Below are 57,671 nucleotides of genomic sequence, written 5' to 3' on the forward strand. Positions count from 1 at the left end.
CCGAATTGGGTCAAAGCCGGGGGCGCTGAGAGCCGGGGACAAGGGCATCGCTGCGAGACTTAAAGCAACACTGACTTTCAGGATGGCTGCGGGATTGAAGCGCTGCACTTGTTCCGGCTTAAATCGCCTCAGTTTTCTCTCCGACTGACCAGGGTCCGGACGCCGGGAGCGGGCGGAGGCTGTGAGCGTCGGGAACGCATCTCAGCCGACCCAGGGCTGGGAGATAAAACGGAGGTTTACCGCTTGCGGCGATTTATCTCGCCGGGAGTCCGGGTTCTCAGGGGAGTGACGGTGACTCCCCTGAGACGTTCACCGGTTCGGTGGCTGCATATAAAGCAGGTCTGGAAGTGAACGGAATCATCTTCGGGCGTGTATAAACGTCTGTAATCCGGAGAGATAACTTCCGCAAGGTTAGTTATGCTCCGTTCCCGACGATCGCTCTCTTTCGCTGCTCCCGGCAGCTCCACCCCGCCTGAATTGGGTCATAGCCGGGGACGATGAGAGCCGGGAACAAGGGCGGGGCTGCGAGATTTAACACGACGTGGAGTTTGAGCATCGCTGCGGGATATTGCGTGAACAGAACCGTCGCCGATCCTGCATAGATGATATTTATGACCGGGAGACAGTGTTTTTGCGCCGGGGAAGTGACTACAATACCCGCCTTTCGACCATTACAGAACACGACAAACTATGCGCCTGCACGCGAATCAACTTGAATTACTCAGCCCTGCCCGTGATACCGCCATCGCCCGCGAAGCCATTCTTCATGGCGCGGATGCGGTTTATATCGGCGGGCCTGGCTTTGGCGCACGCCACAACGCGGGGAACAGCCTGCAAGACCTGGCTGAACTGGTGCCGTTTGCCCACCGTTATGGGGCGAAGATCTTTGTCACTCTGAACACCATTCTGCATGACGACGAGCTGGAGCCTGCGCGCTCGATGATTATTGACCTCTACGAGGCCGGTATTGATGCGCTTATCGTTCAGGATATGGGCGTGCTGGAGATGGACTTGCCGCCGATTGAGCTGCACGCCAGTACCCAGTGTGACATTCGTAGCGTGGAAAAAGCGAAGTTTCTTTCTGATGCGGGCTTCTCGCAAATCGTGCTGGCGCGCGAGCTGAACCTGCAACAAATTGCCGCTATCCACCAGGATGTTGACGCGACGATTGAATTCTTTATCCACGGTGCGCTGTGCGTGGCGTATTCCGGGCAGTGTAATATTTCCCATGCCCAGACCGGGCGCAGCGCGAACCGCGGCGACTGTTCTCAGGCCTGCCGCCTGCCGTACACCCTGAAAGATGACCAGGGACGCGTGGTGGCTTACGAAAAACACCTGCTGTCGATGAAAGACAACGACCAGAGCGCCAACCTTGCGGCGCTGGTGGACGCGGGCGTGCGCTCCTTCAAGATTGAAGGCCGCTACAAAGATATGAGCTACGTGAAAAACATCACCGCTTATTATCGCCAACTGCTCGACGAGCTGATGGAAGGGCGCAGCGACCTGACCCGCGCCTCTGCGGGCGTGACCTCCCACTACTTTATTCCGTCGCCGGACAAGACTTTCCACCGCGGCAGCACCGATTACTTTGTTAACGAGCGTAAAATCGACATCGGCGCGTTCGACTCGCCGAAGTTCGTGGGCCTGCCGGTTGGCGAAGTGCTTAAGGTCAGCAAAGATCACCTCGACGTTAACACCACCGACACGTTAACCAACGGCGACGGTCTGAACGTGCTTATCAAGCGTGAAATTGTCGGCTTCCGTGCTAATACGGTGGAAAAAACCGGTAAAAATCAGTACCGCATCTGGCCAAATGAAATGCCGGATATGCTGAAGAAGCTGCGTGCAAATCATCCGCTCAACCGCAACCTTGACCATAACTGGCAGCAGGCGCTGCTGAAAACCTCCAGCGAACGTCGCGTGGCGGTGGATATTGAACTGAGCGGTCACCAGCAGCAGCTGGTGATGAAGGTAACCAGCGAAGAGGGCGTCAGCGTTACGCAAACCCTCGACGGCCAGTTTGACGTTGCCAATAATCCGCAGAAAGCCTTCGACAGCCTGCGTGACGGCCTCACCAAACTCGGGCAGACCATGTATTCTTCCCGCGCGGTGAACATTATGCTGGCCGAAGCGCTGTTTGTGCCGAACGCCCAGCTCAACCAGCTGCGCCGCGATGCTATCGAGCAGCTAACCGAAGCGCGTCTGCAAAGCTATAAGCGCGGCAGCCGCAAACCGGTTAGCGTTCCGCCGCCGGTCTACCCGGACAGCCACCTCAGCTTCCTGGCAAACGTCTATAATCATAAGGCGCGTGAGTTCTATCACCGCTATGGCGTGCAGCTGATTGACGCCGCCTACGAGGCGCACGAAGAGAAGGGCGAAGTCCCGGTGATGATAACCAAACACTGCCTGCGCTTCGCCTTTAACCTGTGCCCAAAACAGGCGAAGGGGAACATCAAGAGCTGGAAGGCAACCCCGATGCAGCTGGTGCACGGTGACGAAGTGCTGACCCTGAAATTTGACTGCCGTCCGTGCGAAATGCACGTCATTGGCAAGATGAAAAACCACATTCTGAAAATGCCGCTGCCGGGAAGCGTAGTCGCCTCCATCAGCCCGGATGAGTTAATGAAAACGCTGCCGGGCAAGGCAAAACGTTAATCATTACCTGAATATTTCAAACCGCTCTCCGTGAGCGGTTTTTTTTTAATCAATCTGCATTAATTTAAATATATTTAGTGACGGGCTAAATTATTACCCAATTAAACAATAGCTCAATAGAACTTAAATTTCGGGCAATCCACGGCGGATTTAGACGCTTTGCGTCGTGCAAGGCTCAACTTCACGATTTTTCGTTATATCTCATTTTCTTAATACTGTTCTAAGATTTCTTTGTTAAATTCTTTCTATTGATTACCCGTTTAGCTAAACAGGGCGTACTCTTCTAATGTTGTGCTTTTATTTAAACAGCCTGCTTCATTATCCCGTCAGCTTTTGGCGTTCAGCGATTTAATAAGGAATCCACGTAATGAGTGATTTTCTGCCTTTTTCACGTCCGGCGTTAGGCGCGGAGGAAATTGCAGCGGTATCTGAGGTCTTGCTTTCCGGCTGGATAACCACCGGGCCAAAGAACCAGGCGCTTGAACAGGCATTTTGTGAGCTAACCGGCAATAAGCATGCGATTGCGGTCAGCTCCGCGACCGGCGGGATGCACGTCACCCTGATGGCTCTGGGACTTCAGCCTGGCGATGAGGTTATCACTCCTTCTCTGACATGGGTTTCCACGCTGAATATGATTGTGCTGCTCGGCGCAGAGCCGGTGATGATTGACGTGGACAGAGACACGTTAATGGTCACCCCGGAAGCTATCGAAGCCGCCATTACGCCGCGCACTAAAGCCATCGTCCCGGTTCACTACGCTGGCGCGCCTGCCGATATCGACGCTATCCGCGCGATTGGCGAACGCCACGGCATTCCGGTTATCGAAGATGCTGCTCACGCGGCTGGTACCGAATATAAAGGCAAACACGTCGGCTCTCAGGGCACCGCTATCTTCTCGTTCCATGCGATTAAAAACATGACCTGCGCGGAAGGCGGCCTGATCGTTACCGACAACGACGAATTTGCCAACCGTATCCGCAGCCTAAAGTTCCACGGGCTGGGCGTGGATGCGTTCGACCGCCAGACTCATGGCCGCGCGCCGCAGGCGGAAGTTATCTCTCCAGGCTATAAATACAACCTGGCGGACATCAACGCGGCCATCGCGCTGGTGCAGTTAGGCAAGCTGAAAGAGCTGAACGCTCGCCGCCACGAGATTGCTCAGCGCTATCTCAAAGAGCTGGCCGACACGCCGTTCTTGCCGCTTTCCGTGCCTGAGTGGCAGCATCGCCACGCCTGGCATCTGTTTATTATCCGCGTTGATGAAGCGGCCTGCGGTATTTCCCGCAGCGGCCTGATGGACGCCCTGAAACAGCGCGGCATCGGCACCGGCCTGCATTTCCGCGCTGCCCATACGCAAAAATATTACCGCGAACGCTACCCGCAGCTTCAACTGCCGAACAGCGAGTGGAACAGCGACAGGATCTGTTCGATCCCGCTGTTCCCGACCATGACTGATGACGACACCACGCGAGTGATCGCCGCATTACGTGAAATAGCAGGACTTTAAGATGATGACCCCGGCTCCAATCAAGAAAGTATCCATCGTAATCCCGGTCTACAACGAACAGGACAGCCTGCCTGAACTGCTGCGTCGTACCTCGGAGGCTTGCCAGAAGCTCAACCGTGATTATGAAATTCTGCTGGTCGATGACGGCAGCAGCGACGACTCCGCCGCGATGCTGACCCGCGCGGCAGAAGCGCCGGACAGCCACATTGTGGCAGTACTGTTGAACCGTAACTACGGCCAGCATTCGGCGATTATGGCGGGCTTTAGCCACGTCACCGGCGACCTTATCGTCACGCTGGACGCCGACCTGCAAAACCCGCCGGAAGAGATCCCTCGCCTGGTTGAGAAGGCCGACGAAGGCTATGACGTTGTCGGCACCGTTCGCCAGAACCGCCAGGACAGCTGGTTCCGCAAGCGCGCATCTAAAATGATCAACCACCTGATCCAGCGCACCACCGGCAAAGCGATGGGCGACTACGGCTGTATGCTGCGCGCCTACCGCCGCCACATTATCGACGCGATGCTGCACTGCCACGAGCGCAGCACCTTTATCCCTATCCTGGCGAACACCTTTGCCCGCCGGGCGATAGAAATCCCGGTGCACCACGACGAGCGCCAGTTCGGTGACTCGAAGTACAGCTTTATGCGCCTTATCAACCTGATGTATGACCTGATCACCTGCCTGACCACCACGCCGCTGCGTTTGCTGAGCGTAGTAGGCAGCATTATCGCGCTGTCCGGTTTCGGCCTCGCGGTGCTGCTGGTGGTGCTGCGTCTTGCCCTTGGCCCGCAGTGGGCTGCTGACGGGGTGTTCATGCTCTTTGCCGTACTGTTCACCTTCATTGGCGCTCAGTTTATCGGTATGGGGCTGCTGGGTGAGTACATCGGCCGTATCTATAACGACGTGCGCGCGCGCCCTCGTTACTTTATTCAACGCGTAGTTAGCAGTGAAACCGCATTATCTTCAGAGGAAAATCAATAATGAAAGCAGTTGTTTTTGCCTATCACGATATGGGCTGTGTGGGCGTTCGTGCCCTTGTTGAAGCTGGCTATGACATCGCGGCAATTTATACTCACCCGGATAACGCGGCTGAGAATAACTTCTTTGGTTCCGTTGCCCGCACTGCGGCAGAATTCGGTATCCCGGTTTTTGCGCCGGAAGACGTTAACCACCCGCTTTGGGTTGACCGTATCAAAGAAGCCCAGCCGGAAGTGATTTTCTCTTTCTACTATCGCAATCTGCTGAGCGAAGAGATCATCAACAGCGCATCCGTAGGCGCATTCAACCTGCACGGCTCCCTGCTGCCTAAATTCCGTGGCCGCGCGCCGCTGAACTGGGTGCTGGTGAAAGGTGAAACCGAAACCGGCGTTACCCTGCACCGCATGGTAAAACGCGCTGACGCGGGTGACATTGTTGCTCAGGAACGCGTGGCGATTGCCGCAGAAGATACCGCTCTGACCCTGCACCACAAGCTTTGTGAAACTGCAAAATCCCTGCTGGCCAGCGCGCTGCCGGTTATCAAAACCGGCCACTTCCCGCAGACCGCACAGGATGACAGCCAGGCAACCTATTTTGGTGGCCGTTCTCCAAAAGACGGCGCTATCAGCTGGGAAGGCAGCGCTGCCGAAGCCAACAACCTGGTGCGTGCGGTAACCGAGCCGTGGCCGGGCGCGTTCAGCTACGTGGGCGGCAGCAAGTTTATAGTCTGGAAAAGCCGCGTGCTGGACAGCAATAACGGCGCTAAAGCAGGCACCGTGCTCTCCGTTAGCCCGCTGGTTATTGCCTGCGGTACCGGCGCGCTGGAAATCGTGACCGGCCAGGCCGAAAACGGCGTTTACATGCAGGGCTCCCAGCTGGCTCAGTCCCTGGGCCTGGTCAACGGCGCTATCCTCAGCAGCAAACCGGTATCGGCGATTAAACGCCGCACCCGCGTGCTGATCCTCGGCGTGAACGGCTTTATCGGTAACCACCTGACCGAGCGCCTGCTGCGCGATGACAACTTCGAAATCTTCGGCCTCGACATCGGTTCCGACGCTATCTCCCGCTTTATCGGCAACGAGCGCTTCCACTTTGTGGAAGGGGATATCAGCATTCACTCCGAGTGGATCGAATACCACATTAAGAAATGCGACGTGGTTCTGCCGCTGGTTGCTATCGCAACGCCTATCGAATACACCCGCAACCCGCTGCGCGTATTCGAACTGGACTTCGAAGAGAACCTGAAAATCATCCGCGACTGCGTGAAATACAAAAAACGCATTATCTTCCCGTCAACTTCCGAAGTGTACGGCATGTGTACCGACGCCTCGTTTGACGAAGATAACTCCCCGCTGATCGTTGGCCCAATCAACAAACAGCGCTGGATTTACTCGGTGTCCAAACAGCTGCTGGACCGCGTAATCTGGGCATACGGCGAGAAAGAAGGGCTGCGCTTCACGCTGTTCCGTCCGTTCAACTGGATGGGGCCGCGCCTGGACAACCTGAACGCCGCGCGTATCGGCAGCTCCCGCGCCATCACTCAGCTGATCCTTAACCTGGTTGAAGGCTCGCCTATCAAGCTTATCGACGGCGGCAAGCAGAAGCGCTGCTTCACCGATATCGGCGACGGTATTGAAGCGCTGTTCCGCATCATCGAGAACAAAAACAGCAACTGTGACGGCCAGATTATCAACATCGGTAATCCGGACAACGAAGCAAGCATCAAACAGCTGGCAGAAATGCTGCTGGAAAGCTTCGAACGCCACCCGCTGCGTAGCCAGTTCCCGCCGTTTGCCGGTTTCCGCGAAGTGGAAAGCAGCGCCTATTACGGCAAAGGCTACCAGGACGTTGAGCACCGTAAGCCGAGCATCCGCAACGCGCAGCGCCTGCTGAGCTGGACCCCGGAAGTTCATATGGAGAAAACCATCGACGAAACGCTGGACTTCTTCCTGAAAACCGTTGAACTCACGGACCCTGCTTCATGAGAAAAGTCGGCCTGCGCATTGATGTCGACACCTGGCGAGGCACCCGAGAAGGGGTGCCAAACCTTCTGGAGACGCTAAGTTTACACTCGACTCAGGCAACTTTTTTCTTCAGCGTTGGGCCAGACAACATGGGGCGCCACCTGTGGCGCCTGATCAAGCCTAAGTTCTTGTGGAAGATGCTGCGCTCCAACGCGGCATCGCTCTACGGCTGGGACATTCTGCTGGCGGGCACCGCATGGCCGGGGCGCAATATCGGCGCCGGTAATGCCGCGGTGATTGCCGCAGCGGCTGACCACCATGAAGTTGGCCTTCACGCCTGGGACCACCATGCCTGGCAGGCCTGGGCGGGCGTCTGGGAGCGTGAAAAGCTCGAACAGCAGATCCGCCTCGGGCTTGAAGCGTTGCAGAAAATCATCGGCCAGCCGGTAAGCTGCTCGGCTGTCGCAGGCTGGCGTGCCGACCAGCGCGTAGTGCAGGCCAAATCCGCTTTCCCGTTCCAGTACAACAGCGACTGCCGCGGTACCGCGCCGTTTATTCCGGTGCTGGCAAACGGCAAGCAGGCGGCGGTGCAAATCCCCGTCACGCTGCCGACCTGGGACGAGGTTATCGGGACTGAGGTTAATAAAGAAAACTTTAATCGCTATATTCTGGATAAAATTCATCAGGATAGCGGTACACCGGTTTACACCATTCATGCTGAAGTTGAGGGCATGGTGATGCGAGAATCCTTTAGTGAATTGCTGGCGATGGCCGCCGCCGAAGGGGTGCAGTTCTGCCCGCTAAGCGAGCTGCTGCCGGACGATTTATCCACGCTGCCGAAAGGCAAAATTGTGCGCGGGACAATCCCTGGCCGGGAAGGCTGGCTGGGTTGCCAACAACTTATAGAGTCTTGAACCGATGAAATCAGCAAAATATGGAATGACCCTGCTGGTCTGTTTTGCCTTACTTTACCTGGTGCCGCTGGAGTTTCGTGCTCTGTGGCAGCCGGATGAGACGCGTTACGCGGAAATCAGCCGCGAAATGTTGTTCTCCGGTAACTGGATCGTCCCACATTTTCTCGACCTGCGTTATTTCGAAAAGCCGGTTGCGGGCTACTGGATCAATAACATTAGCCAGCTGATCTTCGGTCATAACAATTTTGGGGTGCGTTTTGGCTCGGTCTTCTCGGTTACCCTGAGCGCGTTGCTGACCGTGTGGCTGGCGTTCCGCCTGTGGCGTGACAAAACCGTTGCCGTACTCTCCGGCGTGATTTTCCTTACCTGCCTGCTGGTTTACGGCATCGGCACCTATTCGGTGCTCGACCCGATGATAACCCTGTGGCTGACGGCGGCTATGTGCAGCTTCTGGCTGGCGAGTACGGCGAAAACCACCGGTGGCAGAATTGGCGGTTATGTGCTGCTTGGCATGGCCTGCGGCATGGGCGTGATGACCAAAGGTTTTCTGGCGCTTGCGGTGCCGGTGATCGGCGTGCTGCCTTGGGTCATTGCGCAAAAACGCTGGAAAGAAGTGCTGCTGTTCGGGCCGCTGGCGGTACTGAGCGCGATACTTATCACGCTGCCGTGGGCGCTGGCGATCGCCAAGGCCGAGCCGGACTTCTGGAACTACTTCTTCTGGGTGGAGCATATTCAGCGTTTCGCCGAGAAAGACGCCCAGCACAAAGCGCCGTTCTGGTATTACATTCCGTTCCTGATTGCCGGAAGCCTGCCGTGGCTCGCGCTGCTGCCGGGTGCTTTAAAGCGCGGCTGGCAAGAGCGTAACGAGCAGAGCGGGGCTTTCTACCTGCTGGGCTGGGTGATTATGCCGCTGCTGTTCTTCAGTATCGCCAAAGGCAAGCTGCCGACCTATATCCTGCCGTGCTTTGCGCCGCTGGCTATCCTGATGGCTCGCCACGCCGTGCAGCTGGCTCGTACGGGGTCGAAGGTGCTGCGTATCAACGGCTGGATCAACATGCTGTTCGGCCTGATCTGCGTGATTATCGTCGGCTTCGTGCTTGCGCCGTGGGGCCTGGCTAAACACCCCGTGTTTGCCGCCAACGAAACCCTGAAAGTGGTGCTCGGCTGTCTGGCGTTCGCGGTTTGGGGAGGGGTAGGCCTGTTTACCCTTAACAACAGCTCACAGCGTTGGTTCTGGGCGGCCCTTTGTCCGCTGGGCCTGGCGCTGCTGGTGGGCGCGGTTATTCCCGCTAAAGTGGTTAATTCTAAACAGCCTCAGGCGTTTATTCACCAGATGCACGCCCAGCTGGAAGACAGCCGCTATATCTTTACCAACAACGTCGGCATTGGGGCGGGTATTGCCTGGGAGATGAAGCGCAGCGACATCAACCTTTACAGGCAGCGCGGCGAGGTAAGCTACGGCCTTGACTACCCGGAAGGCAAAGGGCGTTTTGTCAGCTACGAAGATTTCAACGACTGGCTGGCCGAGCACCGCAAAGAGGGCAAAGTTTCACTGCTATTGCTGCTGTCTAACAATAGCGATCTGAGCGACCTCAAATTGCCAACGCCTGACCACCGCGCAAACAGCGGCCGCTTCGTGTTGCTCGAGTACGATGAGCAGCCATGAATATCGCGCTGATTATTCTGGCCAGCCTGCTTAGCTGCGGCGGCCAGCTGTGCCAGAAGCAGGCCGCGCAGGGTGAAGGGCGTCGGCACCTGCTGACCTGGCTCGGGCTGAGCATTGTGCTGCTCGGGCTGGGGATGCTGGTCTGGCTGTTGGTCCTGCAACATGTTGAAGTCAGCATCGCTTACCCGATGCTGAGCCTGAACTTTATCTTTGTCACCCTGGCGGCGCGCTGGATCTGGAAAGAAAAAGTTTCGACGCACCACTGGATAGGCGTGGTGCTGATTATGCTCGGCATCATCGCTCTCGGAGGACACGCCTGATGGGTTATATCTGGGCGTTAATGAGCGTACTGCTGGTGAGCGGGGCGCAGCTCGCCATGAAGTGGGCAATGATTCAGTTTCCCGCCGCTTCTTTAAGTCTCGACTTTGCCTGGGCGGTACTTTCCGGCGGCTACGCGCTGTTTGCGTTGTTGTGCGGGCTGGCGGCTTATGCGTTCTCGATGGGCTGCTGGTATCTGGCGCTGCGGCGTATTCCGCTCAGCAAAGCTTATCCGCTGCTTAGCCTCAGCTACGTTCTGGTGTGGGTTTCCGCCATCAATCTGCCGTGGCTGAATGAGGCGTTCAGCCCTGAAAAGCTAATCGGCGTGGCGGCGATTTTCTTCGGTCTGGTACTGATTTGCCTGCCGCATAATTTGCGCCACAAAAAGGAAAAGTAATGCGCTAAATGTTCAGGCAAACTGACGGCAATCAGATGAATACCGGATGCAGTATATGAACCCACATATCATTGAAGTGCCGTTAGAAAAGTCTTACCGCCTGATCAACCACGGCCCAACCGTTCTGGTCTCCGCCCATCACGATGGCGTGGACGACGTAATGACCGCAGCCTGGGCCTGTGCGCTGGATTTTACCCCTTCAAAACTGATGGTGGTGCTGGATAAAAGCACCGTCACTCGCACGTTAATTGAAAGCAGCGGCACCTTTGTGATTCAGGTGCCGTGTGCTGCCCAGCTGAACATGACCCACTTTCTCGGCACCCACAGCCTGAAAGAGATGCCCGACAAACTGCAACAGGCGGGCGTTGAGCTGTTTCATGTTCCCGGGCACAGCGCGCCGCTGGTGGCGGGCTGCACCGCCTGGATGGTTTGTAAACTGATCCCTGAACCGCATAACCACCAGGCGCACGACCTGTTTATCGGCGAAATTATTGGCGCATGGGCGGACGACCGCGTATTCCAGAATGGCCGCTGGTCATTTGAAACCGCCGACCCGGCGTTCCGCAGCCTGCACTACATCGCGGGCGGCCATTTTTACGCTATCGGCGAGCCGCTGGTGGTGCCAAACGTGGAGGCATAATGAAAAAGATTGAGCTTCCCGCCGACGACTACCGCAAATTGCGGGACTTTATTACCGACTGGCTGGAGGACAAACACGACCTCCAGCTCGGGCAGTTTGAGGCCGAGTTTTTCCTCGATGAACTGGTGAAGAAAATGGCTCCGGCTCTCTATAACAAAGGGCTGGACGACGCTCTGGCCGTGGCGCAAAGCAATATGCTGACGCTGGAAGAGCTGCTCGATTTAGAGAAGGTCATCGATTAGCCTGCTCCTTTGCTAACCAGGCGTTTATCGCCTGGTTAAATTGCCCCACGGCGCAGGCGCACTGTAGCCATAAATCTTCGATTTCTACTTCATCTACCACGGCTTCGCGGCAGGCCAGCTCCAGTTTACGGCAGGCGGCTTCGGCCCGTTCCGCCCCGCATATTTGTACCGCCCCGGAAATGCGATGCACGCAGGAGGCCAGCTCGGGCCAGTCCTGTAGGTTCAGCAGATCTTCGGCAAGGGTTAAATCCTCCTCGTTGCTTTGCAGCGTCAGGCCCAGCAGCTCTTTCAACATGCCGCCGTCGTGGCTGCTCATGGCCTGAAGTTTTTCGATATTGACCAGTTTTTCAAGGCTTACCGGCTCCGCCTGTGCTTCCTGTTTGCTGTTCATCACGCCGGCGAGAATCGCCTCCAGCTGCGGGAGCTGGAGCGGCTTAAACAGGCAGTCATCCATACCCGCCAACATGCAGCGGGTGCGCTCTTCCGGCCAGGCGTTGGCCGTCAGTCCGAGAATAATCACCGGCGCGGCCTGGTGCTGGCGAATAAGCCGGGTCAGCGCCGGGCCGTCCATCCCCGGCATGCTGCAATCGGTTATCACCACGTCGAAGGCATTTTCCTGCCACAGCGCCCAGGCCTCTTCGCCGTCGCGAGCCTCGGTGACCCGGTGGCCGAGGTGAGCCAGCTGGCTGCGCAGCAGCAGCCGGTTAGCAGGGTGGTCGTCGACCGCCAGAATACTCAGCGGATAATGGCGCACCGCCTGCTGGTGACTCTCGGACTGCGTCTGCTCAGGCCGCCGTTGGCTTTGCGCCACGGGTACGGTAAAACTGACTTCGGTTCCGTGTCCGTGGAGGCTTTTCATCGAAATATTGCCGCCCATCATCTGCACCAGCTGGGCGCAAATCGCCAGCCCAAGCCCGGAGCCGCTTTGCCCGCGCCCGTTCTTAGCCTGCACCCACGGGGAGAAAATATTTTCCTGCTCCTCGGCGGTGATGCCTCTCCCGCTATCCACTACGCTTATCTTCAGCAGCACGCTGTCTGCCGGGCCGCTCTCCAGCGCCGCGATATCAACGTTAACGCAGCCCCGGTCGGTGAATTTAATCGCATTGCTTACCAGGTTCGAAAGCACCTGGCGAAAACGCAGCGGATCGATATACACCTGGTAAGGCAGTGGCGGGGATAAAATGCAGCGCAGCCGCAGGCTTTTTTGCCGCGCCAACCCTTCGAATACGCGCACTACCGGCGGCAGCAGGTCGGTAGTTCTTACCCACTCCGGGGCCAGTTCCAGGCGGCCTGACTCAATCCTCGCCATATCGAGAATATCGCCGATTAGCCCCATCAGGGTGCGGGCAGACTCCCAGGCTACGTGAATCGGATCTTCCTCCTCCGGCAGCTTGCCGTTGGCTTTTACCGCCAGCTCCAGCAGGCCAATAATCGCGCTGACCGGGGTGCGGATTTCATGGCTCATGGTCGCCAGAAAAGTGCTCTTCGCCCGGTTTGCCTGTTCGGCTCGCTCGCGCTCTTCCGAGAGCGCCAGGGTCAGGGTTTCGTTGTACTCCAGCTGGGCCTGCAATTTCTGCTGCGCCAGCAGGCGCGCCCGGACTTCGCGATGCAGGTAATAGACCCAAATAAGCGAAGTCAGGATCAAGATGCCCGCTACGCTAAGCACCAGCCAGAACTGGGTTTTATACAACTCCCACGTATCCAGCCGAACGTCCGGTCGGGTTTGCCATTTGTTGATGATGCTGTTGATGTCGGCGGGGGAGATATTCTCCAGTGATTTATTCAGAATGCTGAGAAGCTCCGGCTGATCGCGGGAGACGGCGAAAGAGATCCCCGCCGTCTGGCCGCCAACGCGTCCGCCAATCTTCAGCCTGTCGCGGAAGTAGCGGTCAATCATGTAGCTGGCGCCAAACAGCGAGTGAATGGCAATATCGGCCTTGCCGTCATCGACCATTTGCATCGCAATGCTGGCATTGGCGGTTTCGATAAGGCGAATACCGGGATTAAGCTGTTGCAGTTCCGGGATCAGGCTGTTTTTGCTGACGATGGCAACGCGGGTGCCTGCCGGAAGCGGGGAGGCGTAGTTTTTTTCCTTTGCCTGAACCATCACGAATGGCGAGGTGAAATAAGCACGAGAAAACAGCAGGTTCTGGTTCCGCTCTTCGCTGTGGCTGACCGCGCCGATAAACATCGCCTTTTTATCCGTAAGCTGGTGCTCCATCGCGCTGACGGAATCCGCCGAAACCGGCTCAAAATGCAGGCCGGTACGCAGCCTGATTAACCGTAAAATATCATCCGTCACGCCATAAAAATTGCCGTTGGCATCGATCATGGTAAAGGGCGCATAGAAAGCGTTTACCGACACTTTTACCGTCGGGTGTCGTGCAAGCCACTTCTTTTCCGCCCCGGAAAACTCCACCTGCTTGCTGACGCGCCAAAGGTTAGCCCGCTCGCTCCACTGCTGGAGGATCACCTGATGCTGAATGCGTGGAATGGACTCCAGGGCACGATTCACCGCCCGCATCAGCGGCAGATCTTCGCTGCGCAATACAAAATGACTGCCGGTTTCCCGCTCGGGGTAGACCCGCTGAAAAGCGAGGAAATGCGAGTAATTACGCTCGAGCAAATAGGAGGTGGTCACCAGGTTGCCGATGTAAAAATCATTTTCCTCAAAGGCAACCGAGGCCATGGCCTGTTCGTCGGTAGAAAAATGGCGGATGATCACGCCGGGAAAATTTTGCTCTATCCAGCTGTCGTCCACGTACCAGCGGGCAATCGCCAGCCGCATGCCCGGCCGGTAGCGGAAGGGCGCGACATTGCTGCTTTTTCTGTGAACCAGTACCGGGTGGTCGCTAATAAAGTTGCCGGATGTGGCAAACTTTGAATGCTGAGGCAGCACTTTACCCGAAGGGTCGGCAACCATATCTACTTTGTGCTGCGCCAGCGCGCTTAACGCCGCCTCGCGGTCGGCAAACATCTGCACGTTGACGCGCAGACCCAGGTATTGCGCTATCAGGTGGATGTAGTCGGCTATCATCCCCTCATAGCGACTGTTTCCCGTATACAGGTAAAGCGGTGGGATCTCAGGCTGCCAGACCGCAACGTGCAGCTCGCGCTTGTTCCCAAGCCAGCGCCAGTCCTTGTCGTCGAGGGTAAAGGCTTTAGGCTGGTAGCTTTCACGGCTCAGGATATGCAGGCGCTCCGGTTCTGCGGAGCGTTCGGCCTGCGCCGGAGGGAGGATTAACAAGCTAAGCAGCAGGAGAAAAAAATTGAACATCGGTTTAATCCAGGCTGTGGCGGCGGGCAAAATCAATCAGCTCGAGGGTGCTGCTGACCTGAAGCTTGGTCATGATGCGGGTTTTATAGGTGCTGACCGTTTTGTTACTGATGTGCATTTTGTCGGAGATATCCATGATTTTTACCCCCCGGCTCAGGTAACAAAGCACCTGTAGCTCGCGGTTGGACAGTCTTTTTACGGCCTCAACTTCGCTCGCAGGTCGGCTGTTTTTCGCGCTGGCCTGGCGGCGTAGCGGAAAATAACCATAGCCGCGCTCTACGGCACGTACCGCATCCTGTAATTCGTCCAGATTATTGCCCTTGCCGACAAAACCATCCGCGCCGCTATTCATGCAGCGGCTTAAATAATGCTCGTCATCGCGCCCGGTTAGCACTAATAGGCGGCCAGAGAAGTCGTGGTTTCTTAATTTTTCTATTAATTCCACGCCGCTCAATCCGGGAATATCTAAATCCACGACGACAATTTCGGGGTTTAATTTTTGAATTAATTTAAATGCCTCCGAGCCGTCGCCGGATTCGGCAAGGATTTGATGACCGTCTTTTTCCAGCAGCATGCGAATAGCCAGACGCGCCATCGGATGGTCGTCTATTATCAACAGGGTCGCCATTATTCTTCCTCGAGTTTATTTTCTTTATAAAGGCTGACATAAAATGGCCGTTTATATCAACTGATAAAATAATGCATACTTTTCTTGTCGTCCTTTGTCGATTGTTAATGCTGCCCGCCATTCGCGCTGGGTGCGGGGCTGTTGCGGCTCAGCAAGGTGTGTTTGTAGTCCTGGGATGACAGAAATTGATGACTTTGATGACAATGCTCTGACGCCATTCTGAATGTTTAATTATTTGGTGGGCGTATAGTGAGTTCCACAAGGCGGGAATATATCGGAGCGTATATTTACCAAACTTACCGCAAAGGATTTGCGACTGGTTCATGCAGCGCGGAATAATGATTGGTTAACCTTTTATACTTGCTTGGTGTTAATTGATGTTCGCAGCGTGACCCGCTTTGCTAATTAACTACAGGAATGACCGGTAACTCACTGCCTTTTCTTTAAAGAAAAGTTTTGAATGCGCATCTTTCATAAACCAATACGGTTATGCAGGAAGGTTAATACGGTGTCCGGCGTTGAACTTCATTTATTCACAGGAATCATGTTTTATGAAAAAGCAATTACACGCTCTGGCATTACTTTCCGTTATCAGCGGTGCGGCAGTTTCAACGGCTAACGCAGCCGACGGCACCATTCAGTTTAACGGTGAAATCATCGATGCAGCCTGTACCGTCTCTCCGGCAAGCGCCAGCCAGACCGTTACTCTGGGGCAGGTAAGCGATAAAGCGTTTGCCGCGCAGGGCGACACCGCTGGCGCAACGGCCTTCCAGATTGACCTGACCAGCTGCCCGGCGACCGTCACCAGCGCAACCGTGAAGTTCGACGGTACAGCATATCAGGGCGACAACTCCGCGCTGGCGCTGACCCAGGCTCCGGGCGCAGCTACCGGCGTAGGCATTCAGATCCGCAATGCGGACAACTCCGTGCTGCCGCTGTTCACGCCTTCCCAGAGCATCGCACTGGCTCAGACAGGCACCAACACGCTGAAATTCAACGCGGCCTATGTGGCTAAAGCGGCAACCGTGACCGCAGGTCCGGCCAACGCCACCGCAACGTTCAGCGTGGTTTACAACTGATTGCTCTAAGCAATTACTCCAGCCGGCCTGCGGGTCGGCTTTTTTTCCCTCTCTCTGGAGTCTCTATTGTGAAGACAAAACTCTCTTCTCTGCTGTTAGCAGGCTTACTCGCAGGAAGCGGTATTGCTCACGCTGGCGTTGTCGTTGGCGGCACGCGAGTTATTTACGACGGTGAGAAAAAAGAAGCGGCAATCGGTATCGACAACCCGGACGCCTCTCCGTACCTGATTCAGTCGTGGGTGGAAAACGAAGCGGGCAATAGCGATAAGCGCAGCTTTATCGTCACGCCGCCGCTGTTCCGCCTCGACGCCAAACAAAAGAACACCCTGCGTATCATGCAGGCCGGTGCCAGTTTGCCAGCGGATCGTGAAACGCTGTTCTGGCTGAACATAAAGTCTATTCCGGCGACCGATGCTTCGGCGGCTGAAAACACCTTACAGCTCGCAATTAATACCCGCATCAAGCTGATTTATCGCCCGGCGGCGCTGAAGGGTGAAACGCCGGAAAACGCCAGCGGCCAGCTTAAATGGGCGCGCCAGGGCCAGGCTCTGTCCGTAACCAACCCGACGCCTTATTACATCAATTTCCAGTCGGTCAGCATCGGCGGCCGTCAGCTCGACAAGGCCACTTACGTTGCGCCACGCTCCTCGGCCCGTATTGAACTGCCGGCAGACGCGCGCGGCAGCCAGGTTGAATGGAAAGTCATCAGCGACTACGGCGCCGTTGGCGCAGTCCACAAAGCCTCTCTTTAAAGAACCGAATCCGCTGGAATAAAATTATGCCCTTTTTTGCTTGCTCCGGAAAAACGCGGCCAACCTTACTGGCTACCACTATCGCACTGCTCCTGTCTTCGCTTGCGGCTGAGGCAAAGGATTACTTTAATCCCGCGCTGCTTCAGCACACCGGCGAAGGCGGCACCGCACCCGATCTCTCGGCGTTTGAAAACGGCGGCCAGCTTCCGGGCAGCTACCCGGTGGACATCTACCTCAACGGCGAGCAGGTAGACAGCAAGGCGGTAACGTTTTTCCAGACCGCAGATAAGGGTCTGCAGCCGTGCCTGACCGTGGCCGATCTGGCGCAGTACGGCGTGCGCGTGGATTTATATCCAGAACTGCAAGTGGTGGGTGAAAACTGCGCTTCGCTTGCGGCCATTCCCGAAGGCAGCGCCGAGTTCGTTTTCAGCGCCCAGCGCCTTGACCTTTCTATTCCTCAGGCGGCTGTTAGCCCGCGCATTCGCGGCTATGTCCCGCCTTCGCAGTGGGATGAGGGAATTAATGCAGCCCTGCTGAACTACAGCTTTAGCGGCATGAGCGAGCTGGAAGGCCAGCGCGGCGGTTCGGGCGGTAGCCAGTATCTGAACCTGAGGCCGGGTATTAACCTTGGCCCGTGGCGCCTGCGCAACTACTCAACCTGGTCACGCAGCAACGGCGAGAATGATAAATGGAGCACGGTTTACAGCTACGCCCAGCGCAGTATCGTGCCGTTCAAAAGCCAGCTTACGCTGGGCGAAAGCCTCGCGCCGTCGGACGTATTCGACAGCGTGCCGTTTCGCGGCGCACAGCTGGCTTCCGATGACGAAATGCTGCCGGAAAGCCAGCGCGGTTATGCCCCGGTGGTGCGCGGCATCGCACGGAGCAACAGCGCGCAGGTTATCATTCGCCAGAACGGGTATGTCATTTACCAGACCACGGTGCCGGCAGGCCCGTTCGAAATTACCGATATGTTCCCGACCGGGGGCAGCGGCGACCTGTACGTCACGGTAAAAGAAGCGGACGGTAGCGAGCAGAGCATGGTGGTGCCTTTTGCCTCCTTGCCGGTATTGCAGCGCGAAGGGCGGCTGCGCTTTAGCCTGACCGGCGGCCAGTACCGCACATACGACAGCAGCGTTGAAAAAACCATGTTTGGGCAGGGCACCGCAATTTATGGCGTCGGCAAAGGCATGACGATATACGGCGGCGCGCAGCTGGCTGAGCATTACCGCTCGTTTGCCGCAGGCGTCGGGCAGAACCTCGGCGTTATCGGCGCTATTTCCGCCGACGTAACGCAATCCTGGGGCCAGCCGAAGGAGCAGGAAGCCAGCCAGGGGCAGTCGTGGCGCGTGCGCTACAGTAAAAGCCTCGCCGAGACGGGAACCCACGTCGCCATTGCCGGTTATCGCTACTCCACCGAGGGCTTTGCTTCGCTGTCGGACGTGCTGGAAACTTATCGTGATAATCCGTACACCCTGAGAAACGACAGAAAACGTAACCGGGCGGAACTGACGCTGAGCCAGGATCTCGGTGACGAACGCGGCTATTTATCCGTCGGCGCGATTAGCGAGGATTACTGGAATGGCGCACGCAAAACCTCCTCCTGGAGCGTGGGCTACAACAACAGCTGGAACGGCGTCAGCTATAGCCTCAACTATGCCCTGAATCGCAATACCTCCCAGGCCGGAGCGGCGACGGAGTACGGCAAAACCTACGATCGTGACCAGGTTGTCTCGCTGAATATCAGCCTGCCGCTTGGCCGCTGGCTGAGCAACAGCTACGCCAGCTACGGCATTAGCAGCAGCAAGTCCCGCGGCACGGTGAATACCGTCGGCCTGAACGGCACCGCGCTGGAAGGTAATAACCTTAACTGGAACGTGACCCAGGGCTATGCCTCGCGCGAGCGCGAAAATTCAGGCTACACCAGCCTTAACTATCGCGGCACCTACGGGGAAGTTAACGGCGGTTACAGCTACGCCAGCGGGCAGCGCAACCTGAACTACGGCGTGCAGGGTTCGATTGTGGCGCACGCGGACGGCATCACCGCCGGGCAGCAGCTTGGCGAGACGTTTGGCCTGGTCAAAGTGCCGGGGGCTTCCGGCGTGGCGGTGAATAACCAGACCGGCGTGAAAACCGACTATCGTGGTTACGCCCTGGTGCCGAACTTAATGCCGTACCGCCATAACGACGTCACGTTGAGTACCGAAAGCCTGAAAGAAAACGTCGATCTTGAGCAAACCAACCGTAGCGTGGTGCCTACTCGCGGAGCCGTAGTGCGCGCCGATTACCGCGCCCAGGTCGGCCTGCGCGTGTTAATGACCCTGATTCGCGCGAACGGCAAAGCCGTCCCGTTTGGCGCTACGGTCGCCAATGAAGCCGAGCGCAGCGGCGGCAGCGGTATCGTCGGCGACGGCGGCCAGGTCTATCTCGCCGGTTTACAGCCTAAAGGCACGCTGCTGGTGCAGTGGGGCAAAGGAGCAGATAGCCGGTGCCGGGTCAGCTACAGCCTTAATCATGACGAGGCGACTGCGGCTATTGCCTCCCTTGACGCACAGTGTCGCTAAGCGCGGCTTCGGATAAGAGATAACGATGAACAGATTAATTAAAAAAGCATTTCGCCCGCGCCTGCTCACCTGCGCGCTGCTGCTGGTTGCCTCAAAAGGCGCGCTGGCAACCTGCTCGTTTATGGATAGCCGCTTCGGGCCTAACGACTCGGTTGCGCTGGACTGGGGCACGATAGTCGTCCAGCGGGATACGCCGGTGGGCACGGTCGTAGCCAGGCTCGGTGACTCTACGCTCGGCGGGCGTAATAATTTTCTGCAATGCAACGCCAGCGGCTTTACCACCCAATGGGCAGTAGGGCCAGGATTTGCACCGGTAGCTTATGGCGGACAAACTCTGTACCAGTCAGGCGTACCGGGGCTGGCATTTCGTATTGTGACATCAGGAGCGGGCTCTACTGCCGGGCGCTACGGCACCGGCCCGCTGCCGCGGCAGATCACTAATATGGCCTGTAATACCGGGACAGGATGGTGGCGTCTGTGCGGCGGCACATGGGGCGGGATGAGCCTTCAGCTGGTCAAAATTTCCCCGATAACGGGGTCCGGGCCGATGACTGCGGGGTCGATCGTTCAGGCGCTGGTGGTGGGCGACACCAATGTTATTGATTACACCATCGGCAGCGGTGTAATTCAGACGGTTGCCTGCTCGGTAAGCAACAGCAATATCAGCGTGACGATGGGCAAAGCGAAAAACACCGACTTCGGCACCCCCGGCAGCACCAGCGGCGATGCCGATTTCGCTATCGACCTGAACTGTGACGCTTCCACCCACATTAATCTCACCCTTGCGCCGGGCAATGCGGGCGCGGCGGATGCGGCTAAGGGCATTCTTAATATCGACAATGCGGGCGCGGGGAAAACCGCCAGCGGCGTTGGCGTGCAGGTTATGTATAACAACGCGCCCCTTGCTCTGAACAGCAGAATTGCGGTTGCCACTACGGCGGCAGACGGCACTTATGCTATTCCACTCAAGGCTCGCTATTACCAGACGCAGCCCGCCGTTACGCCGGGAATAGCCAACGCCAACGCCACTTTTACGCTGACATATCAGTAGAGCCAGGCCGCAAATATGAAAACATTATTCAGCAAAGTTATCTGGGGCGGCGTATTGCTGCTTGGGGCGGAAAAAAGCGTCCAGGCAAGCTGCACCTTTATGGACGGCCGTTTCAGCGCCAATGATTCGGTTACGCTCGATTTCGGGCATGTTGTGGTGCAGCGGGATGCGCCCGTTGGCAGCGTGGTGGCGACGGCCATTGATACCCGTCTCGGCAGTCGCGACAGCTTTATTCAGTGCGACAGTCCAGGATTTGTCACCCGCTGGGCGCTGGGCAACGGGGGATTTATGCCGGTGAACTATAACGGTCAGACGCTTTATCAGTCCGGGGTGCCGGGTCTCGCGTTTCGCGTGGTGACCAGCGGGGCGGGATCAACGACCTGGCGCTACGGCACCGGGCCTTTGCCGCGTCAGATCTCCAACACTTCCTGTACCTGGTCCGGCACCTGGTGGCGTCTGTGCGGCGGAACCTGGGGCAACTACCGGCTACAGCTGGTAAAAATTGCCCCGGTTACCGGCTCAGGCCCTATTACTATCGGCTCCATCACTCAGGCACTGGTGGTGGGTGAAACCAATATCATGGACTACCGCATAGGTAGCGGAAGCGTGCAAACCGTAGCCTGTTCGGTGCTGAACAGCTCGATTACCGTGAGAATGGGCAAGGCGAAAAATACCGATTTCTCCGGGCCGGGCAGCACCAGCGGCGACGCCGATTTTGCCATCAAGCTGAACTGCGATGCCGAAACGAAGATAAAGCTGACGCTTGCGCCGGGAAGTGGCGGGGCGCAGAACAGCAGCCTGGGTATTCTTAATCTGGATGCGGCTCAGGCGGGACAAACGGCTACCGGAGTGGGTATCCAGGTGCTGTATAACGACACGCCGCTTGAACTGGGCACGATGATGAGCATTGCCACCACCAGCGTCGATGGCGCTTATTCGCTCCCGCTTGCGGCGCGTTATTACCAGACCGGGGCGAAGGTCACGCCGGGCAGAGCCGATGCTAACGCGACCTTCACTATGACTTATCAGTAAGCGCGGCTCAGGCGAGATTATTGCGTTTGGCAAACTCGATCATCTCCAGCGTTTTGCTGAAGCCGAGCTTGGCCATAATGCGGCGTTTATAGGTGCTGATGGATTTATTGCTGACGTGCAATTGCGCGGCGATATCAATCAGCATCTCGCCGCGAGAGATAAGCCCCAGCACCTCAAGCTCGCGGTTGGACAGCGTACCGAGCAGCTCGCTTTCAGACTGAACTCCGGCCGATGTATTCACCGCCTGCGGCCGCTGGGGGAAGAACTCGTAGCCGCTGATAATAGCTTTGAAGGCGTCAACCAGCTGATCGAGATGGTTATTCTTGCTGATAAACCCGTTTGCTCCGGCGCGGCGGGCGCGATCCACAAAGTGGCTATCGTTATGGCCCGTGAGCACCAGGATTCCGCCGTTAAATCCCTGCTGGCGCAGTCGTTTAATCACGTCCAGCCCGTTAGGCGGCGGGATTTCGATGTCGATAACCACCAAATCTACACCGGCGTTACCGCTGAGGGCGTTAATCGCGTCGCGGCCGTTATCGCTGATGCCAACCACTTCGTAGCCGTTATTCGCCGCCACCACTTTGACGGCAAGCTGCGAAACAGGATGATCGTCGACGATATAAATCTTACTCATAAAAGGGCGGCCCGAAGGTTAGGTATCAACTGGTTATGGCAGTATAGCAACCTGGCGCAGCGTATTCTCCAGCTGTTTTACCAGCCGTTCGCAGTCTGCGATTAAAGCGTTAATCGCCTCACCATCTCGCGCCTGCGCAGCGGTTTCTATTTTCCCGCAGATTTCAGACAGCCCGGCGGCATCCGCCAGCCGTGCGCTTCCGGCCAGGCGATGAGCGCTGTCTTTAACCCGGATGAAATCTCCACCGGCAAGGGCGTTATTTAGCGCGGCCATATCAAGCTGGTTTTGCTCAATTATAGTGTTAACCAGGGCGTGAAAAGCCGCCGGCTGTGAACCCGCAAGCTTGTTAAGAGAAAGCAGCGCTCGCGGCGGATGTTCGCCGATGTTCTCAGCGGATTCATCGATGCGGGAAAGCAGCGTTGCCAGCTCCACCGGTTTAAACAGGCAGTCGGTCATCCCTGCCTGTATTGCCCGGTCGCGTACCTGCTGCTCTGCCATGGCGGTCAGGCCGAACATCGGTTGGGGCTTGCTTCCCGCCAGCCGCTCTTTTTCCCGCAGCTGGCGCACCAGCTCAAAGCCGCTAAAGTCCGGCATGTTGCAGTCGGTGATGACGATATCAAACGGCGGCTGTTCCGCTTCCCAAAGCCGCAGTGCCTGAGCGCCGTTTTCCGCCGCCACGCCGGTATGGCCCGCAAATTCAAGCTGCTGCACCAGCAGTAAACGGTTTGCCGGATGGTCGTCAACAACCAGAATTTTGCGTGAGTGTGAGGCGCTCAGGCTGGCTCCGGGTTGACTCCTGTCCTGTTCAGGAGGCGCTATCGGAGCCGAGAAACGGAAGATAAACGTGGTGCCTTCGCCCGGCGTGCTCTCAACCTCCAGGCTTCCGTGCAGTAGATCTGCCAGCTGGCGGCAGATACTTAATCCCAGACCGCTGCCGTGGTGCGCCCGCCGCGCGGCGTCCAGTTGAACAAAAGGTTCGAAAATAGCTTTTTGCTGCTCTTCGCTCATTCCCACGCCGCTATCGCAGACTTCCAGCACATAATCGCCTTTCTTACCGGGCTGCTTTTTGGCCTGATAGATAATGATTTCCACCTCGCCCCGGGCGGTAAATTTGATGGCGTTGCTCACCAGGTTAGAAACGATCTGTTTGAGCATAACCGGGTCGAACAGAATCCGGTCGTCTTGCACTTCAACACTTGCATGCAGCGAAAGCTGCTTCTCTTCCGCGCTGTAGCGGAACAGGGTGCTGACGCTGTTAATCATCTCGCTCAGGGAAAGCGGAACGCTGCGCACGGTAAAAGTGCCGGACTCGATTTTTGCCATATCGAGAATATCGCCCACCAGCATCAATAATGATTTTGACGACTCATAGGCGACGGCGATGTTATTACGCCGCTGTTCCGGCGAGCTGCGCCCGGCATTCTCCAGCTCCAGCAGGCCTATCAGGGCGTTCATCGGGGTACGTATTTCATGGCTCATCTGCGCCAGAAACTGGCTTTTTGACTCGCTGGCTTTTTGTAACTGCGCCTGAGAAGCCTGAAGCTCGTTTTGCAGCGCCCGCTGGGTTGCGAGGGTGCGTTTAAGCAGGCGATTGCGCCAGAAGTAGAACACCAGCAGCATCGCGGCCAGGCTGATGAGAACAATTGCGCTCATAATCCCGGTGCGGTAATGGCCCCAGACCTCAAAGCGCTCCAGCGCGTAGCGCATTTGCCAGCCGCTAAGGTGCTCCTCCATTTCCTGGGGCGGCACTCGCTCCAGAGCTTTGTCGATTATCGACAGCAGCGCGCGGTTTTGCTCGCCGGAGGCCATCGCCAGCCGCAGCGGGGGGACGGGCACCGTTATGGCGATACGGAATCGATCTTCGAGATAGCTTTTCAGCACGAAGCTGGCAGCGGTTTGCGGCACGATGGCGCCGTCGAGATTATGAATGAACAGGGCGAGGGCGGTTTCCAGCGAGAAGTCCTGCTCGACAAACTCGACCTGCGGAAACCGCCTGCGTAAATCCGGGAGATAATAACTGCCGGTAAATACCGCCACCTTTTTACCGTTCATTCCGGCGAGCGAGTTTATGGCGGGGAAATTTTTGCGGGTGACCAGCACCCAGTCGGTTACCTGAATCGGGCGGGTATAGATAAGCCCGGCATCAGGCCCCGTTGCGGAGGCATCGGCGGCGGCAATTAACGAGTTGGGATCTTTTTTAAGCTGTTCGCGCATCTCCACCAGATTATTGAAGGGATGCCAGGTAAAACGTAGCCCGCTTTGCCTGCCGATGCTGTTCAGCAGCGCCACGGCGTAACCGCTTTGCTTGCCTTCCTGATTTATAAAGGTCAGCGGAATATGAGTATTGACCACCAGAACCGGCACCACCGGATGAGCGGCAACCCAGTCTTGCTCTTGCTGGGTCAGCCCGAGAGGGTTAGCCATACCCGATGAGGCAGAGGGCGCTGGTTGAGCATGCAGCACGGAGGCGATGCAGAGCAGGCAGAGGCTAATCAGGCGCAGAACAGCGGTCAGCCGCATCGTGGCGTTCCCTTCGGTGGCTTTTGGGCTTAGATGTCAGTCAATATAGCTGTAAAAACAGAGATTAATAAGCGACTCGTCGGCTGTTTAACTCATCAAAGATGCTGGCGGCGATGGCCTCGGGGGCGGCCATAGAAAATATCTGCACATCGCCTGACAATAGATATGCCTCAAAACGCTGGCTGAATTTCGCGATTTCGCTTTCTCTTTTCAGGCCAAAGCCCCGCTGTAGCTGGCGCTCGACAATGCAGTTAACCGCCTGCTGATAATCGCGGGACGGCATCAGCAGCACCGAGGTGCCGCTTTCTGCGACTCGTTTTCTGTTTCGCGCGACGATGTCGGGGCGGATATCGGTTGCCAGAAATCCTGAGGAAAGGATAAAGACGCTATCAGCTTCGGCTTCTTCCAGCAGCGCCTCCAGCAGTTTTGCATTCTCCAGGAGATAGCTTTCATAGCCGTTAAGGGCGATAAATTCGCGGATGTTCAGGATTCGCTCACAGAACTCGTCGTCGAGATCGACTTTCGCATAGCCGAGGCGAGCCGCCAGAAATTTACCCACGGTACTTTTGCCCGCGCCGCCGGGGCCAATCAGAAAAACAAAATCTGCCATCTGCCTTCTCGCTTATTTATCCTCTCCCTGAATGCTATTGGATAAAAGAAAGGGGCACAATGTGCCCCTTTTCAGAATGTGGACAAAGAACGATTATTACTGGTTAACCGGCACAACCGCGCCGTGGTATTTCTCTTTGATCCAGTCCTGAATCTCTTTAGAGTGCAGGACTTTTACCAGTTCTACGACGTCATGTTTCTTCACGTCGGCGCTGTGCACGGTGATGATATTGGCGTACGGGTTGCCTTCGGTGCTTTCAACCGCAATCGGATCTTTGATTGGGTTCAGGCCAGCGTCCAGCGCGTAGTTGGCGTTGATAACAACCGCGTCGCCTTCGTCATTGGCATACATCTGCGGCAGCAGGGCGGCTTCGATATCAGCCTTAAATTGCAGGTGTTTTGGGTTAGTTGCGATATCGGTAATGCGCGCGTTAACCGGCTTGATGCCCGGTTTCAGGGTGATAACGCCTTCGCGCTGGAAGATAGCCAGAATTCGCCCTTCTTCGGCAACCGAGTCACGCATAATGACTTTCCCGTTTTGCGGCAGGTCTTTCAGGCTTTTATATTTCTTTGAATAAATACCAATCGGCTCAACGTGGATTGCCCCGGCGCTGACGAAATCGTAGTTTTTATCGCCTTTATGATCCTGTAATACCGAGTCAAGATACGGCTGATGCTGGAAATAGTTGGCGTCAATTTCACGCTCCGCCAGGGCGGTGTTCGGCAGAATGTAGTCCTGGAAGGTTTTAATCTCCAGGTCGATACCTTCTTTCGCAAGGATTGGCTTCGCCTGCTCCAGAATTTCCGCATGCGGCACGTTAGACGCGCCAACAATCAGCTTTTCTGCCGCATTGGCATGCAGGCTCAGCGCGGTCAGAGAAGCCAGAGCTAACATCATAAATTGTTTTTTCATTATCCCGTCCAGTAGTGATTAATTATAAAAAGCATTGCCGTGGAACTCCGGCAGGCAGATAGCGCGCCTGACTGCCGAAAGATGAATCTCTGCTAGCGCTTATCCAGCAGAGTGGTAATACGGTCGCCGATAAACTGAATAATAAAAACGATGGCCAGTATCATGCCGGTTGCCACTAAGGTGACGTCGTTGTGGTTGCGCTGAAAACCTTCCAGATAGGCGAGGTTGCCGAGGCCGCCCGCGCCGATAACGCCCGCCATTGCGCTGTAGCTGACCAGCGCAATCAGGGTGACGGTAATCCCGGACACCAGCGCCGGAGAGGACTCGGGCAGCAATACGCGGAAGATAAGCGTGTGGGTTTTGGCCCCCATGGAGCGCGTAGCCTCGATAACGCCTTTGTCGACTTCGCGCAGGGCAATTTCAACCAGCCTCGCATAGAAGGGCGCGGCACCCACAATCAGCGCCGGAAGCGCGGCGTTGGTGCCGAGAATAGTGCCGACCAGCGTTTTGGTAAACGGGATCAGCAGCACTATCAGAATGATAAAAGGAATCGAACGGAAGACGTTTACCAGCACCGTGACAACCGAATAAACCAGCCGGTTTTGCAGCAGCTGGCCGCGAGAAGTTAAGAACAGCAGTACGCCGAGTGCGATGCCCAACACCAGCGTCGCCAGCCCGGACCAGGCCGTCATATAAAGGGTTTCGCCGGTTGCGGCCCACAGCTTATCGAGGTTTAAATGCGGGAATAATTGCTCAGGCATGTTGAATAACCTCGATTTCTACCCGCTTTTGATTCAGGTATTGCACAATATTGTCCAGCTGGCTGGCCTCTTCAAAATGGACATAAAGCTCGCCAAACGAGCCGTCCACCGTTTGGGTAATCTTGCCGTGCAGGATATTCAGCGCGAGGTTGAAGTGCTGAATGACTTCGGCAACCACCGGCTGCTGAGCCTGGCCGCCGGGGAAGATAAGCTTCAGGATGCTGCCGCTTAACCCCTGAACCCACTGCGGGTTGAACGGGCTGCCGCCTTCGCCGTGGTGGGAAACCTGGCGGACAAAGGTTTGTGTTATCGGCTGTTGAGGATGAGTGAACACGTCCAGCACCGCGCCTTCTTCGACGATTTTGCCGTTTTCCATTACCGCGACGCGCTGGCAAATTTTGCGTACTACGTGCATTTCATGAGTGATAAGTACGATGGTTAATTTGAGCTGGCGATTGATGTCGAGCAGCAGGTCGAGGATGGCGTCGGTGGTTTGTGGATCTAATGCGGATGTTGCTTCATCGCACAGCAAAACCTCCGGATTATTAGCCAGCGCACGGGCAATGCCGACGCGCTGTTTCTGGCCGCCGCTGAGCTGGGAAGGGTAGGCGCCTTCTCGTCCTTCCAGGCCAACCAGCTTGACCAGTTCGCCAACGCGTTGCTTAATCTGGCGTTTATTCACCCCGGCAATTTGCATCGGGAAGGCAATATTCTCAGCCACCGTGCGCGACCACAGTAAATTAAAATGCTGAAACACCATGCTGACTTTTAAACGCGCCTGGCGAAGCGCTTCGCTGCTGGCGTTGGCGATATCCTGACCGGCAATAAAAATAGAACCGGAAGAGGGCGCTTCGAGGCCGTTTAATAACCTTATTAAGGTGCTCTTACCCGCGCCGCTATAGCCGATAATGCCGTAAATCTGGCCTTTTTCGACAGTGAGGCTAATATTTTCCACGGCTTTAATATCGCCGTTTTTCCCGGCAAATATTTTCGACACGCCCGATAGAACGATCATTATTACCTTTCCTTAACTGCTTAAAACTTCCGCCTTCCGGCAGCATAATCCGCTGTGAATGGCCGATGGTGGGCTTTGTCCTGCGAGCTTAATCGCCGTTGTTTAGCCGATACTACCTGCTAACGTGCTATGCCAGAAGAATATAAAAAACATGAGTTATAGCGATAAGGCATATAGCAATGCCGGGCAGTTTCTGAACTGCATTATCTGGATTTTCTTTAGCAAATAATCAGCGTTGCTTATATTGAGTTTGGATATTTATTATTCTCTGGCTAATTAATTTACTTTAAGGTCTGTGTCTGGTTTTTTTATTTAAAAAAGTCTATTTAATAGCCGAATATCTGAGACGAATTAAAAATTCTCCCCGCAGGATTAACAAAGCGTGAAGCGCGATCGGGAAATATTTTGCCAGCCGCGCTATGTTGTCGCGCGTTGTGTACGGAGAATGTCTGAGCATGTATGAGTTCAATTTAGTGCTGCTGCTTTTGCAGCAAATGTGTGTGTTTCTGGTGATTGCCTGGCTGATGAGTAAAACCCGCCTGTTTATCCCGCTGATGCAGGTAACCGTGCGCCTGCCGCACAAGCTGCTGTGTTACATCACTTTCTCCGTTTTCTGCATTATGGGTACCTATTTTGGCCTGCACATTGAAGGCTCGATTGCCAACACTCGCGCCATCGGGGCGGTGATGGGCGGCCTGCTCGGAGGCCCGGTCGTCGGCGGGCTGGTGGGCCTTACCGGCGGGCTTCACCGCTATTCTTTGGGCGGAATGACGGCGCTTAGCTGCATGATTTCGACCATCGCCGAAGGCTTAATCGGCGGACTGATCCACAGCTATTTAATCAAACGAGGCCGTACCGACAAATTGTTCAGCCCGCTGATGGCAGGGGCGGTGACCTTTGTTGCCGAGCTGGTGCAGATGCTGATCATCTTGCTGATTGCCCGGCCGTTTGAAGACGCGCTGCACCTGGTTGAAAGCATTGCTGCCCCGATGATGGTGACCAATACGCTCGGCGCGGCGATGTTTATGCGCATCCTGCTGGATAAGCGCGCGATGTTTGAGAAATACACCTCGGCTTTTTCCGCCACCGCGCTAAAAGTAGCGGCTTCTACGGAAGGTATTCTGCGCCAGGGCTTTAACGAGCAGAACAGCATGAAGGTGGCGCAGGTGCTGCTTCAGGAGCTGGATATCAGCGCCGTCGCGATTACCGACCGCGAGAAGCTGCTGGCTTTTACCGGCACCGGGGATGACCACCACCTGCCGGGGAAACCTATCTCGTCGGGCTACACCTGGCGGGCGATTGAGAATAACGAAGTGGTTTATGCCGACGGTAACGCGCTGCCGTACAGCTGTTCTCTGCATCCTCACTGCAAGCTGGGCTCAACGCTGGTTATCCCACTTCGCGGCGAGAACCAGCGGGTCATCGGCACGATTAAACTTTACGAGGCGCGCAACCGGCTGTTCAGTTCAATCAACCGAACCCTTGGCGAAGGGATTGCGCAGTTGCTGTCGGCGCAGATCCTCGCCGGTAAATACGAGCAGCAGAAGGCGCTGCTGGCGCAGTCGGAGATAAAGCTGCTCCACGCCCAGGTAAACCCGCACTTCCTGTTTAATGCCCTGAATACGCTGAAGGCGGTTATCCGCAATGACAGCGATAAGGCCGGGCAGCTGGTGCAATATTTATCGACTTTCTTCCGCAAGAACCTCAAGCGCCCGTCGGAGATTGTCACGCTGTCCGATGAAATTGAACACGTTAACGCCTATCTGCAAATCGAGCTGGCGCGGTTCCAGTCGCAGCTTAAGGTTGAATTACAGGTGCCGGAGGCGTTTGTCCATCAGCACTTGCCCGCTTTTACGCTGCAACCGATTGTGGAAAATGCGATTAAACACGGCACGTCTCAGCTGTTAAGCACAGGCGTTATCACAATTAGCGCCCGCAGCGAGGGGGACAATGTCTTTGTGGACATAGAAGACAATGCCGGGCTGTACCGGCCGAAAATCAACGGTAACGGGTTAGGCATGAATCTGGTGGACAAGCGCCTGCGGGCGCGATTTGGCGACGATTATGGCATCGCCGTAAGTTGCGATCCTGACCGTTTTACGCGCGTCACGCTGCGGCTGCCAGCGGGGGAATTTGTATGTTAAGAGTGCTGATTGTTGACGATGAGCCGCTGGCGCGTGAGAACCTGCGCCTCCTGCTACAGGATGACGGCGACATTGAAATTATTGGTGAATGCTCCAACGCGATTGAAGCGATTGGTGCGGTAAACAAACTGCGCCCGGACGTGCTGTTTCTTGATATTCAGATGCCGCGTATCAGCGGCCTGGAAATGGTCGGCATGCTCGATGAGCGGCACCGCCCGCGCATCGTCTTCCTCACGGCTTTTGATAAGTATGCGGTGCAGGCTTTTGAAGAGCGTGCCTTTGACTATCTGCTGAAGCCGATTGAGGCTCCGCGATTACAAAAAACGCTGGCGCGACTGCATCAGGAGCACGAAGCGCAGGACGTTTCTGGCCTGCCTGAAAGCCAGCAGCCGCTGAAGTTTATCCCGTGCAGCGGGCATAGCCGCATCTGGCTGTTGCAGATGGAGGAAGTGGCCTACGTCAGTAGCCGGATGAGCGGGGTGTACGTCACCAGCCGGGACGGCAAAGAAGGGTTTACCGAGCTGACGCTGCGCACGCTTGAAGGCCGCACGCCGCTGCTGCGCTGCCACCGGCAGTATCTGGTGAATATGAATTATCTTCAGGAGATCCGCCTGGAGGATAACAGCCAGGCGGAATTGCTGCTGCGCGACGGGCGTACCGTGCCGGTCAGCCGGCGCTATTTAAAATCGTTGAAAGAGGCGGTGGGGCTGTAAGTCAGCCCTGGCGTAAACCGGCAAAAGCCTCGCGGATCTCGGCTTCCGGCAATGCTATTCCAATAAACACCAGCGTGCTGCCCGGCGTTTCGTCCGGCTGCCATTCACGGTCCCAGTCTGCGCTGTAAAGCCGCTGTACACCCTGAAACAGCAGGCGGCACGGCTGGTCTTCAATCCACAGCATGCCTTTATAGCGCAGCAGATTGTCGGCAAAGCCGGAAAGCAGTTTTTCCATCACCGAGGAAACCGCCGCCAGCGCTACCGGGTAGTCGAGCGTGACCACAATCGAAGAGACAGGATTTTGCTGCTGCGCAATGTGGTGGAAGCGAGGCTTTGCCGCCACAACATTTTCTTCCAGCATAAAACCGCGGGTATCAAACAGCAGGCCCAGTTCAATATCGCCGTGGACTACCGGGTAAACCGGGGCGCGTGCGTTGATGCGTTGCAGGCGCTCGATGAGTTCGCTGCAATCCCCGGCAACGTCGGTTTTAGTCAGCAGGATACGGTCCGCGTAGCCAATCTGGGATTGAGCAAGCTGGAACTGGTCGAGCTGCGATGTGGCGTGAACCGCATCGACCAGGGTGATAACGCCGTCGAGCAGGTAGCGCTCGCAGATAATTTCATGGGAGAAAAACGCCTGAAGAATAGGGCCGGGATCCGCCATGCCGGTGCATTCGACGATCAGGCGGTCAAACTGCACCTCGCCTTTATCCAGGCTGTCGAGCAGGTCAAGCAGGGCGTCTTCCAGCTCGCTTGAGCGGGTGCAGCAGATACAGCCGTTGCTCAGCGTGGTAATGCGGGTGGCGCGGTCGCCAATCAGCTGGCTGTCGATGGGAACTTCGCCAAATTCATTCTCAATAACGGCAATCTTGCTCTCCTGCTGGTGATGCAGAATGTGGCGTAACAGGGTGGTTTTCCCCGCGCCGAGAAAGCCGGTTAAAACAGTCACTGCAATCGGTGTCATAACATTATTCCTTAACAGCAGCGCATTCCGCCTTTTCCATCTCCGCCGTAGCGCGCCTGCTGGCGCTCGCGGAAGAATTCTTTATAGCTCATGGCCGGTTTGTCCGGGTGGTTGGTCTGCATATGCAAAACGTAGGTGTCGTAGTCCGGAATGCCGACAAGCATCCGGGCCGCCTGGCCGAGGTATTTTTTTGCTGCGCCTAAGTTATCGAACATCCGTCGCTCCTTAAGAAATTTAGCCGCTATGCGGCAGGAGAAAGCCCCGCGTGGGCGGGGCAGTCAGATGAAACGATCAGTGGCCGGATGAGAGTTTAACGCCTTCCTTCGGCACCGGCTGATAAGGGGTTTCTTTATCAGTGCGAAGCTCGGTCTGGCGCGCTTCTTTCCACGCTTTGATACCGTAGAAGATAATGCTGTACACCACAACCAGGAACAGAATACTCAGACCCGCATTGGTGTAATTGTTGACGACGATATGGTTCATATTCGCAATCTCCTGAGCGGTCAGGTCTGCACCGCCGGCGCTGATACGCGCCTTATACTGGTTGGCCATAAAGAAGAAGCCTTCCATTTGCGGGTTGCTGCTGAACAGCTTCAGGCCGAGCGCCCAGGTGGTGCAAATAAGCAGCCAGACGGCAGGCACCACGGTAACCCAGATGTATTTGGTGCGCTTCATCTTCACCAGCACCACGGTTGCCAGCACCAGCGCTACGGCGGCCAGCATCTGGTTGGAGATGCCGAACAGCGGCCACAGGCTTTTCACCCCGCCGAGAGGATCGACCACGCCTTGATACAGCAGGTAACCCCAGAGCCCAACGCACCCGGCCGTGCCGACAATACCTGCGACCAGCGAGTCGGTCTTTTTCAGGAACGGAATAAAGTTGCCCAGCAGATCCTGTAGCATAAAGCGCCCGGAACGCGTACCGGCATCCAGCGCGGTAAGGATAAACAGCGCTTCGAACAGAATACCGAAGTGATACCAGAAGCCCATATCTGCAACCGGCACAATCTTGTGGAACACATGGGCGATACCTACGGCCAGAGTTGGCGCGCCGCCAGCGCGGTTAAGCACCGAAGGTTCACCAATATCTTTGGCCGTTTGCAGGATCTGTTCCGGGGAAATAACGAAGCCCCATGAACTTACCGTCGCCGCCGCGTGGGCGGTCACATCCTTCAATTGCGCCAGAATCATCGGCGCATTCTCTCCGCCCAGCTCATGCAGGTTTGGCATGGTAATGCCAAGGCCCGCTGGCGGCGTGTTCATGGCGAAGTAGAGGCCTGGTTCGATGATGGAGGCGGCAACCAGCGCCATCACCGCAACGAAGGACTCCATCAGCATTGCGCCGTAGCCGATAAAGCGGGCATCGGTTTCACAGGCCAGCAATTTTGGCGTTGTCCCGGAGGCGATAAGCGCGTGGAAGCCGGAGACGGCCCCGCAGGCAATCGTAATAAACAGGAACGGGAACAGCGCCCCTTTCCACAGCGGGCCGGTGCCGTCCACATATTGGGTGATGGCCGGCATTTTCAGTTCAGGGTTGAGAATAACGATACCGATGGCCAGGCCGACGATAACCCCGATTTTAAGGAAGGTCGCCAGATAGTCGCGTGGAGCGAGGATCAGCCACACCGGCAGCAGGGCAGAAACGAAAGCGTAGCCAATCAGGGTAAAGGTAATGGTGGTGTCTTTAAAGGTCAGCGCCGGGCCCCAGTACGGGTCATGGGCAATCACGCCGCCAAAGTAAATCGAGGCGATAAGCAAAATAACGCCGATGACCGAGACTTCGCCAACCCGCCCGGGCCGGATAAAGCGCATATAGATGCCCATAAACAGGGCAATCGGCACCGTCGAGCAAACGGTAAAGACCCCCCACGGGCTTTCTGCCAGGGCTTTAACCACGATAAGCGCCAGCACGGCAAGGATGATTATCATTATAAGGAAGCAGCCGAACAGGGCGATTGTGCCCGGCACCGGACCCATTTCCTCTTTGATCATCTCGCCAAGGGAAGCGCCATTACGACGCGACGAGATAAACAGCACCATAAAGTCCTGTACCGCACCCGCCAGCACTACGCCCGCCAGCAGCCAAAGCACGCCGGGTAAGTAGCCCATTTGCGCGGCCAATACCGGGCCAACCAGCGGCCCCGCACCGGCTATCGCGGCAAAGTGATGGCCGAACAGCACGTTGCGGTTGGTGGGAACATAGTTCAGACCGTCATTGTTAATAACCGCAGGCGTCGCGCGCGTAGGGTCAAGCTTCATCACCTTTTGCGCAATATAGAGGCTGTAATAGCGGTAGGCGACGAGGTAGACCGAAACCGAAGCCACGACTATCCACAGGGCGCTGATGTGTTCCCCTCTTCTCAGGGCAACCACTGCCAGGCAGCAGGCCCCGATTATCCCCAGAATCACCCAGGGTATGTGTTTGAGAAATTTATTTTTATTCATAATAATTCCGTTTGTCAGAATACTTTCGTAATACCTGTCTCTGTATTACTGAACCTGGTTTTTGTCACAAAGGAGCATGAATTTATGCCGTATATAGCCTGACGCCGTTTCTTGCCCGGCGGGAGAAAGAGTGGCTGAGCGGTCATATGCGAAGATAAGCGGTTGCCGGATGGGCTAAGCGGTTTTGCCGCGGCGCTAACTTGCTGAAAGTTGTGATTTAGATCTCACGGATGCCCATGCAAAGGGAAAAAACAGCGATTCAACGGTCCGATTGCGGTTCATGGCGGCGGACAATGTTTGATTGAAATCAATTAAAACTGAATAAATACATTGCTTTACCTTTCTATACTCCCCGGGCTTTGACCTTCCCCCAGGGGGAAGGTGTAACGTCTGCGCCAGTTATTTATGCACACTGACTCCAGGGGAATAATGATGAAAATGCGTACCATAACGGCGCTTGTGGCGCTGATGCTGAGCGGTTCGGCTTTGGCGGCTACGTCTGAAGGCGATGCGTTTCTGGCCCGCCACGGGCTGGAAGGCAAAAACGTTGAGCAACTGGTTGAAGCTATTGATGGCTCCACGCAGGCTCGCCCGCTTGCCTATAGCGCGGGCATAACCAGCGGAGCTTTAGTCCTGTCGGACGAGAAGCAGCGGGTGAGCTACCCGCTGGGGGATAAATTCTATCTTTCGTTTGCGCCTTACCTTCAGCAAACCCATCCCTGCTTTAACCACAGCCTTTCCGGCTGCCAGGGGGAGCTTGCCAACACGGCGTTTGAGGTGAACATCACCGATAAAGCAGGGAAGGTGGTTTTGCATAAAACGCTAACCAGCCATCAAAACGGTTTTGTTGGCGTGTGGCTGCCGCGTAATACCGAAGGCACGATAAACGTCAGCTACCAGGGGCGCTCGGCCAGCTCGCCTTTTGCTACCTATGACGGCAGCCAGACCTGCATGACCACTCTGCAACTAAAACAGGCGTAATTTACCCGGCCGCCCGGCTCTCCGGTTACATTATGGATAGTCCGGCGGCTCATTTCTGAAAATAAGCAGGCAGGCTTCATTAAAACTCGCCAGGCCGAGCCGCTGGTATAGCTCAATACGCCTGCGATACAGACTTTTAAGCGAAGTATTTAATTTCAACGCCGCCTGTTCCATCGGCACACCCAATCTGAGTAGCCGCATCATCGCCCGTTCTTCGCCGCTAAGGCGCATCTCGCGAAACCACTCTTTTGCCGCAACTTCAGGCTTTATCCGGCGTAATTGGGTCAATATTGCTTCTATCTCCCGATACGGTATCGACATATCCAGGCTCTGTTTTAGCCTTAGTGGAGGGATTTCGCTGTGGCGCATATCGAGAATAATGCAGCGAATACGCGCCCCGGTTTTGTCCGCGCTAATAACAATATTCTGCCAAAAAAAAAGCGGCAGGCGGCTATCAACCAGCAGCGAGTATTCCTGGTATCCGCTGCTAAAAATCCTTCTGTCTACGGTTCGTAACTGAAGCGTTTCCGGCAAACAGTTTTTTATGCCCTGAAAAAGATAGTAATCCTGAGTGACTAAAAGTGTCGCATTCACCACGGCTCATCCTGTTAATATCCGATCAACAAAAACGGCTATCCATAGCGGAAGAAGAGCCGCAGCTTTCTTTCCGGCATTTAGATATTTCATTGAAAATGAGTTAACTAACCTTTTTGTTAGTTAGCCTGCCACCAAAACACGACGTTGAATAAGATATTAATAACGCTTTGTGCATTTTTTATGATTATCCATGTGGCGAATTATAAATTAAATGAATGGAGAAAGAAGTGGGCTAATAAAAAATTAAGAATCTTTGCCAGGAAACTTCCTGAATGGCACAGGGAAAACCACCAGACAATGGATTTTTTCCATTTCATGGGTTTTCATTTTTTTGTTTTTTTATTTGTTAATCATTATGTTATAGGGTTTTATTTTATCTGGAAATAACCGTTGCAGAGTATTCTTAAAAGCACCGCAACCGCCTTTTTGACGTATTCACAAAACGGCTAACGGTACTTTATTATTCTCGTCGGTCATATCGGGTGGCCAGGCGAATGTATTTTAATTCTCCGTTTTAACGTAAGGGTGAAGCTACTCAAAAACACACGCATCGCAATAATCCGCGATAAAATCCATCGCGTGGATCTAATGTGCACATTTTCCATTAGTAGCTGATTTAACGCTACGGAAAGCGCGTACTCATTCATAACGGAATATAGAATAGATATTTATGGCACAACGACTGAATATCAATAAGTTATTCTTTTGTCATGGCGCAGAGCTGGCGTTATTGCTGGGCTTAATAGGGCTATTTCCCGCTCAGAGTTTCGGCGGTGAGTCCGCCTATGAGCAGCAGGTGATGCTGGTCCGTAGCGGGAATTATCAGCCGCTGCTGGATACATTAAAACGACAGCAAATGCAGGGGGGGCTTAGCGACGAAAAGGTTGCCGACTGGCTGCAGGTGGCTTCCTGGGCCGGGCGGGATGAAGAAGTGGTTAGCGTCTGGCAGCGTTACCAGCAGCGGGTTTCAATTCCCGCCCGGGGCATAGCTTCTGCCGCCCGGTCATACCGCAACCTGCGGCGCTGGACGGAGTCGCTTGCGCTCTGGGAACAGGCGCTACGCCTTGCTCCGGCAAATATTGACTACCGCATCGGGCGGATAAAAACGCTTGCCGACGGGCAGCAGGAATGGCCCGCGCTGTTTGAAGCTCAGCGGCTGGGAGCGCTCGCGCCTGAAGATCTCGCGGCGCTGCGTACCCTGGCCGATGCTTTAAGCGTTAACCGAATTAGCGCTCCCGCTTTGGAACTTGCGGGCAGGGCAAATCTCACTCCCGCAGAGCGGCGCAGGCTGGAAATAGATGCCGCCTCAGAGCTGGTGCGCTTTGCGGATATTATTCCTCGCGAAGAAAAAGAACGCTTTGCCGTCGCACAACAAGCGCTGGACCGCTACGACGTGTTTTTTGCCCGCTGGCGCAACGACCCGCAGGCCGCCAGAGACCTTGTTCGCGCCCGCATAGACAGGCTTGGCGCGCTGTATGCACACAACTATTACCCGCAGGTCACCGCTGAATATGAATCGCTGGCTTCAGATAAGGCGGATGTTCCCGACTGGGCGCTGCGCTGGGTGGTGGACGCTTATCTGGCGCAAAGAAGGCTGGAGCCGGCCGTAGCTCTGTCGCCCCAGGCTGCACGGCCTTTGCCGGATGAAAGCGAACACGCGATGTTTTATGCCCTGCTGGACAGCGGCCAGTATCTGGCTGCCAGGCGCTATGTGGAGAGCATCACCGGCAGCGCGCCGTATGTTGTTTACATCGCAGGCTCGCCCACGCCCCAGCCTAACGACGCCTGGCTGGAGGGTAAAACGCTCTCTCTGCAATATCTTCTGGCAACACATGCGCTGCCGGAGGCGGAAAAGCTCGCCTGTCACCTGGCGACGACCGGGCCTGGCAACCAGGGGCTACGAACAGGTTACGCTGAAGCGTTGCAGATGCGGGGATTGCCGCAGGCCGCCGAACGAGAACTGAAGGCTGCGGAGGTTCTGGAACCGTCTAACCTGGAGCTTGAGCGGCAGCAGGCTTATGTCGCGCAGGATCTTCACGAATGGCGGCAGATGAGCCTGCTGACCGACGACGTGCTGACCAGAGCGCCGCTGGATCCTGACTCCCGGCTGCTTAGCCGCGCCCTGGACGTTCACCGAATGTCCGAGTTACGCCTCAGCGGCAATCAGGGCATTACCTCCGATACGCCGATAAGCGGCGCTCACGACTTTAGCTGGGATGCGGCAATTTACGGCCCGCCGCTGGCGGATGACTGGCGGCTGTTCGGCGGCAACCGCTTTAACAGCGGGCGCTTTGAAGAGGGGAAAGGGCTGAACCGCAGCGTATTTGGCGGCATTGAGTGGCGGCCCCGGGCCAGCTGGGCCGAGTTTGAACTGGCAAATAACCATTTTAACGGCGGCAATAAACCCGGTGCGAGGCTTGCGGCGTGGCACAGCTTCAGCGACAGCTGGAGAGCGGGCGGCGGCATTGAACGCCTGGCACGCAGCACGCCGCTGCGGGCGTTACGCAACGGCATCAGCTCAAACCAGGCCAATATTTGGCTGCGCTGGTATCAGAATGAACGCAGGGAATACCAGCTCATCGCCACCGCCAGCCGGTTTACCGACCATAACTTCCGTCAGGAATATAGCCTCGAGGGAAAAGAGCGCGTCTGGCAAAGGCCGGGGCTGACGCTCGACTTGCTGCCCGGTTTTTCCTTCGGCGCTAACAGCCGCGCCAACACGGTTTACTACAGCCCGAAATGGGATTTCTCTGCGGCACCGACGCTCTCCGCAGACCACGTCATGTACCGGCGCTACGACACCGTCTGGAGCCAGCAATTTACCGCGAGCGCGGGCGTTTATCGGCAGAAAAGCTACGGCTCAGGCGCCACTACCTCGTTCGGCTACGGCCAGCGGATCGAATGGAACAACGTTCTCGACACCGGCGTGATGCTGAACTGGGAAAAGCGCCCCTACGACGGCAGGCGCGAAAGCAATCTCGCCGTGGCCTTTGACGCGAATTTAAGATTTTAAGGACAAGCATGCTGACCAACAGTTTCCGAATCAGCCTTATCGTTATCGGCTGGTTATTTACCCTTTCTGGTTTGTGCGCTCAGGAAATTCATTTTCTGCCCCCGCGGGACAGGCCGCAGCCCGAAGCCAGCAAACCCTGGCCGAAGAACAATTTTCTGGTGCTGGCTTACCACGACGTGGAGGATAGCGACCCCGATCAGCGTTATCTGGCGGTGCGCACCAGCGCGCTAAACGAGCAAATAATCTGGCTGCTGCATAACGGCTACAGCGCGGTAAGCGTGCAGGATATTCTGAACGCGCATGACGGCGGTAAGCCGCTGCCGCCGAAGGCTTTTTTGCTTACTTTTGATGACGGTTACAGCAGCTTTTATACCCGCGTCTGGCCGCTGCTTAAGGCCTACAATGTTCCCGCGCTCTGGGCACCCGTGGGCAGTTGGGTCGGCACACCGCAGGGGAAGCCGGTCGATTTTGGCGGGCTGAAAACGCCGCGCGAAAAATTTGCCACCTGGGAAATGGTGCGGGAGCTGAGTGAATCGCCGCTGGTGGAAATTGGCTCCCATACCTGGGCATCTCATTTTGGCGTGCTGGCTAACCCGCAGGGCAGCCGCGAACCGGCTATCGCCAACCGGGCCTGGGACAAAGCAACCGGCCAATATGAGGACGACGAGCAGTTTACCCGTCGCATTGATGACGACGTGAGCCGCATCAGCGCCAAACTGGAGCAGGTAAGCGGGAAAGCGCCTCGGGCCTGGGTCTGGCCCTACGGTGCCGCAAACGGCACTTCGTTAAGCGTAATAAAAAAACACGGCTACCGGCTGGCGTTCACGCTTAACGATGGCCTGGCTAACGTTCGCGATCTGGACAATATTCCCCGGCTGCTTATCTCCGGCAACCCTTCGCTCAAGGCCTTTGCCAGCACGGTGACTCGCATTCAGGAAACCGAGCCGGTGCGGGTGATGCATGTTGATTTGGACTACGTCTACGACAGCGATCCCGCCCAGCAAACGAAGAATATCGATGCGCTGGTGCAGCGCGTCTACGACATGAAGATTAGCCATGTGTTCCTGCAGGCGTTTTCCGACCCGGCCGGAGACGGCAATATTAAGTCGCTCTATTTTCCAAACCGCTGGCTGCCGGTGCGCGCCGACCTGTTTAACTTCGTCTCCTGGCAGCTACAGACAAGAGGCGGGGTGAAGGTTTATGCCTGGCTGCCGGTACTCTCGTTTGATTTAAATGCTTCTCTGCCGAGGGTTGAGCGCTGGGATACAGCAACCCGGCAGTCGCGCCGAGCTCACAGCCCTTATCTGCGCCTTTCGCCGTGGAATAAACAGGTTCGCAGCCAGATTGCCGACCTTTATCAGGACCTTTCCCGGTATGCGACCTTCGACGGCATTCTGTTTCATGACGATGCCCTTCTGACGGACTTTGAGGACTCCGGCCAGGACGCTTTGGCTGCCTATCGCCGTGCCGGTTTTGCACAAAATATTGCCGATATTCACGGCAATACCGCCGAATTTCAGCGCTGGACGCGTTTTAAAAGCCAGACGCTAGTTGGCTTCACGCGCACGCTGACCCAAGCGGTGAAGGACATTCGCGGCCCGCAGATAAAAACCGCCCGCAATATTTTCGCCCTGCCGATTCTTGAGCCGGAGAGCGAGGCCTGGTTTGCGCAGAACTTCGATGATTTCCTTGCCGCCTATGACTGGACGGTGCCGATGGCTATGCCGCTGATGGAGTCCGTTCCGCCTGCGGAAAGTAACGACTGGCTGACGCAGCTTATTCGCCGCGTGGCGGCCAAACCTCAGGCGCTGAATAAAACCATTTTTGAGCTACAGGCCCGGGACTGGGGCAGCAAAGGGCAAAAGGGTGTTGCCGATAAACAGCTGGTGGAGTGGATGCGTCTGTTGCAGCTCAACGGCGTAATGCATTACGGCTATTACCCGGACGATTTCATTAATAATCAGCCGGATATCTCGCGCATCCGGCCTGAATTTTCCTCATGGTGGTACCCAGACAATGACTGACCGGATTATTTCTCTGCTGATCCTGTGCCTGATATTTGGCCTGCCGCTTAGCGTGGCGGCCGTTTTCACCGGCAAAATTCTGCTCGACTTCGTCTTCTTCTGGCCGCTGTTTATGTCGGTATTGTGGATGACCGGCGGGCTCTATTTTTGGTTCCAGCTGGAACGGCACTGGCCCTGGGGGAAGGAGACTCCGCCGCCACGGCTGGAGGGTAACCCGCTGATCTCGATTCTTATTCCTTGCTTTAACGAAGAGAAAAATGCCAGGGAAACCATCGAAGCGGCGCTCAACCAGCGCTATCAAAATATTGAGGTTATCGCCATCAATGATGGTTCGGGGGATAACACTTCCGGCGTGCTTGGGCAGCTGGCGCAAGAGTATCCGCGCTTGCGGGTTATCCATCTGGCAGAAAACCAGGGCAAAGCGGTGGCCTTAAAAGCGGGTGCCGCCGCCGCGCGAGGCGACCTGCTGGTTTGTATCGACGGCGATGCGCTGCTGGAGCGGGATACGGCGGCTTACCTTGCCGCGCCGCTGCTCCAGCATCCACACGTTGGTGCGGTGACCGGCAACCCGCGCATCCGCACGCGCTCCAACCTGATTGGCCGCATCCAGGTTGGAGAGTTTTCTTCGATTATCGGGCTTATCAAGCGCACTCAGCGCATTTATGGCCGGGTGTTCACCGTGTCCGGGGTGATTGCGGCCTTTCGCCGCCAGGCGCTGGCGGACGTCGGCTACTGGAGCACGGATATGATAACTGAGGACATTGATATCAGCTGGAAGCTACAGCTAAGCCACTGGACGATATTCTTCGAGCCGCGGGCGCTGTGCTGGATATTGATGCCGGAAACGCTGCGCGGGCTGTGGAAGCAGAGGCTGCGCTGGGCGCAGGGCGGGGCTGAAGTATTCCTGGTTAATGTTCGTCGGCTATTTCGCTGGGAGCACCGCCGCATGTGGCCGCTGTTTCTTGAGTATGTGTTATCGACGGTGTGGGCGTTCGCCTACGCGATAACCATCCTGCTGTTTATCGCAAGCCTGGTTGCAACGCTACCGCCCAACCTCGTGGTACGCAGCCTGTTTCCCCCCGAGTTTACCGGGCTGCTGCTGGGCGTAATGTGCCTGATGCAGTTTCTCGTCAGCCTGTTTATCGAGCGGCGCTATGAGCGGCGGATAGCCGGTTCGCTGTTCTGGATAATCTGGTTTCCGATGATGTACTGGATGATTGGCCTGGTAACCACCCTGGTGGCATTCCCCAGAGTGATGTTGAAACGCCAGCGTGCAAGGGCGCGCTGGGTAAGCCCTGACCGCGGAAAAGGAAGAACAGAATGAACGCCAATACCCTGATATTAACCGAACACAGAATCGCCCCGCGCCTGTTCGACGGCCTGCTGACGTTTATTGCCTGGGCTGGGTTTGTGTTCTTCGCGTATAAAAACCTGCTGCTGCAAATAATGACGCTGCCCGGCCAGCGCGGGGAGATTATCGTCTCGTCGCTTAATTCGGTGCTGCTTTATTTGTTGCTCGCGGTGGTCAACGGCTGGCTGCTGATCCTTTGGTATCAGTACAGCCTGCGCAGGCATAACGCGCGCTACCATGAAAGTCTCGCGCCGCTGCATCTCCGCGAACTGGCGCAGAGCTTTAACGTCCCGCCGCAGTTGATATCCGAGATGAGCCAGCATAATCAGTTGACGGTTTACCACGACCAGATTGGGCAAATTATTCATTTAAAAAGCAGTGAGCTGGCGGCGGGGCGGGAGAGTCAGCCAATGACCGTATTATGAAATAAAGGGTTGGGGAAAAATGATACCGTCAACGGCAGCCGTTGACGTCACCGGACAGGCATTATGTGTAAATTTACAGAGAAATTTTATTATGATCTTTCAAGTGAGTAATGGATCTTTTCCCGCCGCAATCAGCAACAATCACATTCACAGCATCACCCACCCTGATACCCCACCTGAAATGGGCGCATGGGAAAAAATAGAGGATTTTTTCTGCGAAACGAATAAACCCGAGGCATTGGAGTGTATTCAGAGGATTTATCACCCACCGGGCAGAACGATATGGGAGGATGTAGTCAGCGGGTTTGAACGGCTCAGGGCGCTCGCATATGCCGGGCATAGGGGAAACATTCAGTTCGGCCGACACGGGGAGGGCCACTTTTGTATCCTGGACTCAGGCAGCCGGGAGGTTCTGTCCGTCATCCCTGATAACGCCGGGAAGTATACCGTGAATTGTCAGGGGCACAATGAAACACATAACCTCAGCCTGCGTACAGAATTGAGAGCAGAAGATTATGAAGCTGTCTGGTCAACGTGGGAAATTATTGCTCCACCAGAAGAGTCATACCATCGCGCAATCGTGGTACAGAAAATGCGTGACTGCCTGAATAATGGCAATCCAGAGCTTAACCTGAGCAACTTTGACATCACCTCCTTACCCGACCGTTTACCGCCGGATATGGCAAGGTTGATCCTTGATAATGTACCACTAACCAACCTGCCAGCGTTGCCGTCAGGACTCCAGACTCTGCGGGCCAGCCATAGCGAGCTGGTCAGTCTACCAACGTTACCGTCAGGGCTACAGGAACTGGTTATCAATCATAACGTTCTGATAAGCCTGCCTGAGTTGCCTTCAGGACTCCGGGAACTGATGGTTGATTGCAACACTCTGAGCAGGCTGCCAGCGCTGCCGTCAGGGCTACAGACTCTGTCTGGCAGTCATAACTATCTGAGCATCCTGCCTGCGTTGCCGCCAGGTCTGCAGGAACTGAAGGTCGATGATAACGAAATCACCAGCCTGCCTGAGTTGCCGTCAGGGCTACGGACGTTGTGGGCCAGTTATAACGAGCTGAACTACCTGCCGGTATTGCCGTCAGGGCTACAGGCGCTGACGGTCAATAATAACCTTCTGACCAGCCTGCCTGAAAGCATCGCCGGATTGTCCGGGGATATGTGGATCGACCTGTCAGGGAACCCGCTGTCAGATCGTACGCGTCAGGCCCTGCGGGATATGACCCATGCCCCTAACTATTCTGGCCCCAGAATATATTTCGGTGTGGGCGGCCCTCCCGTTTTCAGGAAACCTCGCCCACTGCATCAGGCCGTCGCTGATTGGCTGGTGCCTGCCAGGGAAGGTGAGCCGCGTCTTGCGGGCAAGTGGCAGGCGTTTGAGCAGCAAGATGATGCGGCCTCCTTCAGCAGTTTTCTGGACCGGCTGAGCGAGACGGAAAACTTCAAAAAAGACTCAGGTTTTAAAACACAGATAGCCTCCTGGCTGGCACAGTTGGTTGAAGATGATGAGCTGAGAGCAAAAACATTTGCCATGGCGACAGAGGCGGCTTCAAGCTGTGAGGATCGGGTTACCCTTGCGCTGAACAAGATGAAGAACGTGCAATTAGTACATAATGCAGAAAAAGGGGAGTTTAACGAGAATCTCCCCGGGCTGGTATCGGTTGGGCGTGAAATGTTCCGGCTGGAGAAACTGGAGCAGATTGCCCGTGAGAAGGTCAAAACGCTGTACTTCGTCGATGAGATCGAGGTCTATCTGGGCTATCAGAATAAACTGAAGCAACCGCTTGAGTTGACCAGCGTGACGGCAGAAATGCGGTTCTTTGGTGTATCCGGCGTGACGGAGTCAGACCTTCAGTCCGCTGAAATTCAGGTAAAAACTGCCGAAAACAGCCAGTTTGCAGAGTGGATATTGCAGTGGGAGCCATTACGCAAGGTACTGGAGCGTACGGAGCCGACAAGCTGGGAAGCACTTTGTGAAAAGAAAATATCAGATTATGAAAACACGTACCGAATTCTGTCTGACACAGAGCTAAAACCGGCAGGTCTGCTCGGCAATACCGATGCTGAGCGTATTATCGGAGCAAGAGCCATGGAAAGTGCGGAAAGGGCATTTCTTGATGGCCTTCACCCTCTGGCGGGCAATATGTTGGGCAGATATCTAAAGCCCAGGTGGTCTTAACTGAGCGCTGGCTGTTTTTTTAAAACAGAAGACGGCGCGGAGCTACCTCCTTCATTAAATGTGAACCGCGCCGGGCGAAGCCTGTGGTCAGCTACAACTAAATCCCCATAAACATCAGCACTTTTGCGTAACGGCCTGCCCGGCGGCTTGAGTTATTCACCTAATCTATATAATACTGTATACGTATACAGTATTTTGAGGTGAGCAATCATGACCGTCCCTTATCCTTATAAACAAGAGCAAATCATCGAGCTGCCGCTTTTTTTAGAGCGGGTTCCGTGCGGCTTTCCCAGTCCTGCCCAGGACTACGTCGAAGAGAGCCTGGACCTGAACAAGCTGGTGGTTAAGCACCCAAGCGCCACCTATTTTGTGAGAGTGAGCGGGGATTCTATGGTTGGGGCAGGCATTGGCGATGGCGACCTGCTGGTTGTAGACCGGTCGCTGAGCGCAGAGCACGGCGATATTGTGGTGGCGGCGGTAGCGGGGGAGTTCACGGTGAAAGAGCTGCAAACCCGGCCTTTGCTCCGGCTGGTGCCGCATAACGCAGACTATGCGCCCATTGAGTTCCTGGCGGAGGAAGAGCTGCAGATCTTCGGCGTTGTTACCTTCACCTTAAAAGCAAACAAACATGTTCGCGCTTGTTGATGTAAACAACTTCTATGCCTCCTGCGAGACGGTATTCAGGCCCGATCTTCAGGGCAAACCGGTTGTCGTTGTCTCAAACAACGACGGATGCATTATTTCGCGGTCGGCAGAGGCAAAGGCGCTGGGTATAAAAATGGCTGCGCCTTACTTTAAAATCAAAGATGATTTGCGCCGCCAGCAGGTGACGGTTTTTAGCTCCAACTATGCGCTTTATGCCGACCTTAGTCATCGGGTAATGTCTATCCTGATGGAGCTGGCTCCCGCCGTAGAAGTGTATTCCATCGATGAGGCTTTTATCGATCTTTCCGGCGTCTCCGGCTGTATTTCGCTTGAAGTGTTTGGCCGCCAGATTCGAACTCAGATATTAAAAAACACCGGGCTGACGGTTGGCGTAGGCATTGCGCCGACCAAAACGCTGGCTAAGGCGGCTAATTACGCGGCTAAAAAATGGCCTAAGACCGGCGGCGTTGTCGATCTTGCTGCCGTAGAACGGCAGCGTAAATTGCTCGCCCGTATTCCCGTGGATGAAGTCTGGGGCGTTGGCCGCCGTATCAGTAAAAAACTGGAACTGATGGGGATTGAAAACGCGCTACAGCTAGCAGAAAGCTCTACCTGGGTTATCCGTAAACACTTCAATGTGGTGCTGGAGCGCACGGTACGCGAGCTGCGCGGTCAGCCCTGCCTGGCGCTGGATGAATTTGCCCCGACCAAACAGCAGATTATTTATAGCCGTTCATTTAGCCATCGGATTACCGAATACGACGATATGCACCAGGCGGTTTGCGCCTATGCCGAGCGCGCGGCGGAGAAACTGCGAGCGGAAAGGCAGTTTTGCTGCATGATCAGCTTATTTATGCGTACCAGCCCGCATGCCGGGAATGAAACCTTCTATGCTCCTCAGGCCACAGGCCGACTGACGACGCCAACTTGTGACTCCCGGGATATTATCCGCATTGCTACTCAGGCGCTTAACCACATCTGGAAAGACGGCTTCCGTTATATGAAAGCCGGAGTGATGCTGAGTGATTTCTACAGTCAGGGCGTCGCGCAGCTCGGCCTGTTCGATGAATATCAGCCGCAGGCCAACAGCAGCGCATTAATGCAGGTTATCGACAGCATTAATCATTCCGGCCGGGGCAGCATTGGGTTCGCCGGGAAGGGTATTCAGAAAAGCTGGGAAATGAAGCGCAGAATGCTGTCGCCGGGTTACACCACTCGTTATACCGACCTGCCTTTGGTGAAATAGTGACAGAAAATCCGGTCGCTCGGCCGGAAATTAACTCCCTTCGAGCGACCGGATAGCAGGCGAGGTTATTTAGCCAGCAGTTCTCTGCGAATAATCTCTGCGCCAGCGCTCAGGGCATTCAGCTTGCCTCTTGCTACGTGGCGAGGCAGCGGGGCCATGCCGCAGTTGGTGGAAGGGTAGAGCTTGTCGGCATCAACGAACTGAAGCGCTTTACGCAGCGTGTCGGCAACTTCCTCTGGCGTTTCAATGGCATGATTTGCAACGTCAATTGCGCCGACCATCACTTTTTTACCGCGGATAAGCTCAAGCAGATCCATTGGCACGCGGGAGTTGTGGCATTCCAGCGAGATGATATCGATATTCGATTTTTGCAGCTTTGGAAACGCTTCTTCATACTGGCGCCACTCTGAGCCCAGCGTTTTTTTCCAGTCCGTGTTGGCCTTAATGCCATAGCCGTAGCAAATATGTACGGCAGTCTCACATTTCAGCCCTTCAATGGCTCTTTCCAGAGTCGCAATTCCCCATTCATTCACTTCGTCAAAGAAGACGTTGAATGCGGGTTCGTCGAACTGAATGATATCGACGCCTGCGGCTTCCAGCTCTTTGGCTTCCTGGTTGAGAATTTTGGCGAATTCCCAGGCCAGCTTTTCGCGGCTCTTATAGTGGTTATCATAGAGCGTATCTATCATCGTCATCGGGCCCGGCAGAGCCCATTTAATCGGCTGTGTGGTCAGCTTGCGTAAGAATTTGGCATCTTCAACAAATACGGGCTTCTGGCGAGCCACGGGGCCAACGACTGTCGGGACGCTCGCATCATAGCGATTACGAATTCGGACGGTCTCGCGTTTCTCAAAATCAACGCCGCTAAGGTGTTCGATAAAGGTGGTGACAAAGTGCTGGCGCGTCTGCTCGCCGTCGCTGACGATATCAATATCCGCGAGTTGTTGCTCGTGCAGGGCTAAACGCAAAGCATCCTGTTTACCTTCAATTAATTCCTGATCCTGCAATTTCCACGGCGACCACAGAGTTTCAGGTTGTGCAAGCCAGGAAGGTTTAGGCAGGCTACCAGCAGTCGAAGTCGGTAATAATCTTTTCATAATAAATGACCTTAATATTTTTAGTTAATCAACGTGCGTAATTAGCGGACCATTGTTCAAGTATAGTTTTATAGGGTTTTATGAAGCTCTCCTCGGTGAACTTTCCTTGCTCAATCGCTAACCGGCTACGTTCTTCTCGATCATAAACAATTTGCGTGACTGAATGATCCAGGTGCGTCAGGTTTGGCTGGTAGTGCAGTCCTGCTGGGGAATTAGCATTATAAATTTCAGGGCGATAGATCTTCTGGAACGTCTCCATCGTGCTGATGGTCGCAATCAGTTCAAGATCGCTATAATCGTCAAGTAAATTACCGGAAAAATAGAAAGCCAAAGGCGCGACGCTATTTTTCGGCATGAAGTAGCGAGCCTGTAGCCCCATTTTACTGAAATAGTGGTCGGTCAAAGACAGATCGTTTTGCTGATATTCAATGCCCAGAACAGGATGTCGGTTACCGGTCTGGTGATAAGTATTTTTACTTGAAACACTTAAACAAATAACAGGTTGCTTCTTAAATTTCTCTTTGTAAACACCGGACTCAACGAAGTGCTTAAAGATATTGCCATGCAGAACACCAAAGTTCTCCGGCGTGCTGAAGTCAGCTCGCTGCTTATTGTAGTCCGGTAGTAACACGCTGAAGTCATAATCACGCACGTAAGAAGAGAAGTTATTCCCAACAATACCTTCATGGCGCTGATTAGTTTTTTTGTCAACAATGTTAGTTTTCAGTATTTCAATCGCCGGGAAAGTCTCGCCATTGCCCTGAATATCAACCTCAACGGAGATGATTTCAAGTTCAACAGAATAACGGTCCCCTTTCGGGTTGTCCCAGTGCGCCAGAGAATTGAAACGATTGTCAATCATCGTTAAGGCATTGCGCAGGTTCTCCTGGCGTTTCTCACCTCTGGCCAGGTTAGCAAAGTTAGTTGTGATGCGCGTATTTCCCGACGGGTTATAATTCTCGTCGAAATTAATGCTCTTAATAGTAAATGCAAACTCTTTCATCGTAATCTGGCACCCTAATTTCTGATATAAAATCTGTTTTTATTTCTGGCTTCTTCAGGAATGACCACTTTTATTTTGTGGCTTCCTCTGCGGTGAACTTCACATTGTCAATAGTTAATAGCCCTGCATATCTTATGCCTGAGTCACACTTTGAGGAAAAGTGATTTAATTTCACAGAACATGAACGAATTTCATGATCGCTAAAGTGGCGTGGTGCAGAATTGAGACATGCGTTGAGCCTTAGTAAGATAAACCTTTTAAAATCATGCGTTTTAACGATTTTTTGGTCAGTGAAAATAACTATCAGATGGTTAAGTCCTTGTTATTTATAAGCCATTAAAGACCACTAAACCTCCGACGTTTCTGCCCGGTAAGACCGGTCACAATCTTCCCTCAGTGCACAATCAAAAACCGGAAGACATCTGACCCGCATTAACAAAAAACAGAGCTTATTTATTGGAAACCCAAACCGAGATACTCAGCGCTCCTGCCTGATTATGCCCATCGGTATAATGGAAGCACCAGCATATATTCCGCTGCAACTGAGTTTCCAGTTATCATGTTTTAGTGATTTATAGCTAATTATTGAGGTTTCCAATAATTAACCACATTAATACTGTTGACTTGTACAGTGCTAATAGCAGAGGGTGAGGGGTAAGGAGAGAGTGGTACCTTAAAAAAGCGCCCCCAAATGGCGCCAAAACACCAGGTGAGGGCTAACCACAATGCAACTGACAAGGAGTCACACCATGACTGGTACTGATAGTAACACATTTAGCCAACAGAAAGTCACAGGCACACAAAACCTTATAGCCGGAGATATTGCTGCCTTATTAAAAATACCCATGGGAGCAAAAGACGATTTATTTTATGTACTGAATGTTTGCCGCCGTTGTGTCGGTGAATTAATCGAAACAGATAATCATGTTGAATATATTGCGCTGTGCGGGCGTTTGCTTGCGGGGTTCAATGTTCTGAGAGTTGTGCTGGATAATCCGCTGCCAAAATATCTTATTGAGCAATTAACAGTAGAAGAAGGGTATTCAGAAGCGCTGCGAACTGCGCTTGAAACCGAGTCCGAAACCATCTGTGACTATTGTGCCGCCTTATCCATGGTGCTGCTGAACCAGCAGCTTTCGGCGGGACAGCAGATACAGATAACCGACCTGCTGTATGAAGTGTTCATCATGTTGGATCAGGATTTAAAAGCGCCGCGCTTTGTCCGCACCAAAAAAGGGCTGGCAATGATAGACGGTGGTATCGTTTCAGGTGTCCACTAAGTCGTAAAGCTTCCCGCTTTCTCAGCCGGCATTGCTGAAAAGGCGGGGAAATGAAACGCGGTACGCCGTTTAATTACCGCATTTCTGGTTAAGTACCCAAAGTGAGAGGGAATTCTTTGTGAGCGTGCCACAAACAAAATCTGAACTACTTTTAGCAATTGATAAAAATTTCAGTAAATTAATCAGTTATCTTAGCAAAATACCGCATGAGTTGGCCTCTGAGAAATCGATGGATGGTCACGTAAAAGGTACGGAAATGAGCGTTCGGGAGCTTGTATCGTACCTGCTGGGGTGGAATTCGCTGGTTGTGAAGTGGATAACTCAGGAGGCCAAAGGCTTGCCCGTTGATTTCCCCGAAACCGGCTATAAGTGGAATCAACTGGGGCTTCTCGCACAAAAATTTTACTCTGATTACCGGGCGCTAAATTACGATTCATTAATTGAAGCACTTCAGGCTGAAAAAAATGAAATTGTGAAACTTATAGATGAGCGTTCTGACGACACTCTGTACGCAAAACCCTGGTATACGAAATGGACGATGGGGCGAATGATCTCATTTAACACCTCTTCGCCCTACGCAAATGCGAACGGGAGATTAAGAAAGTGGGCAAAAATTAAAGAAATCAATCTTAAATAAATAACGAGGAAAAGATTCGCTTCTCGCTCATAGCCGCTAGATGCGAAACGCACACAGCTAACTTTATGGTGTGTTAATAAACGGAGAGCAGGTTAAAGGTTGCCGGTTTGTTGTTCTTTTTGTTCAACTTTGCAAAGATGTATCGCACACGGCTCCAGACCAGCCACGTTATCAGGAGCAGGACCTACTCTCCACGACGCTTGCCCTGTGTACTGGAATATTGACATTAAACTGGTTCTGCTTTGAGGGCTCCTGTATGACCATCTTTCATCAACTTACGGCCACCAGTCTGGACGGCCAGCTTATCTCTATGACCGACTACGCTGGTAAGGTAGTTCTGGTCGTTAATACCGCCAGCCATTGTGGATTCACGCCACAATACGGCGGCCTTGAAGCGCTCTATAAAAAATATGCCGCCCAGGGGCTAGTGGTACTTGGTTTCCCCTGCAACCAGTTCGGCAAACAGGAACCCGGCGGCGCCGACGAAATTGCGCAGACATGCCACATTCACTACGGTGTGAGCTTCCCTATGTTCGCGAAAGTAGAGGTGAACGGAACCGCAACGCATCCGGTGTTTCGTTATCTGAAAAACGAATTGCCCGGCGTACTGGGTGGGCGGATCAAGTGGAACTTCACTAAATTCCTGATCGGACGCGACGGTAAACCGCTCAAGCGTTTTGCACCGTTCACCAGCCCGGCAAAAATGGAAGTCGCAATCCTTTCTGCACTTGAAAGCTAAGTATTTCAGTAATTCGAACCCTTCGAGTTTCCAGCGCTTTCGAAAAAACTATTATCCGTGGGAGGATAACCTCCGCTGTTCGCTTGTAATCGACCTCACGGTTCTTCAGTCAAACTGCTTCGTGCCAGAAGCGGACCGTTAGCTAGTCGCAGCAGCATATTTCGGAGGCTCTTCTGGACAAATGAAAAACATCATCACATGTAAACTCAGGCGGGATTTCAACGTTAAAGCAGTATTTTTCATTGGAGAACCCAGATGTTTACTCATATGCGTATTGCCAAACCCGTCACCAATCTCGAAAGATCTTTTCTGATGTACAGCCAGGGATTGGGTCTACATAAAATTGCTGAATTCAATGATCATGACGGTTTCAATGGAATAATGTTAGGGCAGGGAGACGTAGACTGGCACATAGAGTTCACCTTTTGCCAAAACCATCCCGTTCAACCTTTGCACACTGAAGAAGATTTACTCGTTCTTTATTACTCGGATGAAAATGAATGGGTGCAAGCCTGCGAAAGAATGATTGATGCTGGTTTCAGAGTGATAGAGTCATTCAATCCCTACTGGGACGTGAACGGAAGGACATTTGTTGACCTCGACGGATATAGGGTGGTTATCCAAAACAAGACGTGGGCGTAATCCCAATAAATATTGCAGTGTTGCCTCCGTCCAGCTGCAGGCTAAACATCCGCTCCTCGCTCAAACCAGACTCCATCCGCCGGGGAGCAGTCTGCTTATTACTTCACAAGCCGTTAATTTTTCTACAAAGGATTATTTCTAAAACGAGAGGGACGGTAACGCTCAGGGATTTCATCGTTCTTACCGTCGCGTAATTCTTCAGAAACCAGCCTTCCGATGGTAGCTGCACATGTAACCGCCGGGTGCATAACTGCCACATAAACGCTTTTGCTCTCATCAGTAAAGCCAAGAACGGGGTACCCATCCTGCAGGACAGGGCGTTCTCCCACGGAGTATCGGGTGAGAGAGGCAGACTCTGCACCCCTGAGCCTGTTTCTTACCGATGTCTGAGCCGCGTTAGCCGTTTCCCTGACGTTGCCGTTTGTTGGGTAATCCTCAGCGGCGAATAAATCCCCATTATGGTTATGCCGAACTTCTATATCATCACCAGCGATGAGCGTTTTGACTACGCGCCGGGGGACTGCAAAGCGCAGCAATATAGCGGGTGATGCCAGAACCGGAACAGAGGTCCCCGCCGCCTCAGCTAACGTGGGAATGCCGGTTCCACAGGCCAACACAACGCAATCCGCCTCCAGCTTACCCCGTGAGGTCAGAACTGTTGTCATCGTACCTTCGGCCATGCAGATACCCGTAACGGTCGTTTGGTTTTGCACTACCGTCCCCATACCACAGGCCTTGTCCAGTAATATACGTGTCGCTTCGGCGGCATCAATGGCACCGTCTTTTGCAGCATAGCGGGCTTCAGAGGGGGGACGTAGCGACGCAGGCTCAAGGCTGGCGACCCCGGCTCTGCGGAGAAGGCTTTCGTCCGGCAGGCAGGCCTGAGGCGTTGCGCCGTATTTTAACGAACCACTCCAGTTGATCTGAAGTTCCGGTATTTGTTCTTCCAGCCTGTGCCAATCCGCAAGCGCGGCACGCCGCAGAAGCACATCGGGCGCATCATCACTCACCGCGCCAGTTAGCCAGCCAAACGCGCTGCCTGTCGCCCCTGATGCAGGCTCATTTTGCTCAATAATGGTGACGTCAAATTCAAGGCGAGCAAGATGCCAGGCGATTGAAGCACCAACGATCCCTGCACCGACGACGACGATCCTTTTTTTCATGCTGCCCAGGGTGGCTTCCTCCCGCGTGGGTAATAGATTCATGCCATGATGCAGAAGTTATTTATTACCGACAACCTGCCAGAAATTGCAAATACCTGGCCGGGGCCAATTCAGGCAGCCGTTTCTTCCCGCCGTTGGTATTGCGTATAATACGTCGCGATAAATTCTGACAATTACTGTGGTAATGGTATGGATCTCAATCGTTGTTGTTTTTTGCTACTGATCCTGGTGGCGCTCGGAAGTATTTTCACATCCCATCCCTTTGTTATAGGGTTGCTGCTTGTCAACATACTGACGCTGGTGATTTACGGCGTGGACAAAATGGCAGCTCGTAAGGCGTGGCGCAGAGTGCCAGAAACAACTTTGCTGATATTCGGGGTTGTAGGTGGGTGGGGTGGAGCGCTTGTTGGGCAGCAGCTCTTTCGCCATAAAACACAGAAGCAGCCATTCAAAACATACTTCATTATCAGTATTATAGTGAATATTGTGGCGATCACGGCGGCATATCGGCTCTATCCCTTTTCCCTCTACTGAGTGTAAACCTCGGCACGTTGCCCTGGCTATGGATAGCATTCCGGTTGAGTTATGGAGAATGTGTATGAATATTGGAATGGATGACTTGTCGCTGGTGGGTTTATTTGGCGGCTGTATCTACGGGGCGTATACCATCATCCGGGGAATCAAAACCGGCGAGATTGTCACCTACATCAATCGTCGTAAGAGAACGTTCCGCCGCGGGGAGCGTTATTTTACTGCCGTTCTGGCCATACATTCACTTCTCATTGTTGCAGGGACAGGTATGGGCGGATGGCTGGTATGGCAACGTTTTACCTAGCCGCCTGAAGGGCTGAAGCTCTATGCAGCGAGCAGATAAAAGGGGCGTTACACAACCTCAACCAGCTCAAACTCTTCTGCCACAAGTTCCATTGCTTCATGGTATGTCCCTTCTCTTAAGAAAAACTCTTTATGGCCTTCTCTCCAGTATCTGAGGCTGAGATCGCCTTCGCCTTCTTTTCTTGCAAACTCTTCGGCTACATCGCAAAAGCGAACTATCCGCATAGCGATGGTTCTGATAACGCAGGCTGGCTCTCCTTTACCGTTAAGAACAATGCTGTAACTGCCAATCGTCGGGGATTCATCCTCATTCTGGAATGATGAGAGTGAGCAACAAGTTGCTGTTTTTATTCCCTTAACAACAAGTTCAGCCAGCTCGTCTGCCATGGCTGGAGTATCTCCAAATGGCCATGCAATCGCACCAGGATAGTTAACTTTTAAGTCGTCAATTTTGCGCATTGTTAAATCCCTAAGAACAATATTATTGGCTACGCAGGCAATCCCAGTAAGAGGGCAGCCAAGGTTACAGCAGCAAAGAAAATCCCGCTTTGGCGGGATTATGTCAATGTAATGGCGTTTTTATTCGGCAAACTTCAGCAGTGCCTCACCATCAAGGCGATAGCGCACCCATTCTGACTGCGGCAATGCGCCAATACTCAGGTAAAAATCAATGGCGGGCTGGTTCCAGTCCAGCACGCTCCACTCAAGGCGGCCGCACTTTCTGTTTACTGCGCACTGCGCGATGTTTTTCAGCATTGCTCTTCCCGCACCTTTGCCGCGATAATCAGGAGAAATATATAAATCCTCCATATAAATACCGCTACGCCCAAGCCAGGTGGAATAGCTGGTAAAGAATACGGCATACCCGGCGATTTTATTATCAATCTCACAAATCAATGCTTCGCTATTACTGCCTGCGCCAAAGAGGGTTTCCCGGATCTCGTCCGGGGTAGTGACGACTTCTTCCGGGGCCTTTTCATATACGGCCAGCTCAAAGATCATATCGTAAATGGCTGCTGCATCTTCCGGGCGCGCCTGGCGAATAGTTATGTTCATGAATTTCCCTGCGATTTCTTTATGATGTCGATATTGATGGCGCTAAGCATAAGGGTTATTGTCAGAAGAATTAAGTGCAATGAAATCACCCAATGATGAATATTATGCATCCAGCCCTGAGGCGTCTTGATTTAAACCTTCTGCCGGTATTTGACGCGATTTATCGCCACCGTTCCGTTCGCCGGGCGGCAGATGAACTGGCGATGAGCACATCGGCGCTGAGCCATGCGCTGTCGCGGCTGCGTATCACCCTTGATGATCCGTTATTTTACCGGGAAGGGCATCATATGTGCCCCAGCGTGTACGCGACCCAGCTAGCGCCTTCTATTGCTTCGGCCCTGAAATTTCTTAATCAGGAACTGGCCCCGCAGCCAGAGTTTAAAGCCGCAGGCAGTACCGAGCGTTTACAGATTGCGATAACGGACTTTACCGCATTTTGTATTTTTCCGGCCCTGATGCACAAATTGCAGCATGAAGCGCCCGGCTTGCGCTTTGAGTTACTTTATTTGCCGCACACACCGGCGCTGACGGAGCTGCTGGCGGGCGAGGTAGATCTGGCGCTAGGGTTCAGCACGCCGGACGAAATCCGGCATCCGGAACTGGAAGAAATCAGCTGGTTCGAAGATGAGTATGTCGTTATCAGCAATAAAAGCCGAACACGGCTGACGCTGGAAGATTATCTCGCCGCCAGACACCTGGTCGTCACGCCGTGGAATGAGAAGCAGGGCGTAATGGATTTGCAGCTTGAGCAAATGGGTTACACGCGGCAGATAGCAATCAAAACGCCGTCTATGCTGAGTGCGCCGTTTATTGTGGCGGAAAGTGATTTGCTAATGGCGCTCCCACGTTTTGCCGCTGAGAAACTGATGCACTCTGCGGAGATCAATGTTTTTGACTTACCCTTCAGCGTTCCTCCGTTCGAAGTGAAGATTTATTCTCATAGCCGGAGCGGCAAGCGCGGCGCGACGTCGTGGTTAAAAACAACGCTGCAAATACTGGCGAAGGAAGTGAATTCAGGTCGATGAGTTTTAGCGGGCTGCTGAGGCTCTTCGCGGGAAAAAATATCCGTTATCATTATTGTCGCTAACAGGGCTAAACTACTCATATCTATGAACTCTCTTCATCAATAAAGGCTAAGAAGGGAGGTTTAAATAAGGAAGTGCCCGATGCTCAAAGAGAACTTCAACGAACTGCAAAGCTTTCTTGTGGTAGCGCGAGAGCGGAGTTTTACCAAAGCGGCCGCGAAGCTTGGCGTTTCACAGTCGGCGCTCAGCCATGCGATGAAGGCGCTGGAGGAACGCCTGAACGTCAGGCTATTAACCAGAACCACACGCAGCGTTGCGCCTACGGAAGCGGGCGAAAGAATTATGGCCTGTCTGGAGCCGAGAATAGCCGATCTTGAGCAGGAACTGGGGGCGCTTATCCAGCTGAACGGCACCGCCTCCGGTAATCTCCGCCTGTCCGCGGGGGAGCATGCCGCCCGCAGCCTGGTGTGGCCGAAGCTAAAACCGTTTCTCAGAGAATACCCGGAGATCAATGTCGAGCTGGTGGTGGATAACGGCTTCGTTAATATTGTTGAAGGCCGCTTTGATGCTGGAGTTCGTCTCGGGGAAAGCGTTGATAAAGACATGGTTGCCGTAAAAATAGGGCCGGATATGCGTATGGCGGTGGTCGGTTCGCCGGGTTATTTCGCCGCAAACCCCGTGCCGAAGACGCCGCACGAGCTTCAGGCTCATCGCTGCATCAATATGCGGTTGCCAACCGCCGGTGGCCTGTACCACTGGGAATTTGAAAGGGAAGGGAAGCCGCTGCGCGTGGGCGTTGAGGGGCAGCTGACGCTAAACCAACTGCCGGAAAGAATAGACGCGGTGCTGTCGGGGTTTGGGCTTGCCTGCGTGCCTGAAGATACGGTTCAGACGTATGTAGAGTCCGGGGCGCTGATTCAGGTATTGCATGAGTGGTGCCCGTCATTCCCCGGCTATTATCTCTACTACCCCAGCCGCAAACAGCATCCTTCTGCTTTTGCGCTGATGATAGATGCCCTGCAATGCTCGGCAGGCCAGCTAAACCTTAGCGGCCTGTGCGGGCCTGAAGCGCCGCAGGGTAACGGTCGCCAACGATTTTCACCGTTTCCAGCGCCAGGGCGATTTTGCTTAAATCACTCTGTGACAGGGTAACTTCTATTGCGCCCAGGTTTTCCTCCAGCCGGTGCAGTTTAGTGGTCCCCGGGATCGGCACAATCCACGGTTTTTGCGCCAGTAACCACGCCAGCGCAATTTGCGCCGGGGTTACGCCTTTTTCGGCGGCGATGTTACCCAGCAGAGCCACCAGTCCTGCATTGGCTTCACGCGCTTCTGAAGCAAAACG

51 protein-coding genes (1 of these 51 running past the window's edge) are annotated in these 57,671 nt (G+C 54.5%); 33 read left to right on the top strand and 18 right to left on the bottom strand.

The features are described 5' to 3' along the window. Positions 1–690 precede the first annotated feature (690 nt). From HMPREF0201_RS08690 to HMPREF0201_RS08735, 10 genes are all read left to right on the top strand, one after another. A complete protein-coding gene (locus HMPREF0201_RS08690; protein WP_016536206.1) occupies positions 691–2,655 on the top strand; it encodes a peptidase U32 family protein in 1,965 nt (654 codons plus the stop codon). 367 nt (positions 2,656–3,022) lie between these two features. After that, on the top strand, positions 3,023–4,162 hold the full coding sequence (gene arnB / locus HMPREF0201_RS08695) for a UDP-4-amino-4-deoxy-L-arabinose aminotransferase (protein WP_016536207.1): 1,140 nt from the start codon (positions 3,023–3,025) through the stop codon (positions 4,160–4,162). A gap of 1 nt (position 4,163) precedes the next feature. Continuing rightward, on the top strand, positions 4,164–5,144 hold the full coding sequence (gene arnC / locus HMPREF0201_RS08700) for an undecaprenyl-phosphate 4-deoxy-4-formamido-L-arabinose transferase (RefSeq protein WP_016536208.1): 981 nt from the start codon (positions 4,164–4,166) through the stop codon (positions 5,142–5,144). Continuing rightward, a complete protein-coding gene (gene arnA / locus HMPREF0201_RS08705; RefSeq protein WP_016536209.1) occupies positions 5,144–7,126 on the top strand; it encodes a bifunctional UDP-4-amino-4-deoxy-L-arabinose formyltransferase/UDP-glucuronic acid oxidase ArnA in 1,983 nt (660 codons plus the stop codon). Before arnC ends, arnA begins: the two co-directional genes overlap by 1 nt. Next, complete coding sequence (arnD, locus tag HMPREF0201_RS08710) at positions 7,123–8,019, top strand: 4-deoxy-4-formamido-L-arabinose-phosphoundecaprenol deformylase (RefSeq protein WP_016536210.1); 897 nt, start codon at positions 7,123–7,125, stop codon at positions 8,017–8,019. The genes arnA and arnD overlap by 4 nt, the downstream gene beginning before the upstream one ends. Positions 8,020–8,023: 4 nt before the next feature. Beyond that, a complete protein-coding gene (gene arnT, locus HMPREF0201_RS08715; RefSeq protein WP_016536211.1) occupies positions 8,024–9,685 on the top strand; it encodes a lipid IV(A) 4-amino-4-deoxy-L-arabinosyltransferase in 1,662 nt (553 codons plus the stop codon). Beyond that, on the top strand, positions 9,682–10,005 hold the full coding sequence (gene arnE / locus HMPREF0201_RS08720) for a 4-amino-4-deoxy-L-arabinose-phosphoundecaprenol flippase subunit ArnE (RefSeq protein ID WP_016536212.1): 324 nt from the start codon (positions 9,682–9,684) through the stop codon (positions 10,003–10,005). Before arnT ends, arnE begins: the two co-directional genes overlap by 4 nt. Continuing rightward, positions 10,005–10,400, top strand: a complete 396-nt coding sequence (gene arnF, locus HMPREF0201_RS08725; RefSeq protein WP_016536213.1) for a 4-amino-4-deoxy-L-arabinose-phosphoundecaprenol flippase subunit ArnF — start codon at positions 10,005–10,007, stop codon at positions 10,398–10,400. The genes arnE and arnF overlap by 1 nt, the downstream gene beginning before the upstream one ends. 55 nt (positions 10,401–10,455) lie before the next feature. Next, positions 10,456–11,040 (top strand): flavin reductase family protein, encoded by a 585-nt coding sequence (locus HMPREF0201_RS08730; protein ID WP_039899255.1) that lies wholly within the window; start codon positions 10,456–10,458, stop codon positions 11,038–11,040. Continuing rightward, positions 11,040–11,282, top strand: a complete 243-nt coding sequence (locus HMPREF0201_RS08735) for a DUF2164 domain-containing protein (protein WP_016536215.1) — start codon at positions 11,040–11,042, stop codon at positions 11,280–11,282. The genes HMPREF0201_RS08730 and HMPREF0201_RS08735 overlap by 1 nt, the downstream gene beginning before the upstream one ends. Here the strand turns inward: HMPREF0201_RS08735 and HMPREF0201_RS08740 are convergent. Both HMPREF0201_RS08740 and HMPREF0201_RS08745 read right to left on the bottom strand, forming a co-directional pair. Continuing rightward, positions 11,272–14,559: a response regulator gene (locus HMPREF0201_RS08740; protein ID WP_016536216.1), complete on the bottom strand. Its 3,288-nt coding sequence runs from the start codon at positions 14,557–14,559 to the stop codon at positions 11,272–11,274. The two genes, HMPREF0201_RS08735 and HMPREF0201_RS08740, sit on opposite strands and share 11 nt — an antisense overlap. A 4-nt stretch (positions 14,560–14,563) precedes the next feature. Then, a complete protein-coding gene (locus HMPREF0201_RS08745; protein ID WP_016536217.1) occupies positions 14,564–15,187 on the bottom strand; it encodes a response regulator in 624 nt (207 codons plus the stop codon). Positions 15,188–15,738: 551 nt separating this feature from the next. Here HMPREF0201_RS08745 and HMPREF0201_RS08750 point away from each other — a divergent pair. The 5 genes from HMPREF0201_RS08750 to HMPREF0201_RS08770 all read left to right on the top strand — a co-directional run bounded on the left by HMPREF0201_RS08750 (position 15,739) and on the right by HMPREF0201_RS08770 (position 21,662). Further along, a complete protein-coding gene (locus tag HMPREF0201_RS08750) occupies positions 15,739–16,266 on the top strand; it encodes a fimbrial protein (protein WP_016536219.1) in 528 nt (175 codons plus the stop codon). A gap of 68 nt (positions 16,267–16,334) precedes the next feature. After that, positions 16,335–17,018 (top strand): fimbria/pilus periplasmic chaperone, encoded by a 684-nt coding sequence (locus tag HMPREF0201_RS08755; protein ID WP_016536220.1) that lies wholly within the window; start codon positions 16,335–16,337, stop codon positions 17,016–17,018. 26 nt (positions 17,019–17,044) lie between these two features. Continuing rightward, the gene (locus tag HMPREF0201_RS08760; RefSeq protein WP_016536221.1) at positions 17,045–19,579 is read left to right on the top strand and encodes a fimbria/pilus outer membrane usher protein; all 2,535 of its coding nucleotides are present in this window, start codon (positions 17,045–17,047) and stop codon (positions 19,577–19,579) included. A gap of 25 nt (positions 19,580–19,604) precedes the next feature. Next, on the top strand, positions 19,605–20,630 hold the full coding sequence (locus tag HMPREF0201_RS08765; protein WP_016536222.1) for a fimbrial protein: 1,026 nt from the start codon (positions 19,605–19,607) through the stop codon (positions 20,628–20,630). Between the two features lie 15 nt (positions 20,631–20,645). Then, the gene (locus HMPREF0201_RS08770) at positions 20,646–21,662 is read left to right on the top strand and encodes a fimbrial protein (RefSeq protein WP_016536223.1); all 1,017 of its coding nucleotides are present in this window, start codon (positions 20,646–20,648) and stop codon (positions 21,660–21,662) included. Positions 21,663–21,669: 7 nt separating this feature from the next. Here HMPREF0201_RS08770 and HMPREF0201_RS08775 read toward each other — a convergent pair whose 3' ends face one another. From HMPREF0201_RS08775 to HMPREF0201_RS08800, 6 genes are all read right to left on the bottom strand, one after another. Beyond that, positions 21,670–22,296: a response regulator transcription factor gene (locus tag HMPREF0201_RS08775; protein WP_016536224.1), complete on the bottom strand. Its 627-nt coding sequence runs from the start codon at positions 22,294–22,296 to the stop codon at positions 21,670–21,672. Between the two features lie 33 nt (positions 22,297–22,329). Then, positions 22,330–24,816 carry an ATP-binding protein gene (locus HMPREF0201_RS08780; protein ID WP_039898176.1) on the bottom strand — a complete coding sequence of 829 codons (2,487 nt, stop codon included), beginning with the start codon at positions 24,814–24,816 and terminating at the stop codon, positions 22,330–22,332. A 64-nt stretch (positions 24,817–24,880) separates the two neighbouring features. After that, a complete protein-coding gene (locus HMPREF0201_RS08785; protein ID WP_016536226.1) occupies positions 24,881–25,426 on the bottom strand; it encodes a shikimate kinase in 546 nt (181 codons plus the stop codon). A gap of 96 nt (positions 25,427–25,522) precedes the next feature. Further along, on the bottom strand, positions 25,523–26,338 hold the full coding sequence (locus HMPREF0201_RS08790) for a MetQ/NlpA family ABC transporter substrate-binding protein (protein WP_016536227.1): 816 nt from the start codon (positions 26,336–26,338) through the stop codon (positions 25,523–25,525). Between the two features lie 92 nt (positions 26,339–26,430). Beyond that, a complete protein-coding gene (locus HMPREF0201_RS08795; protein ID WP_016536228.1) occupies positions 26,431–27,099 on the bottom strand; it encodes a methionine ABC transporter permease in 669 nt (222 codons plus the stop codon). Beyond that, positions 27,092–28,114: a methionine ABC transporter ATP-binding protein gene (locus HMPREF0201_RS08800; RefSeq protein WP_016536229.1), complete on the bottom strand. Its 1,023-nt coding sequence runs from the start codon at positions 28,112–28,114 to the stop codon at positions 27,092–27,094. Before HMPREF0201_RS08800 ends, HMPREF0201_RS08795 begins: the two co-directional genes overlap by 8 nt. 455 nt (positions 28,115–28,569) lie before the next feature. Between HMPREF0201_RS08800 and HMPREF0201_RS08805 the strand changes: the two genes are divergently transcribed. Beyond that, a complete protein-coding gene (locus tag HMPREF0201_RS08805) occupies positions 28,570–30,258 on the top strand; it encodes a sensor histidine kinase (protein WP_039898178.1) in 1,689 nt (562 codons plus the stop codon). Beyond that, the gene (gene btsR, locus HMPREF0201_RS08810; RefSeq protein WP_016536231.1) at positions 30,252–30,971 is read left to right on the top strand and encodes a two-component system response regulator BtsR; all 720 of its coding nucleotides are present in this window, start codon (positions 30,252–30,254) and stop codon (positions 30,969–30,971) included. The genes HMPREF0201_RS08805 and btsR overlap by 7 nt, the downstream gene beginning before the upstream one ends. A gap of 1 nt (position 30,972) precedes the next feature. Here the strand turns inward: btsR and yjiA are convergent, their stop codons facing one another. The 3 genes from yjiA to HMPREF0201_RS08825 all read right to left on the bottom strand — a co-directional run bounded on the left by yjiA (position 30,973) and on the right by HMPREF0201_RS08825 (position 34,380). Continuing rightward, a complete protein-coding gene (yjiA, locus tag HMPREF0201_RS08815; protein WP_016536232.1) occupies positions 30,973–31,935 on the bottom strand; it encodes a GTPase in 963 nt (320 codons plus the stop codon). Between the two features lie 11 nt (positions 31,936–31,946). Continuing rightward, a complete protein-coding gene (locus HMPREF0201_RS08820; protein WP_016536233.1) occupies positions 31,947–32,150 on the bottom strand; it encodes a YbdD/YjiX family protein in 204 nt (67 codons plus the stop codon). 76 nt (positions 32,151–32,226) lie between these two features. Next, positions 32,227–34,380, bottom strand: coding sequence for a carbon starvation CstA family protein (locus HMPREF0201_RS08825; RefSeq protein WP_016536234.1), 2,154 nt, complete (start codon positions 34,378–34,380; stop codon positions 32,227–32,229). Between the two features lie 432 nt (positions 34,381–34,812). Between HMPREF0201_RS08825 and cueP the strand changes: the two genes are divergently transcribed. Beyond that, positions 34,813–35,361 carry a copper-binding periplasmic metallochaperone CueP gene (cueP, locus tag HMPREF0201_RS08830; RefSeq protein ID WP_083478382.1) on the top strand — a complete coding sequence of 183 codons (549 nt, stop codon included), beginning with the start codon at positions 34,813–34,815 and terminating at the stop codon, positions 35,359–35,361. A 30-nt stretch (positions 35,362–35,391) separates the two neighbouring features. On the opposite strand, the gene HMPREF0201_RS08835 is transcribed toward cueP, so the two are convergent. Further along, positions 35,392–35,958 (bottom strand): hypothetical protein, encoded by a 567-nt coding sequence (locus tag HMPREF0201_RS08835; protein WP_016536236.1) that lies wholly within the window; start codon positions 35,956–35,958, stop codon positions 35,392–35,394. A gap of 670 nt (positions 35,959–36,628) precedes the next feature. Between HMPREF0201_RS08835 and pgaA the strand changes: the two genes are divergently transcribed. From pgaA to umuC, 7 genes are all read left to right on the top strand, one after another. Continuing rightward, positions 36,629–38,971, top strand: coding sequence for a poly-beta-1,6 N-acetyl-D-glucosamine export porin PgaA (pgaA, locus tag HMPREF0201_RS08845; RefSeq protein ID WP_016536239.1), 2,343 nt, complete (start codon positions 36,629–36,631; stop codon positions 38,969–38,971). An 8-nt stretch (positions 38,972–38,979) separates the two neighbouring features. Then, entirely contained in the window at positions 38,980–40,995 is a 2,016-nt protein-coding gene (pgaB, locus tag HMPREF0201_RS08850) for a poly-beta-1,6-N-acetyl-D-glucosamine N-deacetylase PgaB (RefSeq protein ID WP_016536240.1), read from the top strand. Next, entirely contained in the window at positions 40,988–42,319 is a 1,332-nt protein-coding gene (gene pgaC / locus HMPREF0201_RS08855; RefSeq protein WP_016536241.1) for a poly-beta-1,6-N-acetyl-D-glucosamine synthase, read from the top strand. The genes pgaB and pgaC overlap by 8 nt, the downstream gene beginning before the upstream one ends. Next, a complete protein-coding gene (pgaD, locus tag HMPREF0201_RS08860; protein WP_016536242.1) occupies positions 42,316–42,771 on the top strand; it encodes a poly-beta-1,6-N-acetyl-D-glucosamine biosynthesis protein PgaD in 456 nt (151 codons plus the stop codon). The genes pgaC and pgaD overlap by 4 nt, the downstream gene beginning before the upstream one ends. Before the next feature lie 91 nt (positions 42,772–42,862). Further along, positions 42,863–44,962, top strand: coding sequence for an NEL-type E3 ubiquitin ligase domain-containing protein (locus tag HMPREF0201_RS08865; protein ID WP_039898184.1), 2,100 nt, complete (start codon positions 42,863–42,865; stop codon positions 44,960–44,962). Positions 44,963–45,172: 210 nt separating this feature from the next. Beyond that, complete coding sequence (umuD, locus tag HMPREF0201_RS08870) at positions 45,173–45,607, top strand: translesion error-prone DNA polymerase V autoproteolytic subunit (RefSeq protein ID WP_016536244.1); 435 nt, start codon at positions 45,173–45,175, stop codon at positions 45,605–45,607. Further along, positions 45,591–46,853: a translesion error-prone DNA polymerase V subunit UmuC gene (gene umuC / locus HMPREF0201_RS08875; RefSeq protein ID WP_016536245.1), complete on the top strand. Its 1,263-nt coding sequence runs from the start codon at positions 45,591–45,593 to the stop codon at positions 46,851–46,853. The genes umuD and umuC overlap by 17 nt, the downstream gene beginning before the upstream one ends. A gap of 65 nt (positions 46,854–46,918) precedes the next feature. Here the strand turns inward: umuC and HMPREF0201_RS08880 are convergent, their stop codons facing one another. Both HMPREF0201_RS08880 and HMPREF0201_RS08885 read right to left on the bottom strand, forming a co-directional pair. Next, a complete protein-coding gene (locus HMPREF0201_RS08880; RefSeq protein ID WP_039898186.1) occupies positions 46,919–47,950 on the bottom strand; it encodes a methionine synthase in 1,032 nt (343 codons plus the stop codon). A gap of 28 nt (positions 47,951–47,978) precedes the next feature. Beyond that, a complete protein-coding gene (locus tag HMPREF0201_RS08885; RefSeq protein ID WP_016536247.1) occupies positions 47,979–48,953 on the bottom strand; it encodes a DUF1852 domain-containing protein in 975 nt (324 codons plus the stop codon). Positions 48,954–49,702: 749 nt separating this feature from the next. Between HMPREF0201_RS08885 and HMPREF0201_RS08890 the strand changes: the two genes are divergently transcribed. From HMPREF0201_RS08890 to HMPREF0201_RS08905, 4 genes are all read left to right on the top strand, one after another. Beyond that, on the top strand, positions 49,703–50,233 hold the full coding sequence (locus HMPREF0201_RS08890; protein ID WP_039898188.1) for a hypothetical protein: 531 nt from the start codon (positions 49,703–49,705) through the stop codon (positions 50,231–50,233). 118 nt (positions 50,234–50,351) lie between these two features. Further along, a complete protein-coding gene (locus HMPREF0201_RS08895) occupies positions 50,352–50,870 on the top strand; it encodes a ClbS/DfsB family four-helix bundle protein (protein WP_016536250.1) in 519 nt (172 codons plus the stop codon). Between the two features lie 256 nt (positions 50,871–51,126). After that, the gene (locus tag HMPREF0201_RS08900; protein ID WP_016536251.1) at positions 51,127–51,609 is read left to right on the top strand and encodes a glutathione peroxidase; all 483 of its coding nucleotides are present in this window, start codon (positions 51,127–51,129) and stop codon (positions 51,607–51,609) included. Between the two features lie 255 nt (positions 51,610–51,864). After that, on the top strand, positions 51,865–52,251 hold the full coding sequence (locus HMPREF0201_RS08905; RefSeq protein ID WP_016536252.1) for a VOC family protein: 387 nt from the start codon (positions 51,865–51,867) through the stop codon (positions 52,249–52,251). Between the two features lie 122 nt (positions 52,252–52,373). On the opposite strand, the gene HMPREF0201_RS08910 is transcribed toward HMPREF0201_RS08905, so the two are convergent. Then, a complete protein-coding gene (locus tag HMPREF0201_RS08910; RefSeq protein ID WP_016536253.1) occupies positions 52,374–53,456 on the bottom strand; it encodes an NAD(P)/FAD-dependent oxidoreductase in 1,083 nt (360 codons plus the stop codon). Positions 53,457–53,603: 147 nt separating this feature from the next. Here HMPREF0201_RS08910 and HMPREF0201_RS08915 point away from each other — a divergent pair, with 147 nt between their 5' ends. Both HMPREF0201_RS08915 and HMPREF0201_RS08920 read left to right on the top strand, forming a co-directional pair. Further along, the gene (locus HMPREF0201_RS08915; protein WP_016536254.1) at positions 53,604–53,948 is read left to right on the top strand and encodes a DUF1294 domain-containing protein; all 345 of its coding nucleotides are present in this window, start codon (positions 53,604–53,606) and stop codon (positions 53,946–53,948) included. 64 nt (positions 53,949–54,012) lie between these two features. Beyond that, a complete protein-coding gene (locus HMPREF0201_RS08920; protein ID WP_039898189.1) occupies positions 54,013–54,249 on the top strand; it encodes a hypothetical protein in 237 nt (78 codons plus the stop codon). A gap of 47 nt (positions 54,250–54,296) precedes the next feature. On the opposite strand, the gene HMPREF0201_RS08925 is transcribed toward HMPREF0201_RS08920, so the two are convergent. Further along, positions 54,297–54,707 (bottom strand): ASCH domain-containing protein, encoded by a 411-nt coding sequence (locus tag HMPREF0201_RS08925; protein WP_016536256.1) that lies wholly within the window; start codon positions 54,705–54,707, stop codon positions 54,297–54,299. A gap of 120 nt (positions 54,708–54,827) precedes the next feature. Then, positions 54,828–55,304: a GNAT family N-acetyltransferase gene (locus HMPREF0201_RS08930; RefSeq protein WP_016536257.1), complete on the bottom strand. Its 477-nt coding sequence runs from the start codon at positions 55,302–55,304 to the stop codon at positions 54,828–54,830. 92 nt (positions 55,305–55,396) lie between these two features. On the opposite strand from HMPREF0201_RS08930, the gene HMPREF0201_RS08935 reads away from it, so the two are divergent. Then, on the top strand, positions 55,397–56,329 hold the full coding sequence (locus HMPREF0201_RS08935) for a LysR family transcriptional regulator (protein ID WP_016536258.1): 933 nt from the start codon (positions 55,397–55,399) through the stop codon (positions 56,327–56,329). A gap of 141 nt (positions 56,330–56,470) precedes the next feature. Next, on the top strand, positions 56,471–57,481 hold the full coding sequence (locus HMPREF0201_RS08940; protein ID WP_016536259.1) for a LysR family transcriptional regulator: 1,011 nt from the start codon (positions 56,471–56,473) through the stop codon (positions 57,479–57,481). On the opposite strand, the gene HMPREF0201_RS08945 is transcribed toward HMPREF0201_RS08940, so the two are convergent. Then, positions 57,375–57,671 carry the final stretch of an aldo/keto reductase gene (locus HMPREF0201_RS08945; RefSeq protein ID WP_016536260.1) on the bottom strand. It continues 693 nt past the right edge of the window, so the window shows 297 of its 990 coding nt (coding positions 694–990); its start codon lies off the right edge, out of view; its stop codon occupies positions 57,375–57,377. The two genes, HMPREF0201_RS08940 and HMPREF0201_RS08945, sit on opposite strands and share 107 nt — an antisense overlap.

It is taken from the genome of Cedecea davisae DSM 4568, assembly GCF_000412335.2.
GTDB classification, from domain to species: Bacteria; Pseudomonadota; Gammaproteobacteria; order Enterobacterales; family Enterobacteriaceae; genus Cedecea; species Cedecea davisae.

Coding starts and splice junctions, on each gene's coding strand:
- umuD (WP_016536244.1), top strand. CDS start 45,173: ATGACCGTCCCTTATCCTTATAAACAAGAGCAAATCATCGAGCTGCCG.
- HMPREF0201_RS08760 (WP_016536221.1), top strand. CDS start 17,045: ATGCCCTTTTTTGCTTGCTCCGGAAAAACGCGGCCAACCTTACTGGCT.
- HMPREF0201_RS08930 (WP_016536257.1), bottom strand. CDS start 55,304: ATGAACATAACTATTCGCCAGGCGCGCCCGGAAGATGCAGCAGCCATT.
- HMPREF0201_RS08865 (WP_039898184.1), top strand. CDS start 42,863: ATGATCTTTCAAGTGAGTAATGGATCTTTTCCCGCCGCAATCAGCAAC.
- arnC (WP_016536208.1), top strand. CDS start 4,164: ATGATGACCCCGGCTCCAATCAAGAAAGTATCCATCGTAATCCCGGTC.
- HMPREF0201_RS08935 (WP_016536258.1), top strand. CDS start 55,397: ATGATGAATATTATGCATCCAGCCCTGAGGCGTCTTGATTTAAACCTT.
- arnB (WP_016536207.1), top strand. CDS start 3,023: ATGAGTGATTTTCTGCCTTTTTCACGTCCGGCGTTAGGCGCGGAGGAA.
- HMPREF0201_RS08785 (WP_016536226.1), bottom strand. CDS start 25,426: ATGGCAGATTTTGTTTTTCTGATTGGCCCCGGCGGCGCGGGCAAAAGT.
- umuC (WP_016536245.1), top strand. CDS start 45,591: ATGTTCGCGCTTGTTGATGTAAACAACTTCTATGCCTCCTGCGAGACG.
- HMPREF0201_RS08900 (WP_016536251.1), top strand. CDS start 51,127: ATGACCATCTTTCATCAACTTACGGCCACCAGTCTGGACGGCCAGCTT.
- HMPREF0201_RS08790 (WP_016536227.1), bottom strand. CDS start 26,338: ATGAAAAAACAATTTATGATGTTAGCTCTGGCTTCTCTGACCGCGCTG.
- HMPREF0201_RS08690 (WP_016536206.1), top strand. CDS start 691: ATGCGCCTGCACGCGAATCAACTTGAATTACTCAGCCCTGCCCGTGAT.
- HMPREF0201_RS08750 (WP_016536219.1), top strand. CDS start 15,739: ATGAAAAAGCAATTACACGCTCTGGCATTACTTTCCGTTATCAGCGGT.
- HMPREF0201_RS08745 (WP_016536217.1), bottom strand. CDS start 15,187: ATGGCGACCCTGTTGATAATAGACGACCATCCGATGGCGCGTCTGGCT.
- yjiA (WP_016536232.1), bottom strand. CDS start 31,935: ATGACACCGATTGCAGTGACTGTTTTAACCGGCTTTCTCGGCGCGGGG.
- HMPREF0201_RS08915 (WP_016536254.1), top strand. CDS start 53,604: ATGGATCTCAATCGTTGTTGTTTTTTGCTACTGATCCTGGTGGCGCTC.
- HMPREF0201_RS08770 (WP_016536223.1), top strand. CDS start 20,646: ATGAAAACATTATTCAGCAAAGTTATCTGGGGCGGCGTATTGCTGCTT.
- arnE (WP_016536212.1), top strand. CDS start 9,682: ATGAATATCGCGCTGATTATTCTGGCCAGCCTGCTTAGCTGCGGCGGC.
- arnF (WP_016536213.1), top strand. CDS start 10,005: ATGGGTTATATCTGGGCGTTAATGAGCGTACTGCTGGTGAGCGGGGCG.
- HMPREF0201_RS08880 (WP_039898186.1), bottom strand. CDS start 47,950: ATGAAAAGATTATTACCGACTTCGACTGCTGGTAGCCTGCCTAAACCT.
- HMPREF0201_RS08780 (WP_039898176.1), bottom strand. CDS start 24,816: ATGCGGCTGACCGCTGTTCTGCGCCTGATTAGCCTCTGCCTGCTCTGC.
- HMPREF0201_RS08805 (WP_039898178.1), top strand. CDS start 28,570: ATGTATGAGTTCAATTTAGTGCTGCTGCTTTTGCAGCAAATGTGTGTG.
- HMPREF0201_RS08820 (WP_016536233.1), bottom strand. CDS start 32,150: ATGTTCGATAACTTAGGCGCAGCAAAAAAATACCTCGGCCAGGCGGCC.
- HMPREF0201_RS08735 (WP_016536215.1), top strand. CDS start 11,040: ATGAAAAAGATTGAGCTTCCCGCCGACGACTACCGCAAATTGCGGGAC.
- HMPREF0201_RS08905 (WP_016536252.1), top strand. CDS start 51,865: ATGTTTACTCATATGCGTATTGCCAAACCCGTCACCAATCTCGAAAGA.
- btsR (WP_016536231.1), top strand. CDS start 30,252: ATGTTAAGAGTGCTGATTGTTGACGATGAGCCGCTGGCGCGTGAGAAC.
- HMPREF0201_RS08775 (WP_016536224.1), bottom strand. CDS start 22,296: ATGAGTAAGATTTATATCGTCGACGATCATCCTGTTTCGCAGCTTGCC.
- pgaC (WP_016536241.1), top strand. CDS start 40,988: ATGACTGACCGGATTATTTCTCTGCTGATCCTGTGCCTGATATTTGGC.
- cueP (WP_083478382.1), top strand. CDS start 34,813: ATGAAAATGCGTACCATAACGGCGCTTGTGGCGCTGATGCTGAGCGGT.
- HMPREF0201_RS08890 (WP_039898188.1), top strand. CDS start 49,703: ATGACTGGTACTGATAGTAACACATTTAGCCAACAGAAAGTCACAGGC.
- HMPREF0201_RS08740 (WP_016536216.1), bottom strand. CDS start 14,559: ATGTTCAATTTTTTTCTCCTGCTGCTTAGCTTGTTAATCCTCCCTCCG.
- HMPREF0201_RS08910 (WP_016536253.1), bottom strand. CDS start 53,456: ATGAATCTATTACCCACGCGGGAGGAAGCCACCCTGGGCAGCATGAAA.
- arnA (WP_016536209.1), top strand. CDS start 5,144: ATGAAAGCAGTTGTTTTTGCCTATCACGATATGGGCTGTGTGGGCGTT.
- HMPREF0201_RS08940 (WP_016536259.1), top strand. CDS start 56,471: ATGCTCAAAGAGAACTTCAACGAACTGCAAAGCTTTCTTGTGGTAGCG.
- HMPREF0201_RS08925 (WP_016536256.1), bottom strand. CDS start 54,707: ATGCGCAAAATTGACGACTTAAAAGTTAACTATCCTGGTGCGATTGCA.
- HMPREF0201_RS08920 (WP_039898189.1), top strand. CDS start 54,013: ATGAATATTGGAATGGATGACTTGTCGCTGGTGGGTTTATTTGGCGGC.
- HMPREF0201_RS08885 (WP_016536247.1), bottom strand. CDS start 48,953: ATGAAAGAGTTTGCATTTACTATTAAGAGCATTAATTTCGACGAGAAT.
- HMPREF0201_RS08730 (WP_039899255.1), top strand. CDS start 10,456: ATGAACCCACATATCATTGAAGTGCCGTTAGAAAAGTCTTACCGCCTG.
- arnD (WP_016536210.1), top strand. CDS start 7,123: ATGAGAAAAGTCGGCCTGCGCATTGATGTCGACACCTGGCGAGGCACC.
- HMPREF0201_RS08825 (WP_016536234.1), bottom strand. CDS start 34,380: ATGAATAAAAATAAATTTCTCAAACACATACCCTGGGTGATTCTGGGG.
- HMPREF0201_RS08800 (WP_016536229.1), bottom strand. CDS start 28,114: ATGATCGTTCTATCGGGCGTGTCGAAAATATTTGCCGGGAAAAACGGC.
- pgaB (WP_016536240.1), top strand. CDS start 38,980: ATGCTGACCAACAGTTTCCGAATCAGCCTTATCGTTATCGGCTGGTTA.
- pgaD (WP_016536242.1), top strand. CDS start 42,316: ATGAACGCCAATACCCTGATATTAACCGAACACAGAATCGCCCCGCGC.
- pgaA (WP_016536239.1), top strand. CDS start 36,629: ATGGCACAACGACTGAATATCAATAAGTTATTCTTTTGTCATGGCGCA.
- arnT (WP_016536211.1), top strand. CDS start 8,024: ATGAAATCAGCAAAATATGGAATGACCCTGCTGGTCTGTTTTGCCTTA.
- HMPREF0201_RS08765 (WP_016536222.1), top strand. CDS start 19,605: ATGAACAGATTAATTAAAAAAGCATTTCGCCCGCGCCTGCTCACCTGC.
- HMPREF0201_RS08795 (WP_016536228.1), bottom strand. CDS start 27,099: ATGCCTGAGCAATTATTCCCGCATTTAAACCTCGATAAGCTGTGGGCC.